Here is a 57671-nt window from a genome sequence, read left to right on the forward strand (position 1 = left end):
ATTAGTATTACCATAAAAATAAAAAATTAGTACAGGAGTGAATTCCCATACTAATTTCAGTTGAAATATACTTGTCTAAAATTATTTACACAAATCTATAAACATTCTCTACCGTTTTTATAATACTATTATATTGCCAAAAGGTTATATATTGAATAGCATTGGAGCTATAATTACAGGATCATTATTGTTTTATTAATCCGAAATAGAATTTAACACCCATTTCTGTATTTTCCACTCCACAACTACCACCATGAAGTAAGATTATATTTTTAACTATGGAAAGACCTAGACCGGTGCCTCCAAGTTTTCTAGTCCTTGATTTATCAATTTTATAGAAGTTATCCCATATCTTATTTGTTTCTAAAAGATCAATTTTATTTCCGCTATTTTCCACCTCAACACAAACGGTATCTTCTCTATCTATCATTGCTACCGTTATGAGCCCACCCTCCTGAGTATGTCTTATTGCATTACTCATATAATTTGTTATTACCTGTTCTATTCTGTTCCAATCTGCATTCACTTTTATATTTTCAATAAGATTTAATTCTAGTTTAATTTCTTTTTCATTAAGTAGGGCGGAAAATTTCTTAGTAATTGATTTTACAAGTTCATAAAGAGTGAATTCTTCTTTAGTCAATTTGAAATTTCCTGATTCTAGCTGAGATAAATCTAACATATCTGATACTAAATTGTTCATCTTTCTAGATTCATCCATAATTACATCGATGAAATATTGTTTTTCTTCGCCTTCTAGAACATCATCATTTAAAGCTAGGGTATACCCTTCTATAAGGGTAATAGGTGTTTTAAGCTCATGAGAAACCGCCGCTACAAAGTCTTTTCTCATCTCTGTTAATTTTTTTTCTTTTTCAATATCCTTTTCTAATTGTGTATTAGCATCTGTAAGTGAGGTTAATGCTTCATTTAAATTCTCTGATAGAAGATTAAGTGAAGTAGCTAGAGCGCCTATTTCATCTTCACTTTTGACCTCACATTTTTCTGTAAAATCAAGCTTTGCCATTTTTGACGCCGTTTTTGTTATTTTTATAAGTGGCTTTGCAATCATGTTCGAATAAAAGAAGGAAAGAATCAGAATTGTAATTAGGGCACCTATATAAAAATACAAATAAAATTCCTTTATAACTTGGACTGCCTCATTTACTGGCTGTAGTGAAGAAAAAGCACACACAGTTTCATCTTTCTTTTCATCATATAATATACCTGCTACACTTGCAGGCATATCTGGGTTTTGCTGCGTAAGAAAAATAAATGGTTTTTTATTGCCTCTAAATTTAGTAATACCACCCCGATTTTCAATTTCAGATGACATTATTTGGTTCATGATTCTAACTTTTATGGAGTCTTTTCTTACATCAGCTGTTTTTGCAAGATATTTTAAATTTCCTAATCTATCTCGTATAATTATTTTATAGCCATTCTCTTCTTCAAAAGAACTAATTAAGCTAATCTCATCTTCACTTTTTTGAAGAAGACTATATTGACTTTTGAATTTAACAAGATTAGTTTGAAGATTGTTTGTTTTCCATTTTATATAAAACTGCTCAAAAAACTGTGACTGAACTATCAAATTAGTAGTTATGAAAATGACAAAAACTATAGAGGTTATAGCGAAAAGCTTTCTGGTAATACTCTTTTTACTTTTCATTTTTCACCTCAAATTTATATCCAGCCCCTCTTATAGTTGCTATAAGGTAAGATCTTTCACCTAATTTTTCTCTTAATCTTTTTATAACAGTATCCACTGTTCGTAAATCTCCAAAATAGTCAATACCCCACAGTGCATCTAATATTTTTTCTCTACTTAATACAATTCTTTTATTAATGATAAAATAATTTAGTAGTTCAAATTCCTTTGGGGATAAGTTAATTTCAATATTGTCTATAGTAACCTCGTGGCTTAAATTATCAACTATAAGGCCATCAAAGCTATTTCCTTCATCCAGAATAACCTCAGTGCTATGAGCTCTCCGTATAATGGCTTTTACTTTTGCAACTAATAGCTTTGGAACGAAAGGCTTAGTGATATAATGATCTGTACCTAATTCAAACCCTAATAATTCATCATCTTCTTCAGATTTGGCTGTGAGCATTATAACAGGAATATTGGAGGTTTTCCTTATTTCCTTGCATACGTCCCAGCCATCCATAATAGGCATCATTACATCTAAAATAATCAAATCTACTTTATTTTTATTGAATATATTTACAGCTTCACTACCATTTTCAGCTTGTAAAATAGTATATTTCTCTTTTCTTAAATAAATTGACACAAGATTTCTAATTCTTTCTTCATCATCTACTATTAAAATGGTTTCATTCATATAATTTTTCTCCTTTATTAAAAACTTGTGACAAATTAATTCTATTTCTAGGTTAAATAATAATTTCTAGTTCTACTTTACATTATATAATAATACTATCAATAATCATAATTTATTATATTTTAACTAATATGAAAACTTCCTCTGCAAAAAAGTGGTCACAGAGGAAGTACAGATTCTTATATTCAATTTATTTCGATTACAATGCATATGTTCTATACCTATATAATAAAATTATACCATGGCACCAACGTGGCAGATATGTTAACATTTCATGAATGGTGATTGTAAAATTAAGATATTGCTTAATTACGTCTATTCTTAACAAATAATACAGAAAATTAACATAGCTTTTACTTATATTCGTAGTATAATTAACTTGTACAATTTAATTTGATATAGATAATTATAAGGAGGTTTTTATATGCTTAATGGCGCTAGGATTAGAGAATTAAGACTTAATAAATCTTTAACGAGCAGAGATATATCAACTTTATCCAAAAATTTAAATGTACATGTATCTCAGACTTATTTAGAAGAACTGGAACGCGGAAGTAAAAAAAATCCATCATTTAATATAATTGAAACAATTGCAACTATTTTATGTGTTAATATAGACGAACTTAGAATAAATTAAAAAATCAAAATGCCAATTAACTGTATCTAGTTAATTGGTATTTTAAATTATTTAATTTATTGAAAAGAATTAGACTATTGTTTCTTTTCTTGTTCCATTTTTAATTACACTCCTCTCTTATATTGATTTATTTAAAATGAATTATCTAAGTCATCAATCATTTTAATGTATTAACTAACTGTTGTTTTTTCTAAAAAAAGTTTATAAAAAACAGTAAAACCAGAAAAAAATTGTATTATATTTCCAAGGAAATATATACAACAAACATTTCCAGAATTGCTAGTATTACCTTTAATAAAAATAGAAATTTATGCAGTTCCTCTAATAATAAGCTCTGTTTCAAAGTAAATTTGTTTTTTTGGAGGAAGCTCTCCATTTATTACATCTATTAAAATGCTACAAGCTTTTTTACCCATAATATATATAGGCTGTGCTATTGTTGTAAGTTCTGGTTCAATAATTTGTGATATATGAATATTATCAAAGCCAATAATTGATATATCCCTTGGAATCTTATATCCATTTCGAAGTAGAATCTTCATTCCTCCAAGAGCCATCATATCATTACTATAAAAAATTGCATCCAAATTATTAAAACGGTTTATAATTTTTTCAGTGGCCTTTATACCACCTTCCACATTAAAGTCCCCATCGAATATATACTTTTCATCATATATTCCATAATTCTTCATTGCATCAATGTACCCTTCTAATCTTTGCTTTGATACTTCTAAATGTTCTCTTCCTTTTACAAAAACTATTTTACGTTTTCCCTTTTCATATAAGTATTTAATACCATCTGTTACACCCTGATTATTTAAGCAAAACACCCCATAGTGATTTTTATATCCTTCAGTATATCTATCAACCAATACAAAAGGAACGTTGTTGTTTTTGAGTAAGGTTATGCTCTCATTACTTTTACCGCCAGACATAAAAATAACACCATCTATAAGTTTACTTATAAGAAGTTCAATATATTTTTCTTCTTTATCTTTATCATTATCCGTGTTACATATTATTAGATTATATTCTAATCTCTCTGCCTCATCCTCTATAGCTCTTGCCATTTCTGAGAAAAAGGGATTTGTTATATCTGGAAGTATAATTCCTATGGTACCAGATTTTTTTGTGCTAAGGCTTCTAGCTATGGAATTTGGAATATAACTCATTTCCTTAGCAATTTTTAATATTTTATTTCTAGTTGCGTCACTTATGCTAGCATCTTTTTTATTCATAACCATTGAAACTGTGGCCTTTGAAACCCCAGCCATCTCTGCTATATCCTTCATTGTAACATTGTTCATAATTATCCTCCGATTTAACGTAAATACTCACCATTGATAAACAAGGTAGTATTTAATGTTAGCATTCAATGCTAAATCTATTTAAAAACTGTAATTTTCAACTTCAATTTTTAACTTTTAATTAAAAAACATAATTATATAAAATTATACCAAATTATACTTTGTATTGAAACACTTTATAAAATTATAACCCAGAAGATAATCCCCTGGGTTATAATTTTTATATTCTATTATTGGGGGAATAATATTTTTATTACTATTTTTTTATAAGTTGAAGTTCTACAGGAACCTCTTTTTCTACTGTTTCACCTTTAGCTACCTTAATAGCATTTTCTATTGCAACTGATCCCATTAAATCAGGTTTTTGTGCTATGGTAGCTGCTAGATCTCCACTTGCAACGGCTGCTTTTGCTTCATCATTACCGTCAAAGCCTACAATAATTACATTTTTGTTTGCTGTTTTAATTGCCTTTATAGCTCCTAGTGCCATTTCGTCGTTATGTGCAAATATTCCATCGAACTTAGGTGTGGCTTGAATAATATTTTCAGTAACTGTTAATCCCTTTTGTCTATCGAAATCTGCTGCTTGACTAGCAACAACTTTAACACCGTCTTTTTTATCTACTATATTGTGAAAGCCTTTACCTCTATCTCTTGTAGCTGAAGCTCCTGGAATTCCTTGTAATTCTACTAGGTTTCCTTTTCCTTTTAATTTTTCAAGTATAAACTCTGCTGCCATTTCTCCACCTTTTATGTTATCGGATGCAACGTGGCATACAACTTCTCCACCATTTGCTTTTCTATCTACAGTTATAACCTTTATTTTGTTATCGTTTGCTACTGTTATTGAATTTACAACAGCATCGCTATCCGTTGGGTTGATTATTAGAGCTACAATTCCTTGTTGAATTAAATCTTCCACATTAGATCTTTCCTTTGCAGCATCGTTTTGTGAATCCAAAACCACAACCTCATATCCGAGTTCCTTAGCCTTCTTCTCCGCGCCTTCTTTCATTGATACAAAGAAGGGATTATTAAGAGTTGATATTACCATTCCAATTTTCTTTCCACCTTCAGCGCCCTTTTGTGACGTGCAGCCAGCCAAAGCTCCCATAATTAATACTGTTGATAATGCCATTGATAGTAATTTTGCTCTTTTTTTCATTTAAATCATCCTCCATTTTTTATTTATCATTCCGTTTAATCATTACGGCGAGTAGAATAACTAATCCCTTAACTATTGCTTGATAAAAAGGTGACACATTTACAAGATTCAATCCATTATTTAGCACACCTATTATTAGAGCACCTATTATTGTACCTACTACACTTCCTTCTCCTCCAGATAAAGAAGTACCACCTACTACTACAGCAGCAATAGCATCTAACTCAAAACCTACTCCAGCATTTGGTGAAGCTGATCCTATTCTACTTGTAACAATTATTCCACTTAAGGCTGCTGTTGCACCACAGATAACATAAACAAGTGTTTTAATTTTATCTGTATTAATGCCGGATAATCTTGCTGAATCTTCATTTCCGCCAAGTGCATAAAGATATCTACCATATCTAGTTTGACTCAAAACATAAAATGCTAAACCAAAGACTATAACCATAATTACAACTGGAATTGGTAGACCTAAAATCATTTTGTTACCTATGCCAGAAAAATTCTGTCCCAATCCTGAAATAGGAGTACCATTCGTATATACATAAGTTACACCTCTAAAAATTGTCATAGTAGCTAGTGTAACAATGAAAGCTTGTATTCTACCTTTTGAAATAAGAACTCCATTTATAAGACCTATTACACAGCCGATAGCTAAAGCTGCAATTATTGCTAAATATATATTGCCTGTAGATTTTATTATACTTGCTGCTACAGCAGCGCTGACTGCAAGTATTGATCCTACAGATAAATCAATGCCTCCCGTTAGGATTACAAAAGACATTCCTACAGCTATAACTGCATTTACTGAAACTTGAGTAAGTACATTTTTAATATTTCCTATACTTAAAAATCTGGGTGTAATAAATGATATAACTATACATAATATCAAAAGACCTATTAGTGATTTATACTTTAAAACTACACTTTTTAAATTAGTTTTCACAATAAAACTCCTTCCTGACTGAGGGTTCTCTTTTAGTATTTTAATTTTTTATACCTACTGCATATTTCATTATCGCTTCTTGTGAAGCTTCGTCCCGAGTAAGCTCACCAGATATTTTTCCTTCGTGCATGATTAAAATTCTATCGCATATTCCCAGTATTTCAGTCATATCAGAGGATATCATAATAATTGATTTACCTGTAGATTTTAATTCATTTAAAACATCATAGATTTCTTTCTTAGCCCCTACGTCTATTCCTCTAGTTGGCTCATCTATTATTAATACTTTAGGTGCAAGCATAAGCCATTTAGCTAAAATGACCTTTTGCTGATTTCCTCCACTTAAATTTTTAATTAACTGTTCTGAACTAGGAGTCTTTATAGAAAGCTTCTTTATATATTCTTGGACTTCCTTACTTTCTTCTACTTTATTTAAACGCTTAGCTCCATTCTCATATTTTTTAAGGTTAGCTAATGTCATATTGCTAGCTACTGACATACCTAGAATAAGCCCCTCCTGTTTCCTGTCTTCTGAAAGATAGCATATTCCTTTTTCAATAGAATCTTTTGGGGAACAAATATTAACTTCTTCACCATCAACAAATATTTTGCCTGATGATTTTTTATATTCTCCAAATATAGTTTTTGCCATTTCCGTCCGACCTGAACCCATGAGTCCTGAGACACCTAAGATTTCTCCACTCTTTGCTTCGAAGCTAATATCACAGACCTTTTTACCAAAGCTTAAGTTCTTGACTTTAAGAATAGTATGTCCTTTAGTTGACTCTCTATATGGAAACTGTTCCTCTAGTTTTCTACCAACCATCATTGATATTAAATCATCTTTAGTAATGTCGGTTGTTTTAACCTCTCCAATATATTTACCATCTCTTAAAACTGTTATCCTATCACAAATTTGAAATATTTCATCCATTCTATGAGAGATGTACACAATACCCATGTTGTCGCTTTTGAGCTTAGCAATTACTTTAAAAAGATTATCTGTTTCAACATCAGTTAATGCAGTTGTAGGTTCATCCATTATTATTATTTTTGAATTTTTAGAAAGTGCTTTTGCAATCTCTATTAGTTGTTTTTCACCTACATTCAAATCTTTGACTAAGGTATCTACGTCAATACTGAAACCAATATCTTTAAGTAAAGATTCTGATTTTTCTTTTAGTTCTTTTTTATTTATTCTTCTTGTTAATCCATTAAATCCTTCATTACCTAAGAATATATTTTCCCATATGCTTAAATTAGGAAGAAGACTTAGTTCTTGATGAATTATTGCAATTCCATGCTTTTCAGCATCTTTTATCCCTTTTATATCTACTTCAGAACCTTGGATATAAATGCTTCCTGTATCCTTATGATAGACTCCACTTAAAATTTTCATTAAAGTAGATTTTCCCGCTCCATTCTCTCCGAGTAAAGCCAAAACTTCTCCGCTATAAGCTTCTAATCTAACACCTTCAAGAGCTTTTACTCCTGGAAAGGATTTTGAAACATTTTTCATCTGGAGTAGAGGCATTATGTTAGCCATTGAATTTCCTCCTTAAACCTTACTTTTATTAACCGGTAGTTAAAATACAACTCCTGACTTTAGAATTACATTTGCATAGGGTGTTTGTTCTCCAGTTCTTACTACTGCTTTACATTGTTTTAACTGGGATTTCAATTCCTCATGAGTTATAAATGTGATTTTCACATCACCAACTGCTTTTTTTATTTCATTAAATAAATGGGGACTAACATCAAAGGTTTCCTTAGCCACTATTATTTCCTCTATTTGAAGTTCTGTTAATATAGATGTTAAAGTTTCAATAAAGCCTGGTATATTTTTAATTAAAGCAATATCTATTCTTTTAGTGCCATCTGGAATTGGTAGACCGCAGTCCCCTATAGCTAAAGTATCGGTGTGACCCATTTTAGATATTACTTCAGATATTTGTGAATTTAGTAATGTAGTTTTTCTCATGACTATTCCTCCTATTCCATCTTGTATACCTATAGAAAAAATCACAATTGTTAATTGTTTTCTTCCCCGTAAATGTCTATTACCTCTTTGTAGCTTGGTATCGAGGGTTGTGCTCCTGATCTTTGAACTACTATTGAAGAAACTTTATTACCAAAGGCTATAGCCTTTTTAAGATTTTCATAGTTCAATTCCTCAGACCCTAATTTATTTGCTACTGCTCCAATAAAACTATCCCCTGCAGCAGTTGTATCTATTGCATTAACTTTAATTGCTGGAATTAATTCTGCCTTTTCCTTAGTTATTAAGGCTGCTCCCTTTGAACCTAGAGTTATTATTACGTAATTCACTCCCATTTTTATGAACTTCGCAGCTGCTTTTTTAGCACTTTCTAAATCTTCAACTAAAACTCCGGTAAGCTCATAAGCTTCTGTTTCATTCGGAATTATTATGTCTGTACATTTTAATAGTTTTTCATCTATTTCTTTTGCTGGAGCTGGATTTAATATTGTTATAATTCCCTTAGATTTTGCATAAATGAAAGCCTCCATTGTCACTTCAAAAGGCGTTTCAAATTGTGCTACTATTACATCTGAATCCTTTATAATTGAATAGCATTGCTTTATCTCATTTAAATTAATACTCATATTAGCGCCAGCTACTACAACTATAGAATTATTACCTTCAGAGTTAACATTAATTATAGCTGTGCCCGTAGTTTCATTAATATCTTTAAATACATAATCTGTATTTATGCTATCACTTTCAAGGTTGCTAACCAAGAAATCACCATTGCTGTCATTGCCAACCTTACCTATCATATATACATCGCAGCCCATTCGCTTAGCAGCAACTGCTTGATTTGCTCCTTTGCCTCCAGGCATAGTTGTTAAACTTTTCGCAAAAATGGTTTCCCCAATTTTAGGCATGTTTTCTACTTTTAATACTATATCAAGATTTAAACTTCCTAGTATGCATATTTTATTCATATACTACATCACCTCATATTTACTTAACCGATTAACTGAACCGGTTAAGTTTATTGTATACGTTTAAATACCCTTTGTCAATAACCAATTTAAAGAATTTTTATTGAATTCATTTCATATTGTTTAAAATTAAAATAACCACCTTAAATAAGCTCATCCAACATGGATAGTGTTTATTTAAGGTGGTTACTTTATACCTAACTATTTAATTTTAATAAAGGCTGCGTCTATTTCCCTAAAATTTTGTCTAGCAATGCTTATACAAGTTCCTACCAATTAAATATAAGCGCTATTGATACTGATAGGATGTGAACCATATTAATTAACGCAAAATTTTTTACGGAATAAACAAAGGTCTCACTTTTAACAGGTCTTTTGTAGAATAATTTTATATTTCTATTTAATGGTATTATAGTTAAGATTACTAGTAAAGAAATAACTGGTGAAACTCTCAATATAACTAAAATAATAATGTCTAGGTATCCAATATAATATAGGCTTTTGAATAGTTTTAATGCGTTTTTTACGCCTAAATAGTGAGGCAATGTAAATCTATTATTTACTATATCCTCTTCAATATCACAAATGTTATTAGCAAGCATTATGTTTGCTATACCACCCATTGTAGGAATGGAAATTAAGAAGATATAAAATATTTCCACTAGGTTTATGTTGATGTTTAATATATTATTAGCATACATGAAAGAAACTATGTTTTTATCAAATATATGAATGTATAACGATAAAAAAAGAATTATAAAGCCCATGAATACTCCTGAAAATATTTCTCCCAAAGGGGTGCGTGAAATTGGAATAGGTCCATAGGTATACAATATTCCGGCTAAAAATGAAATAACTCCTATTAAAAGTACAATTACATTAGTATTAAAAGTTAATAAAATTCCAAAAGAAATAGCTATTAAAAGTAAGATGAAAATTATAGCCAAGGCCGTGGACTCACTGAAGCCATATCCATGAATTTCATTTTTATTTTCATGATGTTTCAAAGATTTCTTGTGATCAATATAATTATTAATTGCTGTTGTAGCCATATCGAATGCTAATAGAGATACACTCATAATAATAAAATTTTTAAAATTAAAGCTTTTATATCGGTATAGTGAATAGAGAGTTCCCAAAATAAACGGTATCATACTGGCCAATTTTGTTTTAATTTCAATGAATTGAAAGAACCTATTTAAAGACAATAATAAACCCTCCTATCGAATAATAAACTTCTGAAATAAGCCTTTATAATGCAAATTCCTTGGAAAGTTAATTATATCATTTTTTTAAAAGTACAATACATAGCGCTCGCTACAGTTTGTTTGACTTTGCGAATAATTCATGATATTATCATTGTAAACCTTATATGCTAATAAGGTTTACAATGCCTTGCATAACACATCTACCTACATAGATAATAATGTTAGGTTAATTTATAACTTTTTAGGGAGGAATTTATTTTGAAATTATCCGCGCGAGATTTAATAATTACTGCGTTATTTACATCACTAACAGCAGTGGGTGGCTTTATTTCTATACCACTAGGCCCCGTTCCAGTAACATTGCAAACTCTTTTTGTTGTTTTATCTGGCCTTATATTAGGTGCAAAGCTCGGTGCACTATCTCAAATTACATATGTTATTTTAGGCTTAATTGGAGTGCCTGTTTTTTCTGGTGGAACTGGCGGATTAACTTCTGTAGTAAGCCCTACCTTTGGATTTCTAATGGGTTTTATTGTTGCAGCTTATGTAATTGGAAAACTTACAGAAAAAAACAAGTCTCTTTCTAGAATAATATCTTCTGTTATTTTAGCAAGTTTTGTAATCTATATTATAGGTGTACCTTACTTTTATTTTATTTTTACAAACTATTTAGGAAAAAGCATAAATTTTTACACAGCTCTAAAATACGCTTGCATACCATTTATACCTGGCGATATTATAAAAGCAATTATAGCCATAATTTTAGCTAAGCAATTAATTCCTAGGTTACCAAAATATTTAAATTTAAAGTAGCATACTATTTAATATGTATTGCTATTCCCAGGTTGTCCATATCTCTGGTGCATAACCCACAGTGGCTTCCTTTCCATTACGTACTATAGGTGTCTTAAAAAGCTGTGGGTTTTTTAATAAAATCTCTTCTTTAGTCTCCTCTCCTCTAATTTGATCTAAATTTAATTTTTTATAATCCTTTGATTTTACGTTAATTAAATTGTTTAAACCTACGGATTTTTTTACGCTCTGTAGTTCACCCTTGCTTAATCCCTTAATATTTAAATCTATAAATTGATATTTTATAGTTCTTTCCTTAAAATATCGTTCTGTTTTTTGTGTATCAAAACACTTCTTGGTTCCAAAACATTGAATATTCATTTGTGGTAATCTCCTTAAAATGTATTAGTATATCTTTTATGTTACCATTAATTATATCATTGATTAACTATTAAGGCATCTGAATAAAATAACTATAATATAATCATAGCCATTATAACTGTTGCGACTATTCCACAAGTAACAGGTATAAAATTTTTCCTCGCTACCTCATAGGGCTCAACCTTACATATTCCGGCTGCGGCAACTACACTCCAAGGAATTATAGTTCCGCCACCTATCCAAATGGTTATTATTTGACCAAAGGCTGCCACCTTCTCTTTGTCTATAACAATGGCGGTTGAAAAGGTATTGGCTAAAGTGCCAACTAAAGGAAGACCTGCAAAGCCTGAACCACTAAGTCCAAGAAGAGTGCTTACTGCTGTTTGTATGCCTATCACGGAATATTTGGATAAGGGTATCCTGCTGGCTGCATATATTCCAATATCACTTAAAATACCACTGGCACCATTACCCAGAATAGCAGTTGCTGTATTTTCACTTCCTAGAAAAAAGAAAGCACCGATAATTATTATTGGTGCAAATATACTTATACCAAAAGTAAAGCCACCTTTAATATATTTAGTAACCTCTCCTAATGATGTTTTAATATCAGTATGAACTATAGATGATATTATCATTATTATTGCTGCTGTTCCGCCTATTAAAGCTGTAGATTCTGAGCCTACTAGTCCGAATCTCGTTATGAATATTATATCTGTTATAAATGCTAAAGGAGTAAAAATAGCTATAATTTTTGCTCCATAGCATCGCTTTAATTCTTTAGTTTGAGCTGTTTTATCATCAATTTGAACTACTGTGTTTTTATCTTTTCTCATAAGTATAAATGCTGTAGTTATAGTAACTATACTCATTACTCCCCAAAAGGGAAGTGAATCTTTAATAATCCCTAATGGGCTTTCCAAGTTTGCAGTCTTAGCAGTTATGGATGGTGCTACTTGAAGAACGAAATCGCTGGATAAGGCTACTCCATTTCCGAATATACATAAAACTACTGCAGCCCATACAGGCGGTAATCCAGATTTGATTGCTACAGGCACCATTAAAGCTCCTACAAAAACCACAGCAGGTGTCGGCCAAATAAACCAGGAAACCAAAGTCATAGTTATACCTAGAACAAAAAAGGACATAGTTTTGTTTAGCATTAATTTCTTCATAGGTTTTATAATTAGCTCATCTGCGCCAATATCAGTTAACGCACTAGACATTGCATTAACTAATGCAATAAGCACAACTACTTCAATAAATTCTTTTCCAGATATAACTACGGCCTTATATATAATCTGCACAGCTTTTAGAACGTCACCTGTAAAGATATATCCTATTATTCCAATGCCTAAAATACATGGAAGTATAACATCCTTTTTAAGTGTAATTATCACAATAATTATTGCAATGATGATAATATACGCGTAGTGGATTGCACTTAAATTTACCATGTGTTTTTTCCTCCTATAAATTCCAATAATCACTTTGTATTGTTTCCCAAAGTGATTAAAAACATGCAACATATAACAACGCAAACATTCAAATATATTTCATGACTTTAACTACTATTTATGATAGACTTATGTTTAATAAAAAAAACAACAGTATAATGGTATTTTGTAAACAAGGAGGCTACGATGTTAAAAATTTGGGGGAAATTAATTTATGATACTAGGATTATTGAGGACGAAGTGTCAGTGTCGGAAATTCAAGGCAGTTATCAAGAAAATTTAAAAGCCTGCATAACAGAGTTATGTTATAAATTTGATATTTCAACACCTTACTGGCTAAAATCAAATGTTAATGAATATAATAAAAGACATAAAACTAGTTTTGATGAAAATAATTTTATAGAGGAAATTCACTTTGATAAATTTATGATAGAAGAATTAAAAGAAAATGAAAAATAGTGCCCTCACAGGCACTATTTTGATTTTTTTATATAAAAAAATTATATCTATACCTCAAATCTATATCCCACACCCCAAATAGTTTCAATATATTGGGGGTTAGATGGATCTATTTCAATTTTTTCTCTTATTTTTCTTATGTGGACAGTAACAGTTGGAATATCACCTTGTGAATTAAATCCCCATATTCGCTCAAAGAGGTCTTCTTTAGTAAATACTTTGTTTGGGTTAGCCGCAAGATATATTAGTAAATCAAATTCCTTGGTGGTGAGGATTACTTCTCTTTCATTTATAAATGCCCTTCTAGAGCTCTTATCCATAGAAAGGCCTCTTATTTCTATTTTATCATTTTTAGCCTGGGTACCTTCTGTTAGTCTTTCAAATCTTGAAATATGCGCCTTTACCCTAGCTACTAATTCACTAGGACTAAAGGGTTTTGTCATAAAATCATCTGCACCGAGACCTAAGCCTCTTATCTTATCTATATCTTCCTTTTTAGCAGATACCATGATTATTGGTGTGTTTTTTCCCTGTCGTATTTGTCTACAAATCTCAAAGCCATCAATCTTTGGAAGCATTAGGTCAAGTATTATTAAATCATACTGATCTTGTTTTGCCTTTAAAAGGCCCTTATCGCCACTATTTTCAATTACTACTTCAAAACCATTTATTTCAAGATAATCTCTTTCAAGTTCAGCTATACTTATATCATCTTCGATAATTAAAACCTTCTTCATAATATATCACCACTTCTATATTTTTTCAGAGTAAACACCATACTTGTTCCCTCTCCTTCCACACTATGAGCTCTAATATATCCACCATGCTGTTCAATAATTTTTTTTGCTATTGAAAGACCTAACCCGCTTCCACCTGTTGAAATATTTCTAGCTGGATCAGCTCTATAGAACCTATCAAAGATATAAGGGAGTGCATCCTTTGGGATTCCTTGTCCATTATCTTTAATTTCTATTATAACGCTACTCTCATCCTGCTCTATCATAATATTTATTTCACCAATTGCTTTATCCATATATTTCACAGCATTTTCAATTACATTTATGAATACTCTTTTAAGTTGCTGTACATCTGCAATAACATATATGGGTTCCACACTTATTGGATGATGATTTATTGTAATATTCTTTTTCTGTAAATGAAAATACAGTTCCTCTATACAGTCTTCTATATATTGGTATACATTTACTTTAGTAAAATTAAAGGCAAATTTATTCAGATCTAACTTAGAATATAAGAATAGCTCATCAATTAGTTTATCAACATCTGAAGCTTTGGTATATATCGTATTTATATATTTACTAGTCTTTTCTGGAGTATCTGCCACACCATCTCTTATGCCCTCAATATACCCTTTTATTGCTGTAATAGGTGTTTTTAAATCATGAGAGATGTTAGTAATAAGTTCCTTCCTGTTTTCCTCATATTGAAGTTGAACTTTTATAGATTTTTTTAGCCTTGCCCTCATTTCCTCAAAAGCCGTGCATACGTCACCAATTTCATCCTTTGAATCTGTTGTAATTTCAAAATCTAGGTTTCCTTCCTTAATTTTATTAGCTGCAGATTTTAATTTATATAACGGTTTTATAATACTTCTGGCTACAATAAAAGTCAGTGTACCATTAGTTGCAATAAGTATTAATATTATGAATATACTTACTGTAATATGAAACTTGGTAAAAGCTTTTTTTAAAGGTTCTACATTAGTAACTAAAAACACACTTCCTTTTGCTTTGTCTGAAAAGTGAAAATCCTGCTGGCTTAAAATCAATCCTACTTTTATATTTCTATAGGGGACGGGTATATTTTTTACATACTCTCCGAATTTCGGTAAATATTTATCTGTATTGAAATCTGAAACTGTGGAACTAGAATATACTATTTGATTATTTTTCCTTACTATTATCCCAGAATTTATAGCTAATAAATTGTCTTCTAAATTTTTTAAATATATTTCATCTTGAAAGCTCTCTGGAGACTCAAGCGAGGTTAATTTAATGGTTGCAAATATCTTATCTCGTTCCTCTACAATTTCACCAAAAGGATATATTTTTGATTTTACATCATAAGCCGTTTGAGCATCACTAAAATAATATAATCCTGCGGCTAAAGCTACCATTACCGTTAGAATTATAGGTACAATAAGCATTGTTATATAGGAGAATAGTAATCTTGCTTTAATTGAAGTTCTTATATTCTTAATTTTACTCATATCTGAGAGCATCAATTGGATCTAATTCTGCTGCTTTCTTAGCTGGGTAGATACCAAAGAAAACCCCAACTGCTGAAGAAAATAAAATAGAACCAACTATCGCTGTCCAAGATACCACAGGTGTTATTCCTGCAAAACTTCCTATTATCTCTGCTCCAACAATACCCAAGATCATTCCGATTATACCTCCTATTAAGGATAAAATAACTGATTCAATTAAAAACTGCATTAGTATAATTTTAGTTGTTGCCCCTACTGCCTTTCTTATTCCTATTTCCCTTGTTCTCTCTGTAACTGACACAAGCATTATGTTCATTACACCAATACCACCAACCAGTAGTGATATAGCAGCAACAGCACTTATAAATGCTGTAAATATTCCAAGAACACTGTTAATTTGCTCAAGCATTGCGAGTGCATTGTCTGCTGAGTATATTTCCTTTCCGCGGTTATTGTGTCTTGATTCTAACATTTTTATTGTGCCATTTCCTACGGATTCACCGTTCTCTTGTGAATTTGCAACAACTGTTATAGAACTTATTTTAAATTCCTTTGACTGCAGCGTACTTAAGAAGGTTACTGGTGCGGTTACTATAATAGGTTTACCCGAATTACCACCATTTCCAAAAGGAGAAGAAACTCCTTTCTCAACGCCTATAATAGTCATCTTTTTCATTAGTGTATTCTGACCTATCTTAATACTCTGACCTACCACATCAGCATAGCCAAACAATGTAATTGCATCAGTTTCGTCAATAATTCCTACTGATGTTCCCTGCTCGTATTCCTTTTCATTAAAATATCTTCCATAAATAATTTCTGTATTATTTATATATGCAAGATCTGGAGACCCTCCTCTCATAAAGGCATTTTTACTCTTCTTATCAGAAAAAACAGTACCTTGAAGCTGAAAGGCAGGACTTGCATATTTAATACTCTCAATTTTTTGTTTTATTTGTTTAACATCTTCTAAAGTTATATAATCTGTTGATTGAGCATTTTCTCCGCTTACTTTAACTGTAACTGAAGAAGCACCCAATTTTTCAAATTCACCTGTGATAGCCTTCTGACCTCCTTGACCAAGAGATACAATTGTTATAACTGAACTTATACCAATTATTATTCCAAGCATAGTGAGGAAAGAACGCATTTTATTAGCCTTTATACTTTCTAAGGCTGTTTTTATACTTTCAAATATATTCATACTTTCACTCCCTTTATATAACGATTCTTTTCTTAACAATAGAATCTGATACAATTTCACCGTCTCTAAACCTTACTATTCTATTAGTATGGTTAGCAATATCAGTTTCATGCGTTACCATGAGGATTGTAGCTCCTTCATTATTCAAATCTTCAAATATCTTCATTATATCTTCTGATGATTTAGAATCAAGGTTTCCTGTAGGCTCATCTGCCATGATTACCGCCGGTGAATTAACTATGGCCCTTGCAATAGCAGCTCTTTGCTTTTGTCCCCCGGATATTTCATTTGGCAAATGCTTTACTCTATCTGAAAGCCCTACTTTTTCAAGTGCATAAAGAGCTTTTTCTTTTCGTTGCCTAGCAGGTATGCCTGCGTACATCATTGGAAGCTGAACATTGTCAAGCAAGCTAATTCTTGGAATAAGATTAAATGACTGGAATACAAATCCTATTTCTTTATTTCTAATATAGGCAAGTTCATCACCGCTCAGAATAGAAATATCACGTCCATTTAAAATATACTTACCACTATTCATTTTATCAAGACACCCAAGTATATTCATCAAAGTAGATTTTCCAGAACCGGAAGCCCCCATTATTGCAGTAAACTCTCCCTTTTCAATTTTTAGATTAATATTTTTAAGGGCCGTAAATTCAAGATCTCCAGTTTTGTATATTTTTATAAGGTCTTTTACCTCTAACATTTATATTCCTCCTTGTATTCCATGGGTTACAAAACAATTATCTTTTACTTTAATCCGTTGTCTCTTTTATAATTGTGCCTTCTTTAATTGAAGTTGAGGGGTTCAAAATAACCTTTTCCTCTTTTTTAATCCCTTTAGTTATTTGAACTTCAGTATCTGACTGAGATCCAATAGTTACCTGTCTTTCACGCACAACATTTCCTTCAACAACGTATACTAAATTTTTACCGCCTTTTTCTACCTTTAATGCTTCTGACGGTATTTTAATAGCGCTTGCAACTTTACCTACTAATATGTCTACATCTACATCGAAATCTATCTTTAAATCTGGAGCTTTATCTAAAATAGATATTTCTACCGCTAAGGTTGTTTCACTTCCCGTTACTCCCACTGATTTATTTGCTGCGGGGTCTATAAAAGAAATACTCCCTTTATAGGTTTTGTCTCCATTCTTAACGAGTACTTCTTGACCAATTTTGACTTTACTTGCATCATATTTTCCAAGGGAAGCAATTGCTTTTAAACTTTCTATGTCTTGAACTACTACCACTGCTTCCATTCCATTCCCTACTGCACCTTCTATTGCCGTAAGTGTCGTTATAACTCCAGCATTAGTAGCTATAATTGTACTTTTATTATCTACTAGCTTTTGCTTAGCAGAATTTAAGGATATTTCTGCTAGCTTTACAGAATTATCTGTTTGTTTTAACTTCTCAGAGGAGAAAGGTGATAAGGCACCCTTTTGTTGTTTCAAACCTTCCAATTTTGCTTTGTCCGCTGGATTCAAACTTTTCTCTAATGTTGCAATTTCTTTGGCTAAACCTGAGATTTTACTTTTAATATCATCATTTTGATTGTACAAATCTTTTTTAGCAAGAAGTGCATTATCATATTGAATTTGCGCTTGACTAACTGTAGAAGCTAAATCTATAGTTTCATAAGTTACTAAGATATCACCTATTTTGACCTTGTCTCCTACTGCTACGTTAACTTTTTTGATTTTAGATTGAAGACCAAAATATTCTTTACTATTCTTTGAATTCACCGTCGCTGTGGTAGATATATAAGATTTAAGTTCTCCTACCTCAACTATTGAAGTTTTTACACTTATAATTTTACTAGCATTCTTTTTTTCACTTATTAAAAAAACACCACTTAAAATACCTATTACAATTAAGCCATAAATTACTGTTTTCTTTTTCATTATTATTCCTCCTTATATACTTCTGCTTATAGATAGTAATTGTCAGTTGTTATCTATCTTTTATTTACTTTAGATAATACTCGTTAATTTATATATATATAAACAAAACTTAATATTTATATTATACAATACTGTTATAAACTCATTCTAAAGCATTTCTTAAATTTTTCTAAAATATACATAAAAACAAAAATTTGATAATTAAATAAGGCAGTGATTCAATAAAAACAGCAGTAGAACTTTACAATCGTTCTACTGCTGTTTATTAATCTTCATCTTTATTATAAAAATCTAGATACGAATAATTTTCCCCGTTTTTTTGCCAACCTAAAATAGAATCCATATTTACATTTTGTGCTGCTCTAAAAATAGACTTATCAACATCACTAAAATTTTTCTTTAACTCTTTAACTAAATCTTTAATTTCATGGCGTTTGTTTCCTATCTTTTTAGCTGCAACCATACAGGCACAATTAAGTGGCCAAATACCACTGGTTTGAGTGAAATCTTCAATGTATTGTTCTTCAATATAGTAAAGAGGACGAATCAATTCCATTTCCTCAAAATTTTGTGACTTTAATTTTGGAAGCATAGTCTTAAAGTTTCCTGAATAAAGAATATTTAACATAGTGGTTTCAACCACATCATTAAAATGGTGACCGAGAGCAAGTTTATTGCAACCTAGCTCCTGCGCTTTTGCATATAAGGCTCCCCGACGCATTTTAGCGCACATGTAACATGGATAATCCTTTGCTATGTTATCAATTATTTGGAAAACACTTGATTCAAATATTTTCACTGGGATATTTAAATGTTTACAATTATCAATTAATAGTTCTTTTATGTTTTCATGATAACCAGGATCCATTGCAATAAACTCTAATTTAAAATCTACCTTCCCGTAATGCTGTAACTCTTGAAATAATTTAGCCATTATCAGACTATCCTTACCACCAGAGATAGCTACAGCAATTTTATCACCCTGGCAAACTAATTTATAATCCACTATAGCTTTAGTAAATTTTGACCAAATATGTTTTCTATAGGTTGTAATAAGACTACGTTCTATTTCACCTATTGGCTTTCTTTCATTAAACGGAACCCTTATTTCACAACCTTCTCCTGCAATACTACTCATAACATCACCCCTCTAATACATTAGAATATTATAACATATTTAAGAAGGGTTTGTCTTTGAAAAGTGTAATGCGATTTATGGTATTATTATTCACTTTTCTAATTTTTTAATTTGAATTCTGAATTTGTAATTTTAAAATTGTCTTTTAACCCGGTTGTAGTGTATACCTGCTTATCTTTGGTTATAAAAATAGCCTCTACTCCCGGCATGGTATTTATTAATTTCATTCCTTCTTCTAATCCCAATGAAAATACACTGGTAGAAAGGGCATCACCATCGATTGATTTTTCACTTACTATGGACACTCCTGCTATAGAATTATCACAAGGGTATCCCGTACTAGTACTTAAAATATGATGATATTTCACACCATCTTTCTCAAAATACCTTTCATAAATACCAGAAGTAACAATGGACTTATTATCAACCTCAATCATTCCAATAATATCCCCTCTTTGCGTAAAAGGATCTTGAATTCCTATTTTCCAAGGAGTACCAGTAACATTTTTACCCATAGCAAATACGTTGCCACCAAGATTTATAATAGCATGCTCTACGCCATTTTCTTTGAGAACTTTTGCTACTTCATCTGCAGTATATCCCTTAGCTATAGCGCCTAAATCTATTATCATACCTTTGTTTTTAAGAAATGCTGTTTTATTTTTTTCATCTAATATTAAATTTTTGTAATTTATTAGAGCTTTTTTTTCTTGAATTTCACCTTTTGAAGGTACTCTTGCTGCATCAGTACCTATTCCCCATAATTTCACAAGAGGCCCTACAGTTATATCCATTTTTCCAGCTGTTAATCCTGCGAATTTCAAGCCTTCTTTAAGAACTTTCATGGTTCCATCAGAGATTTTAATTGGCTTTTCTCCAGCTGCATTATTAATATCGATAACCTCACTAGTCTCTTTATTGAGGCTCATTGTATTTTCAATTTCACTAATTCTTTTGAAAGCACTATCCAGCACTTTAGTAGAAGATTTATCATAAATTTTAATTGTACACACAGTACCCATTAAAAACTCATTACCGGAAATTGGTTCTACTGGTCCTACAACTTTTTTAGAACAAGCCGATAGCATTATGGCTAGTATAGTACATGCTGCAATAATCTTAAGTTTTTTATTCTTTGATGAAAAAATCATAATTATACACCTCTTATTCTCATTTAATTAATTATACCTATACTATTGTCAGTCGCTACTATAATAAATCTTTTCTTATCAATAAGAAGGACTTTAGACCTAAGTCTAAAGTCCTTCTTATTTTAAATCATACTATTTTTTCATAGCCTTAGCTTTCTCAAATAGTGTTTTAAATGTTGTTGAAATACCAGTAGCTCCACTAACTGTTATTGCCTTATCTTCTTTTACTGCAGCTTCAGTTAATTGAGTGAAAGCATCTGCAGGAGAAACTTTCATTGTAGCGTATGCTTTATCTTCACTTTTTTTCGTTCCCTCTTTATTAACTTCCATATATTCTACTTTAGATATCTTCCCATCTGTATAAGTTACTGATATCTCACCTTTCCAACCACGTTCGTCAAAATCTGATGAAGCTTTATATACTTCAGGTGCTTTAGTTTCTACTGCAGCAGGCGCTGTAGTTTCCGCAGGTTTTTCTGTTACTACAGGTGATTCTTTTTTAGCACAGCCACTTAATATTGAAAGTGTCATTACCCCAGCTGCTATTATTGAAAGAATTCTTTTGTTTTTCATTATATGTTCCCCCTATTTTTCAAAATATTACTTTTTAAATATTTTAACTTTTTAAATATTTAACTTATTATACAATTTCAATTAAAAATAGTCAATTATAACTATTATTTTCTTTTCACACATACTATATCCCCCTGAGTATGAAAATTATTATTAATAGGATTATTTCCACAGAAAAAAAATAGTTTATAATGTCTAAACTGTAAATTTATTAATTTTACTAGTTAGTTAAAATTTTATCATAATACTATTCCATGTGCAAATAAAGATACAATTTGTTCATTAATAACATGTTTTGTTAATTTAGTTCATGGATATATTGTTTTAATAGTTATAATGATATATATTAGATAACAGTTTCCTGTTTAAGGGTTCATAATTTTAAAAAGATTACTTGTATTAATAATTATAATAGTTACATCAATATCTATTGTATATAAATATTGGACTAACTATATAACAAGGTATATCCTATATTTGTAGTTAATAATATTGTCAATTTATATCTTAGGCTTTAGTAACTAATAGAGTTATATAGGGAGTGATTTATATGGATTACGAAATTCTAAAAACAAGCACTCAAGAAACTAGAGATAAATATTTAAAGGGTGAATTAGGAGAAGAAAAGAGTAAAGTACTAGATAAGTATTGTCTTATATGTAATGAAAATTTGTATTGGCAGAGAGTCAAGGATAAGTACCCTACTCAGGAATATTTCAGCTATAAATTCACTAAAAAAGCCTCAGTTTTAGGGATAATATTTCAAATTTATAGGCTTTGTTATGCCAAAGTTAAATATTTTGAAAAAAACTGGGGTGATTATTCTGCCTGCGTATATCATTGGAAAAAGGGTTTTATTGAAACAGAGATATATAACATGGAATTTATTAAGCATAGAAGTACTGGTATTGTCATTGATTTGAGAAATTTATGCAATATTAACAAAATAGAAGAATTCATTAAATTATGTAGCTACTTAGAATCCAGAGAGACTTTAGAAAAAGATTGTGCTATTATCGGACTAGATTAAAAAAGTAATAAGTGCCAGAGTTTCTAGCACTTATTACTTTTAGAAATCGTGTCCCCCAAAATGAGACTCACTTAATTTACTTTTATAAATTTTAGTAGCATCTTATAAATATATTATTGAACAGTGTCTCCACTGCTTATATACTTCTATCTATCTATCAAATAGACCGCCAGTCTTCTTAGTGCTTCTTGCTGCTTTTTTCTGTTTTCCAATCACTTTATCTGGTCTTGAAACTCCACCTTGCTCAGAACTTTTCTTTTTCTTTTCCTCAATAATTTTTTTCATCATTTCAATATTATTACTTGACATAAATTTTTCCTCCTTTTGTAGCAAATCAAAGTATGTTAGATTCTATAGAATTTATGTTTAAGTTTATAATTAATACATTTTTATTTTCTATATTTATATTCACTACACAAACTCAACTTGTTGTTTTCCCTACTAATCAGTTTATCTTAATTCACTCAAGATTTCAATATAATATTTAAATGTAACAGTATTTTTTTATAATAATGATGATTCACCTTCTCAACTATCTTTATCCTATCCTTTTCACAATACCGCTTAACTTAATTAATACATTTTTATATCCCACTTTTATAATTTCATTATCATATAAATTTTCATAGGTTACATTATTCAAATCAAAGTCTAATGCTTTTGAGAAATTGGTGCCATAAAGTTTTTTAATAAACATCTCGCAATCTTCTTTTATTAGAGTATAATGCCTCTCATCATAATGGTAGGCATTTGTATCATTTTTCAATTTTTCTATAATTCCATATAATTGATAAATATAACTCATTTCTTTTAAATTAAAAGTTTTGATTAAAGATACGATAGCTTCAGCATAATTACTATTCATAGGTACAGGGTAAATACTGATTTTTTTCTTGTTATTATCAAATTCTTTTATCATTCTTAAGCTTTGAAATAAAGCAGTGCATATATCTAATTGAATAATATTGACATACTCATTAAGTTTAAATTCCTTATTTTTCTCTTGATATTCTCTTTTGGATTTTTCGATTTTACTTTGCGTTTCAATTGCCTTTGAAGAATAATTTTTATTTATAAGCCAACTGAAAATTCCACCTAAAATAGCTCCTATTATAATAGAAACAGATGATATAAGATGATCCGGTATGAATGGAAAGGATTGTTGCATTCCACTTTCTCCTTTCTAAAAAAATATTTTCTACAGTATAGTTTCCATATAAATATATTTTATTCTTTAAGTCTTTATAAATATATTTTTTGACAAAACAATGATAATTGGAGTATTGTCTATATATAAAGCATATACAAACCGAATTTTCATGGTAAATTAAGTATTTGTTTTAAAGTAATATTATTGAAGGAGACTAAAAGCACATGATTACACAAAATGATAATAGAGGCCAAATAAGAAATAATATATCTATAGGCACTACTGTAGACGTTGTTTTAAAAAAAGACCAACGAACAAATACGTTAACAAGAGGCGTAGTAAAAAGGTTGTTAACCAACTCTGCTGTGCACCATAGAGGTATAAAGGTTATGCTTGAAGATGGTCAGGTAGGTAGAGTACAAGCTATTATATCAAAATAATAATTAATGTTTTAAAGTTAAAATCCAATTTACCATTTTTGTAAATATTCAATGGTAAATTGGATTTTGATTTTTAATTAAATATTGTGCTTGCATTTTAGATTGAAATGTTATATAATATTAAAGTTACCTAGTAGAAACAAAATGTTTTTAAAATTACAAACTACTTTCCAATACGTAGCATAAATCGGATCATTAAAACACTTAACAAGAGAAGACATGAATTTTAAAATTTCAATTCTTTAATTCTTACCCTCTTCATTCGAAAATTTCTTAATGAATCCCTTATTAAAAATTTTGTTAAATAAAGTACTGATAACACCTATAACATAACTCAATATGTTGTAGCATGATTTGAATTTAATTCAAGGAACTAGACACCTAATGTTTGTTTTGTGACCTTGTAGACCAGTAAGGAGGTATTTATATGAAAAAAGACGAATTAGTTGAAATTACAGAAGATGTAATTGACGAATGTTTAGAATGTTTAGACTAAAAATAAAAAAGCAAATCTATCACTGTCCAGTCAAGTGAAGGTTTCTTTTTTTTCTATAAATATAATTGTGAAATTTTAGCATATAATATATATTTAAACATTTAATCACATTCTTTAATGTTTAAAAAATAATTTAAATAAATAGTACAATAAATAGAGGAAAATTCTCTTTGGTATAGAATATCTGTAGGTATAGAATACTTACATGAAGGGGAGGGCATAAAATGTTAACGATTTCTTTTATTAGTGGTGACAAAGAATTACTTGATTTAAAACAATCTGAAGCTGATTTGTTTAAAAGTTGGTTTTACAATTTTGAAAACTCCAGGCCTCATGAGATTAATACAATGGGTAAGAAATACATGTTTAACAAAAAGGCAATTGCTTATATTGAAATAGAGCCTTAGGGTTTGGCGTTACATCAAAGCAATTAATAACTTACAATATGAATTTAATAATCTATAAAAACCTGCAAATCTTATGATTGCAGGTTTTTTATATCCGCACCTTATGAGGACATTAGATATATGCTCGTCTAAACAGTACTGAATTACCTATTACGGATTATTATTTAAACTCTACTTCTACTTGAACAATTTCTGAAGATGTTCCTATTCTTATAGGCGGTCCCCAAGTCCCAACGCCACTTGAAACCACAACATTATATGTGCCTTTAGTTAGTAATCCAAAATCATTCTCAAATAGCTTTTTAGTAACAATATTAGCTGGCAGCAATTGACCTTTGTGTGTATGACCTGAGAACTGAAGGTCAACCCCAGCTTTTTCTCCCTCACTAAATTTTACAGGCTGATGATCAATTACAATAATGGGTAAAAGTTTATCTGTGCCACTTAGCAATTCATCAATTGTTTTTCGTTTTGATTTAGAGTATCGCTCAAAGGATAAATCCTCTCTACCAACAATGTAAAAACTGTTATTGATTTTTACTGTCTTATCTCTTAATAGATTAAAGTTTGCAGAATTTTCATATTCATAGGCAATTTTATCTATCCCTCCTCCATAATACTCATGATTACCAAAAACAGCGTAAACTCCATATTTAGAATGTATTTTTTTAAATTCCACACCCATTCCTTGGTCTATAAAAGGCTGTATATAATCATCAATAATATCTCCTGCTAGTATTACTATATCTGGATTTAATTTATTTATTTCAATTACCATCTTTGAAAGGCGCTGTTTATCCACAATATCACCAAGGTGCAAATCAGAAAGCATTACAATATTTAAGTTTTTTAAGTTTCCTGCATCCTTATTAATTTTTATTGAATATTTTGTTGTTTTCAAATTTGTTGCATTGTAGGTTCCGTATACTAGCAAAATAGCTACAATTATAAGTGCGGAGGTGTTAGCTATAAAATATATATTTTGCAAGGTCTTAGCACCTATAAATTCAATGCTTTTAATACCTAGGATTAATTTTACAATATCTATTGCTCCTAGCAATATTATAAAATACAAAAATGCTGCAAGCCAGTATCCGCCTAAAATATTAAGAAATTTCTCAAAAGAATGAGGTACTTTATCTTTACTAAGTCTTGCTATTATAAAAGAAAATGCAATAAAAATAAACATAGCCCAATACAAATAAATACTAATTTTAGGAATGGCTGTATTTATAAATAGCCAACCTTTTTTACCAACATAAAGATTGGCGGCAATAAAAATTAATATCGAAAAAAATATTTGAAAATAAATCATTTTTTCATTTTTCCTCCAAACTTAGATACTCCGTTATCTACATAATATATATGTAGATATGGAAGGTACACCCACCTCATTAATACAAGTTTTTGTTCCTTTACTTACACCTGTTTTATCCACTTCATACTCATTAGCTAAAACCCTCCACTCATTAGAATCCGGTAAAACCACTTTTATTTTTTCACTATTAGAATTATGAATTATAATTAATTTACTATAATCATCTTTGAAAGCAGAAGTTAATTCGTAAGCCACCGAGTTAAAAGGAGTTTCTAGGAATATCAGGGATTTCCTTACTTGTTCAGTGTTGTCTAAGGTCATAACCTTTTGACTTTTTCTTAAAGAGATTAAACCCTTAACGTATTCATAAGTTTCCATGTATTCAGCTTTTCTACCCCACTGTATTTCATTAACAGAATCACCAGCGTTATAGCTATTATGATTTCCTTGTTTAGTCCTTAGTATTTCAGTTCCACCTTGAATAAAAGGCACTCCTTGGCTAGTAAGGATAATAGATAGTGCCAATCTACTCATTTTTTCTCTTTCTAACGGTGCGCTAGTAGGATTACTTTTTTCAAATTTATCATATAAGCATAAATTGTCATGTGAACTTACATAGTTTATTGCTTCTCCAGGCTCCTGCGTAAAATTACATATTTCATTGTTATATTTAATTCCACCAACAACCCCCTTCTTTATCTCTGCCTCTAGTCCACCTCTACCATTTACAAAACCTGCCCAACTGCCATCATTATCTCCCCTTATTGCATTTCTCATATCATCATTAAATAATGATACTTGCATACCCTTTTGACTGCCTTTCCTCATTTGTTTGGAAGGCTCTAATGCTGATTGTCCACCTGTCCATGGTTCACCGTAGATAATAATGTTTGGGTTAATAATTTTTGCTTGTCTGGTTACTTCTTTCATTGTATCGATATCATGTAGAGCCATTAAATCAAATCTAAACCCATCTATTTTGTACTCCTGAGCCCAAAACACAATACTATCTAGTATAAATTTACGTGTCATTGGTTTTTCAGAAGCTATTTCATTCCCACAACCTGAACCATTAGTATAGTTGCCGTTCTCATCCCTTCTATAATAATATCCTGGAACCAAGATGTCCATTGGTGAATTTTCAATAGTAACAGAGTGATTATAGACAACATCCATAATTACATTGATACCATTTTCATGTAGTGTTTGAATCAGAGTCTTAAACTCTCTTATTCTTACAGTGCCATCTTTTGAATCTGTTGCATAAGAACCCTCAGGAACATTGTATAGATAAGGATCATATCCCCAATTATATCCACCCACAGTTTCATCCACACTTGCGAAATCATAAACAGGCAATAAGTGAACATGAGTTATTCCTAAATCTTTAAGATGATCCAGGCCCGTAACAACCCCTTTAGATGTTTTGGTCCCTTTCTCAGCAAAAGCCAAATATTTCCCTTTATGTTCAATCCCTGAGTCCATTGATACTGAAAAATCTCTAATATGAAGTTCATAAATTACTGCCTCAGTTCTATTAATTGGTAAAGGTCTTTGGTGGGTTTCCCAATTTTCGGGATTAATTGAATTGAAATCAACTATCATACCCTTCTCTCCATTAGCACTGGCACCTTTAGTATAGATATCCGGTGTTTCTTTTTCAACGCCATCATTTGTTACTAAATAATTATAATATTTATTTTTAAAATCACCCTGAAGTTTAAGCTCCCAAACGCCATTTTGACCTTTTGCCATGGCGTGTTTTTGTTTTAGGTCATCACTAAAAGTTTCATACACAACTACTGAAATTTCTTCTACAGTTGGTGCCCAAACTTTAAATGTTGTATAATGAGTAGTATAAACTGCACCTAAATCATTTCTATCATAGGTGAATTCGTTATTTTCTAATACTTCATCCATTATCTAATCTCTCTCCTTAACAATAGTAAAAAGTATAGCAATAGCTATAGCTATTTTCTTTATAATATGTATGCATATCAAAAAAAAACCCTAGAAATCTAGAGTTATTTAGTTGAATTTCTTTCAACTAATTTTGTATCAATAATATAATTAGTTATATACTCTTTCTCATTTTCCAATTTGTTTATTAATAGCTTAACTGCAAAATAACCTAATTCTTCGGAATTAATATCCACTGAAGATAGTGTAGGATTCCTGTAGGCAGTTAATGGCGTGTTATTAAACCCAACAATTGAAATATGATTTTGCGACATTTCACCTATAGCTTTTGATGCACCAAATGCAATTAAATCGTCAGTGGTTACAACTGCTGTAGGGCTGGATTTTTCCAAAATTCGTTTCATAGCATCATACCCACTATCTTCTGTAAACTCTGCTACTTGTATCATATTTTCATCTATTTTTACGCCAATATTTTCCATAGCCTTTTTATATCCTTCTAACCTATTAATAGTTACATTTAGCGTAGACGGACCGCCTATAAATGCAATTTTTCTCTCGCCCTTTTGTATAAGATAATTAACAACACTATACATGGCGTGGAAATTATCATTATCAACCCATAAAATTCCTTCTGTATCTTCTGGTTTTCCTATTACTACAAAAGGATAATCTGCTTCTTTTAAATAAGCAATGCATTTGTCGTTTTTTCTTACTACTGGTAAAATAATGCCATCGACTCTTCTACTATTCATTAAACTTGCTATATACTCTACTTCTTGATCTTCATCATTACTGTAAGTATACATAATATAATATCCTTTTTTTTGCGCATAATGGCTTATGCCTCTCATAATTTGAATGAAAAATGGATTAACAAACAAATCCTCATCTGTATTAGGTAAAATAAGTCCTATAGTCTTTGTTGTTTTACTAACTAGGCTCCTAGCTATAGCATTAGGATGATAATTCATTTCTTTCATTGCTTTATAAACCTTTTGTTTTGTTGCATCACTAATCTTAGGATTATCTGCAATTACTCTTGAAACTGTTGAAGGTGATACATTTGCAAGCTTTGCTACTTCTCTTATAGTTACCGACATGAAAACTTCACTTCCTAATTTATAAAAATATTCTATGTTAATTATATTATTAAATGTAATATTGTGCAAGGCTAGCTTGAATAAGTGATAGACATTATCTAAAATACATTAATAGGCTAGTTTCTTATAGCTGAAATACAATTATAGATAAGTGTTATGCCACTTAGTTATGCAACCGGTTGCAATTTGCTTAACATGATTATAATCTTTCAGTTTAACTTCTGTCAATACCATGTTATTTTACTTTTGTGACTTCTTCTACTTTACCTATATTTACTTTGTTACACCATTGAATTTGTTGAATGTATACTGTTTAAATATTCTAACCATAATGTTTACACTAATAAAAAATAATACAAATTATTTTGTGCAAACGCATTCACAAATGCATGATTTTATATTATTATATAACTATGGGGTTAACATATTATAAGTAAACACATTCATTAATATTAATATAGTAATTTTCACAGACATAAGGGAGGAAGCTATGCACAATATTAAAGCAATTATATTTGATCTAGATGGAGTATTAGTTAATACCGCCAAATATCATTACTTAGCATGGAAGAGACTTGCGCAGGAACTAAGCATTGAGTTTTCACTGCAAGACAATGAGAGATTAAAAGGTGTAAGCAGAATGCAGTCACTGGATATCATATTAGAGATAGGAAATACTACTTTAGACTATGATACAAAAATTGAACTAGCCCAAAAGAAGAATATTTGGTACGTAGAGTATATTTCTGAATTAACTCCAAAGGATATTCTACCTGGGGTTATTGACTTTTTAGAAAGCCTTAAAGTAGATAGCATAAAAATTGCATTAGGTTCTGCAAGTAAGAATTCTATGCTTATTCTTGATAAGTTAAATTTAACGAATTATTTTGATGCGATAATTGATGGTACAAAAGTATCCAAAGCAAAGCCTGACCCTGAAGTTTTTTTAAAAGGTGCCGAGGCTCTTAATGTATTGCCTAGTGAATGTATTGTCTTTGAAGATGCGCAGGCCGGAGTGGAAGCTGCCATTAATGCAGGTATGTATTGCATTGGAATAGGCTCTAAAAATATATTAAAGAAAGCTCATTTAGTCCTATCAGGATTTTCTGATATGACTTTTGATAAATTAAAACTATAATGGGCTAAACAATTGATAATTGTTTAGTGCCACAGAGAAATACTAAGAGGATAAACAATTGATAATTGTTTAGTGCCAAGAGAATAACTAGGAGGCCTTTTGATGAAACACTATTATAAATTAGACGAATGGAATATTATTGAGCAAGGCTTTAATGCAGATAATAATGAAATATCTGAAAGCATATTCAGCTTAGGCAATGGATATATGGGACAAAGATCAAATTTTGAAGAGGAATACAGTGGTGCATCTCTTCAAGGAAATTATATAGCTGGGGTTTATTTTCCTGATAAAACTAGGGTTGGTTGGTGGAAAAACGGCTATCCAGAATATTTTGCTAAGGTTTTAAATTCAACAAATTGGATTGGTATAAACATTAAAATTAATGATATTTCACTAGATCTTGCTAAGTGCAGCGTAAAAGAATTTGAGAGAGTTTTAAATATGAAGCAAGGATATTTACAAAGAAGTTTTGTGGCTGTGCTTTCAAACGGTAATGAGATTAGAGTAAAGGCTAAAAGATTTATAAGTATGTCACGGGGAGAAATAGGTGCAATAAAGTATTCTATAGTGCCATTAAATTTTAAAGGCAAACTAGAGATTACACCTTATCTTGATGGCGATGTTGTGAATTCTGATTCCAACTATGATGAGAAGTTTTGGGATGAGATTTCTAGTGAAGTTAAACCTTATGAAGGATATATTCTACTCAAAACCAAGAAATTAGATTTTCACATCTGTACGTATATGACTTATGAATTAACTAAAAACGATGAAATAATTAAACCTATTATCGAATTTAAGCAAAGCGAAAAATATATTTCTAATACTGTATTAGTCAATTGCAATGAAAATGATGAAGTTGTAATATATAAATATGTTGCAAATACCTCCTCAAGATATTATGAAAAAGAAGATTTAATTGAGATAACTAAAGAACTTTCTAACAAAGCTAAAGTGGACGGCTTTGAAACATTACTAAAAGAACAAGCTGATGCTTGGGAAGAAAAGTGGCAGGAGAGCGATATAGTTATTGAAGGTGATGTGTCAGCACAACAAGGTATTAGATTCAATATATTCCAATTAAACCAAACCTATACTGGAGAAGATTATAGGCTAAATATAGGACCAAAAGGTTTCACTGGTGAAAAATATGGCGGGAGCACTTACTGGGATACCGAAGCTTATTGCATCCCCTTCTACTTAAGTACTTCGCAGGAAAGAGTATCAAGGAACCTTTTATTATATAGATACAAACAGTTAGACAAAGCAATAGAAAATGCTGAGAAATTAGGTTTTACAAATGGAGCAGCCCTTTATCCAATGGTAACAATGAATGGTGAGGAATGCCATAATGAGTGGGAAATAACCTTTGAGGAAATACACAGAAATGGAGCCATAGCTTATGCTAATTATAATTATGTGAATTATACTGGAGATAAGTCTTGTTTTGGCGAATTTAGTCTTGAGGTGCTTACTGCTATATCAAGATTTTGGGCTCAAAGAGCTACTTTCTCACAAAATAAAAGTAAGTATGTGATTTTAGGTGTTACTGGGCCTAATGAATACGAAAACAATGTAAATAATAATTGGTATACTAATAAAATTGCCTGTTGGACGCTGCAGTACACACTTGAGGTTATAAAATACCTAAGTGAAAATGAACCTGAAAGATTGAGCGTAATTAAAGAAAAGCTTAATTTTGTAGACCAAGAAATGATCACTTGGAAGAATATCATAGAAAATATGTACTATCCTTGTAATGCAGAACTTGGAATTTTCCTTCAACAAGATGACTATATGGACAAAGAGCAGATATTGGTTAGTGAATTAGATAAGAAACATCTACCAATAAATCAAAACTGGTCATGGGATAGAATACTACGCTCTTGCTTTATAAAACAAGCGGATGTACTTCAAGGGATTTACTTATTTGAACAGGAATATGATATTGATACAATTAAAAGAAATTTTGATTTCTATGAACCTAGAACTGTACATGAGTCTTCCTTGTCCCCTTGCATCCATACTATACTAGCTGCAAAAATCGGAAATTATGATAAAGCTTATGAAATGTATTTAAGGACCTCTAGACTTGATCTTGACAATTATAACAACGACACAGAAGACGGTTGTCACTCTACTAGTATGGCAGGAACATGGATGGCAGTAGTTCATGGTTTTGGTGGTTTGCGTGTTATAGATAATAAATTAATTTTAAATCCATTTATCCCTAAACACTGGCTATCATGCTCTTTTAAAATAACCTTCAGAAGTGCACTTTTAAACATTAAATTTAATGATAGCATTCTTCAAATACAAAATGAGAGTGACATAGAAGTGAACTTATCAGTTTATAACAGTGATTATAGTTTAACTGGAAATGCTTTATTAGAAATTCCAATACAATAAACCAAGGACATTTAAAATTAACCAAATGTCTCAGCACTTATTTTCAGTGCTGAGGCTTATTTCTGTTTACTCATGTCACTTATTTTGTTAAGATTAAATAGGTTAAATTATAATTAATTTAATGGAACAAAAGAAAAATTGAAAAACGGAGGATAGTTATGAATTTTAATAATAAAAAAATTAAAGCAATAGCAGATAGAATTATGAATAGAGCAGTTAAAAGCGGCTTTAAGAAGGATGATATAGAAGATTTTTATATAGAATCATTATTAAAACAAACCACCTCACCTAGAACTCGCGATTTTATTGAACTGTCCTATTATAAGGGAATATTTAAAGGGTTTCAGTATTCTGAGACATTAATTAATTCAAATATAGTGCAAATCAATAATAACACTTATGCTGATGAACTTCAAAAGCAAAATGCTAGTCTAATTAAAAGGCTAGAAGATCTCAACGATGTGGTTTTTAAAATCAAAGAACCTCCGCAAAATACAGGCAAAATAATTCAAGATGGGAGAAGCTTTGTTTCTTATAGGAACAAATTTATAAATAACATTAAGGAAGCAATAAAAATGGCATCAGATAATAAGAATTATTTAGATAATAAGAATTATTTAGATAAAAAATAATTATTTTATTTTGTTCATATCTAAGAAATACTTATAAACTTTCATCATATAATATAGTAATATAATTATAAAGAAGATGATATTATGGATAGAAATGGTAATTATTATATTCAATTAAATAGCAAAGTAGAAAAAATGCTTAGAACATCAGAGTTTTTAGGGTCTGGTCATAATGGAATAGTATATTCCCTTCCCAACCAAAGAATAATCAAAATTTTCAAAGATAAAAGAATTTGTGGTAAGGAATATAATATTTTCGCAAAAACTAAAAGGAGCAAATATTTTCCTAATGTTTACGAACATGGTGATTACTACATTGTGCGAGATTATGCAAGTGGCGAGCGGCTAGACAAATATATAAAGAAACATGGCATTAATAAAGAAATCTCACATAACCTAATAGAACTTATTGAAGAATTCAAGAGGCTAAATTTTAAGAGACTAGATATTAGGTGTAAAGACTTATACTTAAAAGAAGATCTTTCGATTACAGTAATCGATCCTAAAAATAATTATTCAAAGAGGGTAATTTACCCCAGGCATCTAATGAAAGGCCTAAACAATTTAGGTGTACTAGATGAATTTTTATTAGTAGTTAGAGCTGAAAGCTCTGAAATTTATGAATTATGGAATTTTAACTTCAAACAGTATTTAGAGAAAACCATAAAATGAATCATAATCATTTAAAACAGTATAAGAGGCTGCAATTCACAAAAATTGAAGCCTCTTACCATTGGGTTATTATAACACCTTTAACTCTCTTAGCTCATCTAAAAATTGTTGAAAGTTTAACACCCTTGAAGTATCTAATATGATTTTTGCACTTCGGAGCATTTTTTTATCTTCAGTAACAAGGGTATAGCCCTTATTCCTTTCGCAAATATCAATTAGGCTATAATCATTTATAGAGATTTTATCTCCATTAATAAAATATATACTTTCATTCTTCTCATATTTAATAAAATGACTCCCTATGAAACCTTGAGTAAAAGTAGGACTATTATTAGTAATAATATGTCCTAATAGTTTTAGAAATTTATTTGAGAGTACAAAGTCTTCGTTGAATTTCGCATATTCTTTTACAGATAACTCTCCAGCTATATCCTCAGAAATTTTAAAATCAACTGATTCAATATTTTCTATAGTATCTAGTAATGTAGGATATTTATTCCACACTTGTATAACTATATTAGTATCCAATAAATATTCTTTACAAATCATTTTCTTATCTCCTTTTAGAAATAAATCTATATTAGATTTTCAATAAAAAGACATCTGCAATGTAAGCTTAACTTTATATTTTCTACTGGTTAAATTTAGAATACAATCAGCGTACACTTTAATCACCTACTACTATTAGTTTTATTAATATTATATTCACCAATAAATAAATGGTTAACTATTATTAATTTTCTTGCTTGTTTCACCTTGATAAATCTAGATAATGGCACTATAATTTAGATATTAGTATATGATTTCTTAAAAGTTAATTCGTTATGTGAAATTCATAAATTAATTTTATAATAATTAAATCAAAAATAAGAAGGAGGACATAGCTGCTTGCAGCTAATAAATATAATTATGGAATTACATGTATTTTTAAAAGGTAGTAAACAGGCTGTTATTTATAAAGGCGATAGAATTGATGTTTTAGATTTTGAGATGAATAAAGTTAAATATAAACAAATTAGATATTTTAGGAAGGGTTTCAGTAAAAGTGAACTAGTAGAAGAAGAGAGTATAAATAAAATAGTTAAAATGGAATTATAATAAATACCTACATCCATATTATGGATGTAGGTATTTATTATAATTTTTATTTTCTTTTTTTCATCTTTGCTTTGTTTTTGTTATCTTGCCTATTTCCAAAATTCGTCTTATTTTCAGTTGTCGTAGGCTTATTTTTTCTTTTGTGGTTTTTATCTATAGGCTTATCTTTAATTGTATTTTTTTCGTTTCGTCCTTTATCTTTGCTCTTTTGTTGACCTTGTTTATTGCTCGTGGTACTTAAATGTTCTTTATTTTTTTGTCCACGTGGTTTTATTAAACATTTAGGTCCGTAACCAATAAGATCTTCTCTATTTGCTTCAATTAATGCAGAATATACCAAATCATATTTCATAGGATCTTTATATTGGAGTAATGCCCTTTGCATGGCTTTTTCATGCTTGGTTTTAGGTATATGAACTTCATCAAGGGTGTTTGGATCAATTCCTGTATAAAACATTGTTGTTGATGGTGTTCCTGGCGTTGGATAGAAATCTTGAACTTGTTCAGGTTGATAGTTAGTATCCCTAAGGTATTCTGCCAGTTCTACTGCTGAACTTATGCTGCATCCTGGGTGGCTAGACATTAAATAAGGAATAAGATATTGTTTTTTTTCTATTTTCTCAGTAGCCTTATAAAACTTTTCCCTGAATTTATCATAAGTTTTGCCCGCTGGCTTGCCCATAAATTTTAAGACTTTATGAGAAACATGCTCTGGTGCGACCTTTAGTTGCCCACTGACATGATGCTTAATAAGTTCATTAAAAAAGGTTTCATTTTTGTCTGCCATAATATAATCATAACGTAGACCTGAACGTATAAAAACTTTTTTAATATCTGGCAATTCTCGAAGTTTCCTAAGCAAATTTAAATATTCCATATGATCAACATTTAAACTTTTACAGGGAGCAGGATGCAAGCATTGTTTATCTCTGCAAGCACCTACTTTTAATTGTTTAGCACATGCAGGTTGTCTAAAATTAGCAGTAGGTCCTCCTACATCATGAATATATCCTTTAAAACCCTTTAATTTTGTAATTTCTATGGCTTCATCTATTAGTGAATTTTCACTCCTACTTTGCACAATTCTACCTTGATGAAAAGTTATGGCGCAGAAAGCACAGCTACCAAAACACCCTCTTGAACTAACTAAACTGAACTGAACTTCCTCTATAGCTGGAATTCCACCCATCTTTTCATACATAGGATGATAACTTCTTTGATAAGGCAAGCCATAAACAACATCTAATTCTTCTCTAGTAAGTGGCATTTCTGGTTTGTTTTGCACAAGATACTTATTAGTATGCTTTTGTACTATAACTCCACCACGAATTGGGTCTTGTTCATCATATTGTATTTTAAAAGCCTGTGCATATTTTTTCATATCATTGCAGACTTCCTTATAGGATGCTATTTCAACGTGGTCACCAATATTTTCTATGTTCTCTGTTACATAACATGTTCCAAGCTCCTGTGTAATTTCTTTTATATCTATACCTTCATTTAACTTATTTGCAATGTTAACAACTTGTTTTTCACCCATGCCAAATATTAGTAGATCTGCCCCACTATCGATTAGCATTGACTTTCTTACCTTATCACTCCAATAATCATAGTGTGCAAATCGCCTTAAACTTGCCTCTATTCCTCCAATAATAAGAGGAATACCTTTATATGCTTCCCTTATTTTATTGCAGTAAACTATAGTTGCTCTGTCAGGACGAAGACCCATCTGTGCACCGGGAGAATACAAATCTTTTTCTCTTATTTTTTTACTCACTGTATAATGATTAACCATAGAATCCATATTACCAGCATTAACCAGGAATCCTAGCCTTGGCTTGCCCAGCTTCTTAAAATCTTCTGTATCTTTCCATTCAGGTTGAGCTATTATTCCAACTTTATAGCCTTCATTTTCAAGAACCCTTGAAATAATTGCCGTTCCAAAACTATGATGATCTACATATGCATCTCCTGTAACTATAATAAAATCTAATTCAGTCCAACCTCTATCTAAAATATCACTTTTACTAATAGGTAAATATTTATTATCTTTAATTACTTCCACCTTCTTTTGCTTTAATCGTAACTCCCAATATGTAATTCAAAATACAATTATAGCATTCTTTACGCTTAAATTCTTTGAAATTATTAAATTTGAAAAAATTTCGTATTTTGTTTCTATTTATTCATGAATTTCAATTTTTATCGGAAAGTAAGTTGGTAAATTCCGTTACGCATAATGGTTTACTATAATAATATCCTTGTGCCTGATCACAACCCCTTTGTATTAAAAATCTTTCTTGTGCTTTGGTCTCTACGCCTTCCGCAATAATCTTAAGACCAAAGTTTTTACCGATTTCAATTATAGAAGTGGCTAGTGATCCATTGTCAATACTTGGTATATCCTTTATAAATGATCTATCAATTTTTAATTTGTCTATAGGGAGTTCTTTTATATAGCTTAGGCAAGAATATCCTGTTCCAAAATCATCCACGGCTACCTTCACAGATCTTCCTCTTAGTTCTTTCAAAGTATGAATTACTTTTTCCATGTCATTAATAAACATACCTTCAGTAACTTCAACTTCTAAATTTTTCGCTGGAAGCCCTGTTTCTAACAAAATATCTTTTACTATCGCAAATAAATCTGTTGTGGTAAATTGTAATGGTGAAACATTTACAGCAATACACAAATTATCATAGCCCATGTTATGCCATTTTTTAGTCTGTCTGCAAGCATTATAAATGACCCATTGACCTATTTCTTGAATTAAACCAAACTCCTCTGCTAAGGGTATAAATTCATCTGGAGTTATGGGTCCTAGAACCTTGCTATTCCATCTAAGTAGTGCCTCCATGCCAATGATTTTCTTAGTCCTGAAATTTATTTGTGGTTGATAATGCAATTCCAATTCGTTATTATATAGCGCATGTCTTAGTTCATATACCATATTCATTCGCTTTTGAGACATATTATTTAATTCTTCGTCATAAAATTTATATTCTCCCCTTTGCTTTTCTTTTGCACGATTTAGTGCAATAGACGCAAATTTTAACAATGAATTTGAATTATCACTATTTCTTGGGTAGGTGCTTATGCCCATACTCGCAGTTGTAAATATTTCTTTATCTTTTATAAAAATAGGGGTTTTAAATACATCTAAAATATGTTCTGCCTCTGTAATCATTTTTTCAGGCTCTTCAGTGTTATGATACAAAATCACAAATTCGTCACCTGTTATTTTAAATATTGCTCTTGCATTTTTTATACCCTTTAGACGAGCTGAAATAACTTTCAAAACTTCATTTCCACCCTGTCTTCCAATGTCTTCATTTATTTTTCTGAAATCATCAATACCTATTATAATTACGGTTATACTGTCATATAACTTAATATATTCCTCTAGGTCCCTTTCTAAAACATTCTGATTTGGTAAATTTGTTATGGTGTCATAACTTTCTAAATGTTTAATAATTCGCTCTTTATCAATTCTATCCTCTATCTCATTCTTCAGTACCCCATTCTGCTCTTTTAAACGCTGAAAGGTTGTTCTAATTTCAAAAAGCATTTTTTCAATAGTTTCAGCAAGTCTTCCAAATTCATCATGAGACCTTACATCTAATTTCACTTCATAATTCCCATTCTGTATCTCTAAAGCAGCATATTCTAATTTCCTTAAATTACTTGTCATCTTACTAAATAAAAAATAAATAGCCACGCCCAGAAATAAAATAATACTTATAGATACTTTAGCTTGATTAATAAGTATCTGTTTTTTAGTTCCGCTTATTTGCTCGCGTACATTATTATATGTTCCAAACAATTCTAGCTTAGGAACTAAAAACCCTAAGGTCCATGTATCCTTTGAAAAAGAATTCCCCTTGCTCCAGGTATTAAAGGAACTTAAATTTTGTTGAAAAAGAATATACTTTTCCCCATTTATAGCTAATTCAGTTTGCTCAATTTCCATAGTAGTAGGTAATTTAATTTTTTTTACTGACTCATATTTACTGTCCTTAAAAAATCTTTGCATCGAATCATATTCTGCGCTAGAGGCTGGCTTTAAGGTGGAATCTATCATTGTTTTTAGTCCTAATACTTTTTCTCCATTTTCATTTACTGCAAATATGTTTCCATTAGAGTGGCTTAAGTATGCGAATCCACTACTCGCAAGTTTTAAATTTCTTGTATAATTTATTATTTCATCTAATTCAATATCTAAGCCAATAGTCCCTTTAAATGTGTCTCTTTGCTTATTCCAAAGTGGTAGACTTAGGGTCATTATTACTTTTCCTGTAGATCCATCCACATAAGGTGGCTTAATTATAGCTAATGCTTCAGGGTTTTTCTTATATTTCTCTCCATTTTTCATTAGTTTTTCAAAATCTTCAACTAGTCCCGGGCTAAATGCTTGTAAAATAGGAGTGTCCTTAATAGCTGGATATATTTTATCAAACCCATTGCCTATATCATTCCATGGAGCACTTCTTATAAATTCTTGTCCCTTTGCACCTTGATAATATACAGCTACTTTTTTTTCGCCATATTTATAAATAGAGGGTAAAATCAAATCTAGAATTGCTGATCTATCAATTTCCCTTTGAACTTCAGGCTTTATTTTCATGCTTCTATCCAAAAGATATCTTTCAATGTACAAAACTGTAGGCTCATTATCGGTATTTTGATACCATCCTCCGTTGAAACTTATATTATCCTTAAAAAATGGCAATGTATTTGCAGTGCTAATTAGAGGTTTGAATTGCTCTTCATTGTCTAAGAACTTTTGATAAATTTCTGCGGTAACAGCTTGCTCGGCAAAAAATTGATTCATTTTCGTTTCTATAAGTTGCGAGGTAATTGTTATATAGTTGTTTAAATATTCCTCATTTAAGGATACTATTCCTGTATTTATCTCTTGTGAGGCGCCATTGTACAATTTGTTAATTCCTGAATATGACACATAGACTGTTAATAGTAAGGCTAGACACACACTGAAAATGGAAATCAAGTAAATTTTCAAAGGAAATTTACTTAATAATGTCTTATTTATTTTAACAATCACTTTTTTAAATAGTGAACTTAACTTCACAGTGTGTCACATCCTTTATATAAAAATTATAAGATATTTTGACTAATAAGAAAAAAACATACATATATATATTACTATATACATATGTATGTCTTTTTTCAATAGAAAATTAATAAAAAATTAATGAAAAATTCATAATGAATAAAAAATATAATTTGTTTTTATGTTTTTCCATATAAGCTGAGTTTCAGATTTATATTGGTTGATTTTATTTAATAACATTTTTCATGAATTTACATATAATAAAATTATAATGAAATTTTATTATAATTTTACATGTTTGAATCAGGGTTTCCCTTCTTTTAAATAATTAATGAGGAGAAAATTTATTATGAAATTAATTAGTAATATGAACAATGAAAATATGGAATGGTGTGAAGAAGAAGCCGCAACTAGTAACGGTGGCAATATTCAGCAAGATTTTGAAATAAATATCCATAATGGAAAAGGCTTTTATGAAACGGGGGTCAACAATACTTTTTGGTCAACGTTAATTATTACAGCTAAAATCTTTCAGCCTCAAAATGGAGTTTGGACAATTATAATTAAAGATAAAGCCAACAAAAATTTAATAGTTTACCAAAATCATCATATGTTACATGATAATGAGATTTCATTTAGTTATAAAACAGGCTTAAAAGTAAATTTTTTAATTGAAGCTACTTGGACGCAGCCTAAAGACACAATTCTAAGTGGGGAATTATTCATTAAATACTAGTTTAACTGTATCTCAATACAAGTTATGATTTAATTGAATTCTGTAATTTATTATAATATAATGAATTGAGTTAGTATAAAGGGGGATATAAGGTTTATGGACAGTGAAAAAAAACACAATGATGATGGGGTAGTTAAAAAACAAAAGATTAAAAAAAAAATTTCAAGCTTACTGAATAAGTTTAATAACGATAGGGATTTTAAATTATTTTTAATAGTAGGACTATTTACTGGAATCGCAAGTGGAATAAACTCAACCGTATTTAATAACTTTTTAAGCGATACATATAAATTAACTGCGACTGCTAGAGGTATTGTAGAATTTCCTCGTGAACTTCCAGGTGTTCTAATAGTAGTAGTACTCGGAATACTCGCATTCCTTGGGGACATAAGAATAGCAATAGTTGGAATGATATTTGCTGCACTAGGAATGCTTGGCCTTGGTTTATTTTCTCCCTCTTTTGCCACTATGCTTTTGTGGATGATGTTACTTAGCCTAGGCACACATATTTTTATGCCACTATCTGCTGGTATAGGCATGAATCTTTCTGAAAATGGAAATTATGGTGCAAGACTCGGAAGATATAGTGCATATAACCTAATTGCTACTATTGTTGGTTATGCAATTGTATGGTTTGGATTTGAATATTTTAGACTCACATATCAAATAGCCTTTGTGCTAGCATCAGTTTTTTACATTTTCGCAGCATTTTTTCTTGGTCTAATGAAATCTAAAAAACCTAAGAAAAAAAAGGTAACCCTTGTTTTCAAGAAAAAATATACTCTATATTATTGTCTTAGTGTAGTTAATGGGGCAAGAAAGCAGATTTTTTTAACCTTTGCCCCTTGGGTGCTTATCCAAGAGTACCAGGTTGATCCTCCTACTTTCGCTAAACTAGGATTGATAATTGCTATATTAAGCATTTTTACAAGAACCATTGTTGGCAATGCTATAGACAAAAAAGGTGAAAGATTTGTGCTTTCACTAGAAGCTATAGTTCTTATAGTAATTTGTCTGGGTTATTCTTTTGCAGCTGATTTAGTTCCAACAAATATTGCAGTGGTTATTATTGCTGGGTGTTACGTTATTGATAATTCACTAAGCGTAGTAGAAATGGCAAGATCTACTTATGTAAAAAAGATTGCTATATGCCCAGAAGACGTTATCCCTACTCTATCTGCCGGCACGAGTTTTGATCATGTAATTGCTATGTCAATACCTTTTGTAGGTGGTATATTATGGACAACTATGGGATATCAATATGTTTTCATTGTTGCTGCATTCATTGCCGCTATCAATTTGGTATTGTCTTTAAAAATAAAAATAAATTGATTAAAAAAACCATTAAATCTTCTGATTTAATGGTTTTTTTAATAGAAACTTTGAAAAAATGAGTATATTAAACTTGTTCATTAACTTTTCCTAATAACACAAAAAAATCTTCTTCGTTTTTTCGTTCTAAATATGTGTCTATAAGTGCCTGAGTAGACATTTTACCTAGGCCTTTATATCCATTATCTAATATGTCAGTTAAAACATTCATAAAATAATCTTTGCTTTTATCTATATCCTTAAGCATTTTGTAGGATATATCCTGTATTAATTCTTCTTTTATACACTCTCGTAGTTTCTCTGTATATTCCTTCATAAATATTTGTGTTTCTTCAGGGTATGCAGAAAAATCTCCCGACATTATATCTTGAATATTCATTATGGACACTCCTTAGCACTTTCTGTTTTTGAAACAAATTCTTATTATAAAACAGATATTATTTAATTTTTAATAGGAGCTTGTTTTACTATAATAATTCCTAGTAATCCAGGTCCTGTATGAACTCCTGCTACTGGACTTATTTCTCCAAAGGATAATCTTGTTATGTTTGGAAGAGCAGCAATCATTTCAGAAAAGGGCTTTACTTCTTCATAAGCTCCACCATGCATGACCCAAATTTTACAAGGAGTAGTTTCAAGAGCTTCTCTTGCTATATCTACAAGCTTGCTTATGGCTTTCTTTTTCCCCTTTGCCTTTGCATAAGTATAGTAGACACCATCACTATTAATTGAAATTATAGGTTTTATATTTAATATTTCACCTATAGTACCAGAAACTTTTCCTATTCTACCGCCCTTGATTAGATATTTAAGTGTATCCACTGCGTAGTAAACAGTGACTCTGCTTTGTATTTCAGGAAGAGCTCCTACAATTTGCTCAAAACTTTTCCCTGACTTTAGCATTTCCCCACATTCTTCAACAATGGCTGCTTCACCAATGGTTAGTGATTTAGAATCAAAAACACAGGTTTCTATAGATGGGTGATTTTCACTTACCAATCTCAATGTATTATATGTTCCTGATAAATTTGCAGATATTATTATTGCAATGGCATGTGTATAACCTTCTGCTTCAAGCTTTAAATACATGTCTTCCATATCCTGCATTGAAGGTAATGAGGTTGAGGGTATTTCATATACAAAATTATCATAAACCTCTTTTGGGGTAATAGTTACTCTGTCAATATACTCTCTGTCTTTATATATAATTCTCAGAGGAAGTACTTTCAAATCGTATTTTTCAATCATTTCTTTATCAACATCTGAAGTACTGTCCGTAATAAGCGCAATCTTACTCATTTTAACTTCACCTTTCTACATTGAAAATTTTTAACTAGCTTTAAGGTACTAAATAAACTAGGTCAAAACACCTTAATCTAATCTTTCAACAATTTACTAGTTAACAATATTATATCCTTATATGCCTATAATTAAAACACTTTTATTACTACCACTTTCAGTATTTCTTTATAATTTTCTTGAAAAACCCATAGTAGCTCCCCGCTTTATATAGGACTTCTATGTTTTTCAATTATTATAATCCTTTCATTAATTTCCTCAATTAATTTTTAAGTATATTTATTTTCTATGATATTTATAATAAGCCATAATCTCTACATTTTCTCCAGTTTTATCATCAGTATAGCTCAAAATCGCTCCTTCTTGACTCAGTAATTCAGAGCATTGTAAATTTTCTATGGAATGTGTAAAAATAACTTTATTATCACACTTTATATTAAACTCGCCACTGTTAATATCTATTACACAGCTCTTTCCTATTATAGATTCACCATATTTATTTGGATCTCTAGTTGTTACGTACCTTACTTCAAAATTATTAATTCTCATAAGTCGTGCTTCATTTTCCTTTTTTTCTTTGAATTTTTTACTTTTAAAAAACATATCATCACCCTATCCTATGTATTAATTATATTATACAACAAAATAACCAGTAAACTGATTGTTTTTTTTGAGAATGCTTAACCACATAATTTTATACTCCTAAACATATACTTCTTATAGATATGAATCTAGTAAAAGCTTCACTTATAATTGCATTATCATAATATTCACACTATATAAAGTTATGAAAAGATATATAATAATATTAAGTTTCTAATATATTAATTGTGGAGGATTAAATAAAAATGGAAAATAACTTCATGAAAACCCAAAGGCGGATTGGTTATTCCTCTCTTAAGCAAACTCTCCCAAAGGTCTATGAGGATTTGGGATTTATGTGTGGTCTAGAGGTCCACCAACAACTAAAGACAGAAAAGAAACTCTTTTGCCACTGCAAGGCAGGTGTCTTTCAAAAGGAGGGACAATATGATGCAGAAATAATAAGACATATGAGGCCAACCTTAAGCGAAATGGGTGGATACGATGGCACAGCACTCATGGAATTCAAGACTAAAAAGAACATTGTTTATCGTATTGCCAATTTAACCACCTGCACCTATGATATTGATGATACTCCACCTTTTAAGATAAATCAGCAGGCTCTAGGAATTGCCTTAGAGGTTGCCTTGCTTCTTAAAACAAATATTGTGGGAGAGCTACACATCACACGTAAACAATACCTAGATGGAAGTATACCTGCTGGCTTCCAGCGTACAGGCATAGTTAGTATCGAGGGGCAGATTCCATTGAAAAATAAAATAGTTCGAATCATTCAACTAAGTATCGAAGAAGATTCCTGCCGTGAGATTTCAGACATAGGCCATGTTAGATCATATACTACTGATCGTTTGGGTATGCCCCTTATAGAAACAGTTACTTATCCTGATATGAAAACACCAGATGAAGCGGCTGAAGCTGCCAACTATATTCGCTTTCTCAACCGTAGTACTGGTAAAGTAAGGACAGGCATTGGTGCTGCTCGCGAGGATGTTAATGTTAGTATCCATGGTGGAACCCGGGTAGAAATAAAAGGTGTAGCTCATATAAGCTATATTCCTGAATTAGTTCACAATGAAGCTTTCCGACAAAAAAGTCTTCTAGAAATCCGTAATGATCTTATAGAAAGGATGCCAGACTTTGCTCATTGGAGAATTAGTCATGTAATCCTTAATGAGGACAGCCTTACGCCTGTATCTAGCAACATTAAATATGATTTTAATATACAACATAGCCTAGTTGCAGTTAACCTACCAGGTTTCAAAAACATTCTCTCATTTTTTACTGGACCTTGTCGAATGTTTTCTGATGAGATTTCTGACAGATTGAAGGTTATTGCCTGTATAGAAAAACCAAATATGACTCATTCCGAGGACTTTGGTTATGAAAATCAGAATATTAATTTTGAATATCTACGTAAATTACTTAATTCAAAAGTAAGTGATGCGCAGATTCTCTTCTGGGGTCCAAAAGAAGATATTAGCACAGCTTTAGATTCTATTGAAGAACGCTGCAAACTAGCCTTTATTGGAGTGCCAAATGAAACCCGTAAATCCTTTGCAAGTGGTACCACTATGTTTGAACGAGTACTACCAGGTGCCGATCGCATGTATCCTGACACAGATTCAGCACCCATTTCAATTAGTCAAGAGCTTATAGATATCGCCGGCATGGATTTGCCTATTGATGTTGTGGACCAGATTAAAAAGTTAAATAATTGGAATATACCTGCAGATACTTTTTTCTATATTCTCAGATATAATCTAGTTCCTCTTATACAAAGAATTTGCAATGATTTTAATATTGAGCCTAAATTTGTAGCCACTCTATTAGGGCATAAACTTAAATCACTGCAAGGAAGATTCAAAATAGATTTATCCTTTGATTTTGAAATAATATATAAGCTGTTTGAGTTCATAAAAGAGCAAGAAATAGAACGTGAGCTTATATACAAGATGCTTCCTGTTGTCTTTAAACAGCCTAAGATGGAAATGAATTATGTGTTAAAAGCTATATGTTTTTCTAAGTGTACACCTGATAGTATCCTATCGCTTATCCCAATTATGCATGAAAGATTTAAAAGGCTAAAAACTTCAAAGAATGTGGAAGCAGAACTTAATTGGATTATGAAAAATTTACAAGAGAAAGCCATTGGAAATATACCGCTCTCTGAGCTTGCAATGGCAATTCGCAAAGGAGGGCTAGATTAAATGAGCGACACCTTAAAAGGTTACAAGGGAAAGGCACTAGAGGTCTTAAAAAGCTTTAGCATGCGCATCTGGAGCGAAGCTACAATAACTACTACTAGAGGTGATTTTAAAGGAGTTTTACTTCCTCGTTCTGAAAATGATGATGATAGTCATATTGTAATAAAGCTTGCCACTGGCTATAACGTAGGAATAGCCGTTGATACCATACAAGATATGAGAGAATATAACTTTAAGGAGATACAATATAAAATTCCAGAAAGGGAATTTCCGATTTCGAAGAACAAACATAATATTAAGTTGCTAGGCACAGGAGGTACAATTGCCTCACGACTTGATTACAGAACTGGGGCAGTTATTCCAGCATTTTCTCCAGGAGAATTATATGGAGCCGTTCCTGAACTTGCAGATATATGTAACCTAAGCACTGAGAAGCTTTTCGCAGTTTTCTCTGAAAATATGGGACCACATGAATATAAAGTGTTAGCTGACGCTATTGGAGAAGAAATTAAAAAGGGGATCCACGGCATTATGATTGGACATGGCACTGATACTATGAGTCATACAGCTGCAGCACTGTCCTTTATGGTACAAAACTCCCCTATTCCAATTGTAATGGTTGGTTCTCAACGTTCTTCGGATAGGCCTTCTTCAGACGCAGCCCTAAATCTAATTCATGCCGCTAAAACCGCTACGGATTCAGACATTGCTGAGGTGATGGTGTGTATGTTTGGACCAACCTCTGATGAATACGGATTGCTCCACCGTGGTACAAGAGTTCGTAAGATGCACTCCTCCTACCGTTCAACTTTCCGTACCATTGGAGACATTCCACTGGCAATGGTAGATAGGCAAAAAATAACTCCCCTTAGGCAAGATTACAATCACCGTCGTAGTGACCGAAACGTAACTATAAATGCCGTATTTGAGGAGCGTGTATCCCTTTTGTACTATTATCCCAATATGAACCCAGATATAATCGATGCCATGGTTAATCTTGGTTATAAAGGAATTGTTATTGCAGGCACAGGTCTTGGCCATGTTAATAAACTGATATATCCCGCTATTAAGCGTGCTGTACTAAAGGGCGTTGCCATTTATATGACAGTGCAGACACTGTGGGGATATGTGAACATGTTCGTATACGATACAGGAAGGGACCTAATGACCATGGGAATGATACCTGCAGAAAATATGCTACCAGAAGTGGCCTACATAAAGCTAGGTTGGGCACTTGGACAAACTTCTGACTTGGCTAAAGTTAAGGACATTATGTTAACACCCATTTGTAGTGAGATTACTGAGCGAGAGCCTTACAATGGTTATCTGATTTACCAAGGAGGAATTCCTGAGGTAGAGGAATTCATTAAAAAATTTCATAAATAGTTTAAGTTTAAAGCATTTTGCATACTTTAACTAAATTTAGGTCATTATAATATTTAAATAGATTTACGATAAAATATGTGAAAGGTTGTGTTTTATATGGGATTTTTACGTTGGATAGGTGGAATAGTAGTATTCTTTTGGGCATTGGGGCTTATATTTAAAATTGGTGGCAGTATGATACATTTGTTACTTGTAGTAGCTGCAATAGTTTTTATCGTTGATATGATTTTCGGAAGAAGAAAAATCTCATAACCTATTACATCAACAGTAGATTATAATTAAAATAACCATTTACTTCAAAAATCAGAGCAAAGACTACCGTATTGTAAATATATGAGTTTATTGATATAATGTTCAAACATATATAATAAATAAATTTATATGTGAAAGGTAGTGTTGTGTATGGGTTTTTTACGTTGGATAGGTGGAATAGTTGTATTATTTTGGGTTTTGGGGCTTATATTTAAAATTGGTGGCAGTCTGATTAATACGTTACTTGTAGTAGCTGCAATAGTGTTTATAGTAGATAAGATTTCAGGAAAAAGAATAAGATAATAAACTATTATAGTAACAATACTTTTGATTAGATTTCACAATTTTTAAAAAAGACAAAAGGCTAAGGCTTTAATAAAAAAATGGAGTAAGTGTATTTAAGAAATACACTTACTCCATTATGATTTTGCCTTTTTAGCTATTCCAGTATATAAATGTTCTAGGTATTCTGTATTAACTTCATGGCTTTTTAACATCTCTATTCTGCTTTTAGCCTTATCTAAACTTTCCTTTGCTTCTTCAAAATCCTTTTGCTTTATACAGGAACTTGCATATTCTAATAAATAATCAACTTTTATAACTACTTGCGCTAAATCTTCTTTGTCCTCATTGACTAGCTTAATCAATAAAGAGTATATCTGCGCGGAACCCTTTGCCTTAAAATTATATAAAAGATCATTAGTTCTACTATTTTTTTTTGCCATATTTAATACCTCACTATATTGTGTCAATATCATAATTAAGATTATATATTAATTACAGGGTAAATAACAGTGGTATTTATTTCTCTATTAGCTGCATATATATATATGTCTTTTAAAGGTTCCTTTAGACACAGTACATCTATCATCTATTTGAAAACCAACAGAGGTTATTTGCTCTTCCATATCCTCAAAAGTAATGATCACCATTTTTTCCGCTATTCGACGGGTACTTTCCATAATAGCTAACTGCTCCTGGGTAGTAATTTGAGTAAATATTCCATAAGGAAGATCAACGATGGCCACATTAAATTTGTTTTGGATGTCATGCATGTCACCAATAGTTATTACATCTTCTTCATATCCAAAATATCGGAGATTTGTTTTGGCATTTTTACCTATGTAAGAGTTTATTTCATAACCTTTAATATTAATTCCCATTGAAATAGCTTCAATTAGTACAGTCCCAATGCCACAACAAGGGTCTACAACACTACAACCCAGATTAGTACCTACAGCTATATTAACAAGGGCCCTACAAACATTTACCTTTAGAGCATTAGAATAGGAAAAAGGTTTTTTATTATGAAATTGCCAGTCTGAGGTATTGCTTTCACATTCACCAAATACCCATATATTATCTACCTTTGTAATTCCAAAAGTAATTTCAGGATTTTTCATTTCAGCTTCCCCAAGTATATTAAAGCCCACTTCGAATTCAATGCTCCGCCCTTCATGAAAACCGGTTATTTCGTCCGTAGCATTGATGTACGCAACCTTATAATTTACGCTAGTCAATTTGTCCATAACAATTTGATCAATAATTTGTTTCATTGTTTGTCCACTATACATTATAGAAATGCACTTTTTTATAAAAGGACTTCTGGATGGATCCACATAAATATCAGAAAATAAGTGTTTTTCATGGAGTGTTTTATTAAAAAGACATTTTATTTCCATTTTGCATAGACTTTCTTCATCTTTTGAATAATTTGTTGTGTATAAATACTTGTTATCCTTTTGTACTAGCTGAAACATTAAAGCACACCTTCCTTTCTACAATATAAAAACCACCTTAATAAAGGTGGTACGTTATTTAAGTTTTTACTTGTAGTATCAGTATATCACAATACTTAGGGATTATTTAAACTTTTGAGGGAGTTGCTTATCAATTCCTTCCGAAATCACATCAGAAAGATCCAGCAATTGTTGTTCACCTTTATCTAGATTACGTTTATAGCTTTTAAAAAGCCATCAACTTTTTTTTCATATTCACCTTTATTCTTCCAATATGCTTCTGCGTGACCGGCACTGGGCGCAATATATATTTCTTTGTAGCCCTTCTTTACTGAGTACATTTGATTACACATAAAAGTAGGAACATAATCATCCTCTTCGCCATGAATAAACAATATTGGGATTTCAGTAGGTAGAGTAGTAATAGGTGAAACATCTTTGAATTCCCAGCCAACCCTAATTTTACTTATTATACTTGCTAATTTCACGAGTGGAATTTTTTTTATATTATAATCTTTTTCTAATCTATGTTTAAACAAATCTTGTGCATCAGAGTATCCACAGTCATCTATACAAAATCTAATTCGCGGGTCTATTGCAATATTTTGAAGAGCTATGCCAGCGCCCATGGACTCGCCATGCAAACCAACTATTATATCTTTTCCTAATTTATCAAATATCCAATCTGTGCATTTTTTTAAATCAAACTTCTCGTAATAACCAAATGAAGTATTTTTCCCACCACTTAAGCCATGATTTCTATGATCATAAATAAAGATTGAAAACCCTCTTTGCAAAAACATATCCATGTATTTAACAGAACCAAATAAACTCCAAGTTATTCCATGACATAATATTATTATTTTCTTTGAATCTTTATTCGGAAAGAAGAAACCATGAATTTTATAGCCATAATTCGAATCTAGATATACTTCTTGTTTTTCCAAGTTATTAAATTCCTCTACTTCTATTTTACCTTTTTCTACTTCAAAATCGTAGGTATAATTATACTTTGCAACTTTAGGAGCTATAATAATACTAGAAAAATGCCAGCCTACGATAATAACCATAATAACAGCAATAATAATTAAAATTGATATAAAAATCAATATTTTTACCATCTTAAAATCTCCCTTTCTAATCAGATATACATTCTTATTATAGACATGTCTCCAAATAAAGTAAATAAGAACAAAATGATATTGCGGACTCTTATTAACAACTTAAAAAGTCCTTATATTTACTATAAGGACTTTTTAAAAATATACAATATGTTGTAATACTAAGCTTTCTTTTTACCCCTCAGAAACAATATTATGTAAGTAACTCCACACAATATTAGTATAGTATAAATCCAAAAGGGTAAGGTTGTAAGTATATTCTCTGATCCATTATAAATTACAATAGAACTTAGTGCAGGGACTACTAATAAATCACCCTTAAACTGTTTTATAGTTTTAATTCCTGCTTTTTCACCATTCACCACAATATTCCAGGTGCTTTTCTTAGATAATTTAATTGTTACATCTTCTCTATTTGCATTGAAAGCTACTACGATGTCAGACCAAGTATCCATGTTAGCATTGTGAGCTATTTCATATGCTACAACGTTTTCCGGTACTGCTAAAAATTTTAAATTCTTCTTAATCATTTCCGCTGAAGTCATTCTAAAGGCAGGATGTGCCTTTCTTAACTTTATTAAACCTTTGAAATAATTAACAGTGTCAATATTTTTAGATTTTAATGACCAATCAATCTTATTAACAGTATCATTAGATTTGTAGGAATTGTTATTCCCACCTTTTGTTCTCAAAAATTCCTGTCCCGCTTGAAAGAATGGAATACCTTGTGAAGTAAGAACCATAGAATCTGCCATTTTGTGCATTTTCAATCTTATTTCATTATTATCCTTTGGGTTTGTTAAAAGAAGTTTATCCCATAGTGTATTATTATCGTGAGCTTCGGCATAAGTCACAGATTGAAGAGGTGCTATCTTGCCCCAAGTGTTTATATCACTTGAGTAATCTATTCCTCCAACTATTCCTTTTTTAATAGCTGCCTCACCATAAGCTTTACCATTCACAAAGCCCTTGGCTTTTGCATCGAATACACTACCTTTTATTCCGTCTCTAATAGTATCGTTAAAAAATGATATTTCAGGCATTTTACTGGCATTTTTTTGTGCTGCTTTTGTATCTTCTAAAAGAGTAGAACCCATATCCCAGCCTTCTCCAATAATGAGAATGGAAGGATCTAAACTACTTAATTTTTTTCTAACCTCATTCATTGTCTTTATATCAAGTAAACCCATAAGATCGAACCTAAATCCATCTATATTATATTCTTTTGCCCAATACATCACAGAATCCACAATGAATTTCCTTGCCATTACATTTTCGCTGGCAATGGTATTTCCAGAACCACTTTCATTTGCATCGGCTCCATCTTTATCGTATCTAAAATAATACCCAGGTACTATTTTATTAAAATTAGAATCATTACTGCTATACATATGATTGTAAACTACGTCCATATTTACCCTTAATCCATTGTCATGAAGAGATTGCACTGCTTGCTTTAATTCTTTAACTCTCGAAACCGGGTTGTATGGATCTGTTGAATAACTTCCTTCAGGTGCATTATAGTTTTTAGGATCGTAACCCCAGTTATATTGCTCCTTATTTGAGGTTTCATCCACACTAGCGTAATCAAATATTGGCATCAGCTCCACATGTGTTACTCCTAAATCCTTCATATAATCAACACCCGTCCGCTTACCATCAGTTCCCTTTGTTCCTTTTTCAGTAAAAGCTAAAAATTTGCCTTTATTCACCATACCGCTGTTTTTGTCTATAGAAAAGTCCCTAACATGTAGTTCGTATATAATAGCATCATTTAAATTTGTAAAACTAGGCCTTTCACCTGGCTTCCATATTTCAGGATTTGTTTCTTTTAAGTCTATTACTGCACCTTTGTCTCCATTCGCAGCCACAGAACGAGCATAAGGGTCCACAGCCTCAGTCCAAACTCCTCCAATATTAACTTTATATGTATAAAATACGCCCTTTTGCTCTCCATTTAAGTCAAAAGTCCATGTTCCCTTTTCAGCTGTTTTCATACTAGATTCAATGCCACTTTTATCATTCCACTTTTTATAGGTTACAAGCTTTACTTCTGTTGCTGTTGGCGCCCATACCCTAAAGCTTGTTTTACTTTTAGAATAAGTATTGCCTAAGTCATTACCTTCATAGTAAAACATTTTTTCAAAACTAGCACTTTTCATTACATCTCCAAACACAACTTCTTTTTCTGGGAAACCTAGCTTTGAGACCGTAATTTTTTGAGCTAGGTTCACATTTTCGCTAAGCTCTATTTTGGCAACTGTTGTAGTGCCAGTTGTTACTTCATCACTTGTTACTTTTTTTACAGTTAATATCTCACCATCTGACTTAACTGTAATGTCTTTGTTTCCTTCTGAAGTAAATGGAAATGCTGCGTTTGTTTCTATGCTTATGCTATTCATTTCATCTAATTTCGCAACTACAAATTCACCTGGTTTGTTTATTGGAGGTACAGGAACTTCTGGTAATTTGGCAGCTGCGGCTTTTGCTTCAGTTAGAGAATAGTATACTTTAGGGTCCCCTCCTTTAATCCAAATTTCAGCAATTCCATTATTGAATTGCTGAATAAATCTATCATCCACAGTGTCTTTCCTCCACTCGTCCGTGCGCACTATAAATCCTACTTTATTAAGGGCTCCATCAAATTCAGCTACGCAAACCTGTCCGAATTCGTCCTTTCCAGTAAAGTCAAACTTGCTTCCATCCTTCTTATCAGGCCACAACCACATATTCCATTTTAAATCACTGTTTGAGATTTTAGCATAATGAATAATTATCTTTGTTTTGCCATTTTGGGCAAAAGTTTGAACACTGGGCATTAATAAAAGCAATTCTGTAATAACTAAAACTGCTGCAAGAAAAATGCCCAATGCTTTACCTTTGTTAGTCCCTATCTTGAAATTCATAAATTTCCTCCTCTAAAAAAAATAAGATTATTGTGTTCTAATCTATATTTTTCTAGTTTCTCTAGTTTTGTAGTTTTCTAGTAAAGTATTCTACGTAAAAGTAAGAAACCCTTCATTCATTGCAAATTATTATATAAATGATTAAAATATCACCTGTGGCGCTGAAGTATCATTATAATCTTAAAGGTAGCAAATAACTTTAAATTAGTTACTTGCTACCTTTTTCAAATTACATCATATATATGCTTTTATTTATTGTCCCCTAGAGTTACCTCTTATGGCTTTCTTTGGTGTTGGTAACGGAGTTTTATTGTCACCTTTGGATTCTTGACCATTAGAAGACTTATTGTTACTTGATGGAAACGCCGGTTTATTTTTAGCCATTATACCACTCCCTACTAATTAATAATTTTAACTTTTAATTTATTATATAGTTACATGGATATATATACAAGCAATTTATTCATAGGCATTGCTTGAAACTAGGAATTAACTTGTCTTTCAGAGAATATCTTATTAATAATGTCTACTCTAGAACTACCTATTATATTAGATATTTTTAAAGATAAGTTTCCATCCTTATAAAGTCTATCCTCATTTGCATTAATTAATACATTTATCTTTTCTTTCAGCTTTTCATAGGTCATAACATCGTCTAAATAAAAATCTACCAAATCCTTTAAACATGCTGCGAAAGCCTTTGGGTCCTTATAAATTTTTCTCATAATGTACTCCTTACTATTAATTTAAATATTATTTCTTCTACTCTATTCTTATATTATATCCTATTATATTTAATATTTAAAGATATCTTTAATAAATAATCTTTCATTATTCATAGTATTAAGTATATGCTCTGTTCTGATCTTGTTTTTACAATACAAATATATATGTTTATATATTAACTAACCAAAGTTTCTTTCAATAATTTAATTATTTCTACCTCGGGAACGGGTTTGCATACAAGATAACCCTGAAACATATCACAATCATGTTTTTTTAAATAATTTAATTGATCCATTGTTTCAACACCCTCCCCGATAACACTTAATCCCAACTGTTTAGCTAAAAGAATTATGGTTCCTGCCATGCTTTTCACATCATCTTCGGACTTTATATCATAAATAAATGATTTATCTATTTTTATCATATTTATTGGTAGCTTCTTTAGATATGAAAGGGAAGAATATCCACAACCAAAATCATCCAAGGTTATTTTGCATTAATAATCACCCATTTGCCTATTTGTACAATACTCCCATTTTCTTCGGCCATACTTATAAATTTATCGGGAAAAATAAACCCATTTTCAGGGTGTATCCATCGAATCAGAGCTTCAAATCCCTGGATTTCTCCTTGCTTAACACCAATTATTGGCTGATAGTAAAGCACAAATTCATTGTTTTCTAAAGCTTTATGAATATTTTCTTGCATTTTAACTTTTTCCATTGCATTATCACCCATTGTTTTATTGTAAAAAGTATGAGTGTTTTTACCGGACTCCTTAGATTTATACATAGCTATATCAGCATTTTTTAAAAGTTCCTCATAACATGATCCATTGTCAGGATAAAAAACAATACCACTACTATAAGTAATACGAAAGATATTGCCGTTAATAAAAATAGGATTAGCTAAGGTCTCATGCAGCGTTTTAGAATAACTCTCTACTTCTTCCTTGTCTAGTGTATCTTTGATTAAAATAATGAATTCATCTCCCCCAAGCCTGAATGCCATCATATTATCATTTTGGATTTCACTCAACCTTTTCCCTACATACAGTAGGAGCTTATCTCCTGCTATATGACCATAAGAATCATTCACAAATTTAAAATTATCTAAATCCATGAAGAATAATGTAAATTTATTATTAATACTATCACATTTTTTAATTTCTTCTGTTACTACTTCACTCAACTTAACTCTGTTGGGAAGCCCTGTTACTGAATCATAGTAGGCTAAATTGTTTATTTTCTCCTGTTGTTCTTTTAGTTTAGTAATATTAGTAAAAGCTCCAAATACTGCAGTAGCCGCTCCATTTTCATCAAACTCACACTTAGTATTGGATCGTAACCATTTATAGCTTCCATCTTTAGACTTTACTCTGTATTCAAAAGATTCTACAGAAATTTTTTCTTTAATTTGTTTTTTAATACTTTTTTTCACCCTGACAATATCTTCTGGATGAACAATATCAAACCAAGCATTGAAAGGTTCCATTTCCCAAGTTTTATAACCAAGAATGTCATACAGTTTTTCTGAAAAATAGCGCCTTTTGCTAATCAAGTCACCTTCCCAAATAATGTCCATGGTCGACTCAGCTACAATTCTATATCTTTGCTCACTTCGCTTAAGTTGATCTTGTTTTTCTATTAGCTCATATAATTTTCCCTTTAACTCTTCATCAGATGAGGCCATTTCCTCATAGATAGCAATAACTTCCTTATTTTTCATTTTAAGTTCTTTCTCAGCCTTTGTTCGCAGATAAATATTTCTTGAAAGAACAGAAACTAATATTAAAAGAAAAACTATTAGAGCTATTACAAAATATATTAATGCACTATAAATCTCCATTTGTAACTCCTTATAATTAACTGTCTTATTCGTTATATATTCTACATAATTACTCATTTTTCCTTCTTTTCATTAAGATTTCTAAATTGCTTTAATTATAATGACAATATAAAATTAGAAATTACAACTATTTTTTAACAAAGATGATAACCCAGTTGTTTTCATAATATCGTTTGTATTTACTTTTCCAAAGGACATTAATGCACTCATATATAAGCTGAAATAATAAAAGAAGCTGTCCAACCTAATAATTTTTAAGTTATTAAAAAACAGCTTCTTTTACTATTAGATTTGTATTATCTAGACACCTCATTATAAAAAAGCTTAAGTACCTTAGCTTTTTCCACTTACATCAATTGAAAAGCCTTTAATATTCTCATAGGCATTCAATAAGCTTGTTTCAAAGCTTTTATTATTATTATTTTAGCTAGGGATGTTTTGTGCCAGCAAGTATATATATACAGATGATAGTTTTCCTATTTGAAGTTTATGTGGACTTGGAATGGCACAAGATAGACTAGTTAACATTCATTTTAGTACTTTTCTAAAAATACCAAAATGAAATTACAAATACTTAATTTTTATTTTCTACTCTATATACCACCATATGATAAACTCTTTTATTAAAGTATCCCTGATCATCAGGTATAATTCCATATCCTAATTCACCACAGCCTTCTGCTTCATTAATATTCCAAATGCAAATTGTTCCAATTACCTTTTTTCGATTTTTCTGTTGAATAGCCCAAATAATC

55 protein-coding genes (1 of these 55 running past the window's edge) are annotated in these 57671 nt (G+C 30.9%); 17 read left to right on the forward strand and 38 right to left on the reverse strand.

What is annotated here, in order from left to right:
* Positions 1 to 184: 184 nt before the first annotated feature.
* Entirely contained in the window at positions 185 to 1672 is a 1488-nt protein-coding gene (locus KPL50_RS08475) for a cell wall metabolism sensor histidine kinase WalK (RefSeq protein WP_216298031.1), read from the reverse strand.
* A complete protein-coding gene (locus KPL50_RS08480; RefSeq protein ID WP_216298032.1) occupies positions 1662 to 2348 on the reverse strand; it encodes a response regulator transcription factor in 687 nt (228 codons plus the stop codon). Before KPL50_RS08480 ends, KPL50_RS08475 begins: the two co-directional genes overlap by 11 nt.
* A gap of 424 nt (positions 2349 to 2772) precedes the next feature.
* Between KPL50_RS08480 and KPL50_RS08485 the strand changes: the two genes are divergently transcribed.
* On the forward strand, positions 2773 to 2985 hold the full coding sequence (locus KPL50_RS08485; protein WP_164955485.1) for a helix-turn-helix domain-containing protein: 213 nt from the start codon (positions 2773 to 2775) through the stop codon (positions 2983 to 2985).
* Positions 2986 to 3293: 308 nt separating this feature from the next.
* Here the strand turns inward: KPL50_RS08485 and KPL50_RS08490 are convergent, their stop codons facing one another.
* The 7 genes from KPL50_RS08490 to KPL50_RS08520 form a co-directional block, all read right to left on the reverse strand.
* On the reverse strand, positions 3294 to 4292 hold the full coding sequence (locus KPL50_RS08490; RefSeq protein ID WP_216298033.1) for a LacI family DNA-binding transcriptional regulator: 999 nt from the start codon (positions 4290 to 4292) through the stop codon (positions 3294 to 3296).
* 256 nt (positions 4293 to 4548) lie between these two features.
* Positions 4549 to 5457 (reverse strand): ribose ABC transporter substrate-binding protein RbsB, encoded by a 909-nt coding sequence (gene rbsB / locus KPL50_RS08495; protein WP_216298034.1) that lies wholly within the window; start codon positions 5455 to 5457, stop codon positions 4549 to 4551.
* A gap of 19 nt (positions 5458 to 5476) precedes the next feature.
* Positions 5477 to 6406 (reverse strand): ribose ABC transporter permease, encoded by a 930-nt coding sequence (locus tag KPL50_RS08500; RefSeq protein ID WP_216298035.1) that lies wholly within the window; start codon positions 6404 to 6406, stop codon positions 5477 to 5479.
* Between the two features lie 40 nt (positions 6407 to 6446).
* Positions 6447 to 7952, reverse strand: coding sequence for a sugar ABC transporter ATP-binding protein (locus KPL50_RS08505; protein ID WP_216298036.1), 1506 nt, complete (start codon positions 7950 to 7952; stop codon positions 6447 to 6449).
* Positions 7953 to 7991: 39 nt separating this feature from the next.
* Positions 7992 to 8387 carry a D-ribose pyranase gene (rbsD, locus tag KPL50_RS08510; protein ID WP_216298037.1) on the reverse strand — a complete coding sequence of 132 codons (396 nt, stop codon included), beginning with the start codon at positions 8385 to 8387 and terminating at the stop codon, positions 7992 to 7994.
* A gap of 50 nt (positions 8388 to 8437) precedes the next feature.
* The gene (gene rbsK, locus KPL50_RS08515; RefSeq protein WP_216298038.1) at positions 8438 to 9373 is read right to left on the reverse strand and encodes a ribokinase; all 936 of its coding nucleotides are present in this window, start codon (positions 9371 to 9373) and stop codon (positions 8438 to 8440) included.
* 269 nt (positions 9374 to 9642) lie between these two features.
* Positions 9643 to 10581, reverse strand: a complete 939-nt coding sequence (locus KPL50_RS08520) for a 1,4-dihydroxy-2-naphthoate polyprenyltransferase (protein ID WP_216298039.1) — start codon at positions 10579 to 10581, stop codon at positions 9643 to 9645.
* 258 nt (positions 10582 to 10839) lie between these two features.
* On the opposite strand from KPL50_RS08520, the gene KPL50_RS08525 reads away from it, so the two are divergent.
* Positions 10840 to 11394, forward strand: a complete 555-nt coding sequence (locus KPL50_RS08525) for a biotin transporter BioY (RefSeq protein ID WP_216298040.1) — start codon at positions 10840 to 10842, stop codon at positions 11392 to 11394.
* 21 nt (positions 11395 to 11415) lie between these two features.
* Here KPL50_RS08525 and KPL50_RS08530 read toward each other — a convergent pair whose 3' ends face one another.
* Both KPL50_RS08530 and KPL50_RS08535 read right to left on the reverse strand, forming a co-directional pair.
* Entirely contained in the window at positions 11416 to 11754 is a 339-nt protein-coding gene (locus KPL50_RS08530) for an arsenate reductase family protein (protein WP_216298041.1), read from the reverse strand.
* Between the two features lie 92 nt (positions 11755 to 11846).
* Positions 11847 to 13211, reverse strand: a complete 1365-nt coding sequence (locus KPL50_RS08535) for a hypothetical protein (RefSeq protein ID WP_216298042.1) — start codon at positions 13209 to 13211, stop codon at positions 11847 to 11849.
* A 186-nt stretch (positions 13212 to 13397) separates the two neighbouring features.
* Between KPL50_RS08535 and KPL50_RS08540 the strand changes: the two genes are divergently transcribed.
* Positions 13398 to 13670 carry a hypothetical protein gene (locus KPL50_RS08540; protein ID WP_216298043.1) on the forward strand — a complete coding sequence of 91 codons (273 nt, stop codon included), beginning with the start codon at positions 13398 to 13400 and terminating at the stop codon, positions 13668 to 13670.
* 47 nt (positions 13671 to 13717) lie between these two features.
* Here the strand turns inward: KPL50_RS08540 and KPL50_RS08545 are convergent, their stop codons facing one another.
* The 8 genes from KPL50_RS08545 to KPL50_RS08580 all read right to left on the reverse strand — a co-directional run bounded on the left by KPL50_RS08545 (position 13718) and on the right by KPL50_RS08580 (position 21876).
* On the reverse strand, positions 13718 to 14407 hold the full coding sequence (locus tag KPL50_RS08545) for a response regulator transcription factor (protein ID WP_216298044.1): 690 nt from the start codon (positions 14405 to 14407) through the stop codon (positions 13718 to 13720).
* Positions 14404 to 15900, reverse strand: coding sequence for a HAMP domain-containing sensor histidine kinase (locus KPL50_RS08550; RefSeq protein WP_216298045.1), 1497 nt, complete (start codon positions 15898 to 15900; stop codon positions 14404 to 14406). The genes KPL50_RS08545 and KPL50_RS08550 overlap by 4 nt, the downstream gene beginning before the upstream one ends.
* The gene (locus KPL50_RS08555; protein ID WP_216298046.1) at positions 15893 to 17104 is read right to left on the reverse strand and encodes an ABC transporter permease; all 1212 of its coding nucleotides are present in this window, start codon (positions 17102 to 17104) and stop codon (positions 15893 to 15895) included. Before KPL50_RS08555 ends, KPL50_RS08550 begins: the two co-directional genes overlap by 8 nt.
* Before the next feature lie 13 nt (positions 17105 to 17117).
* On the reverse strand, positions 17118 to 17810 hold the full coding sequence (locus tag KPL50_RS08560; RefSeq protein ID WP_216298047.1) for an ABC transporter ATP-binding protein: 693 nt from the start codon (positions 17808 to 17810) through the stop codon (positions 17118 to 17120).
* Positions 17811 to 17859: 49 nt separating this feature from the next.
* Complete coding sequence (locus tag KPL50_RS08565) at positions 17860 to 19014, reverse strand: efflux RND transporter periplasmic adaptor subunit (protein ID WP_216298048.1); 1155 nt, start codon at positions 19012 to 19014, stop codon at positions 17860 to 17862.
* Positions 19015 to 19279: 265 nt separating this feature from the next.
* Positions 19280 to 20152 (reverse strand): ATP-binding protein, encoded by an 873-nt coding sequence (locus KPL50_RS08570; protein WP_216298049.1) that lies wholly within the window; start codon positions 20150 to 20152, stop codon positions 19280 to 19282.
* 98 nt (positions 20153 to 20250) lie between these two features.
* Complete coding sequence (locus tag KPL50_RS08575; RefSeq protein ID WP_216298050.1) at positions 20251 to 21303, reverse strand: FAD:protein FMN transferase; 1053 nt, start codon at positions 21301 to 21303, stop codon at positions 20251 to 20253.
* A 132-nt stretch (positions 21304 to 21435) separates the two neighbouring features.
* The gene (locus tag KPL50_RS08580) at positions 21436 to 21876 is read right to left on the reverse strand and encodes a hypothetical protein (protein WP_216298051.1); all 441 of its coding nucleotides are present in this window, start codon (positions 21874 to 21876) and stop codon (positions 21436 to 21438) included.
* Positions 21877 to 22426: 550 nt separating this feature from the next.
* Here KPL50_RS08580 and KPL50_RS08585 point away from each other — a divergent pair.
* Complete coding sequence (locus KPL50_RS08585) at positions 22427 to 22906, forward strand: hypothetical protein (RefSeq protein ID WP_216298052.1); 480 nt, start codon at positions 22427 to 22429, stop codon at positions 22904 to 22906.
* Positions 22907 to 23056: 150 nt separating this feature from the next.
* Here the strand turns inward: KPL50_RS08585 and KPL50_RS08590 are convergent, their stop codons facing one another.
* Together KPL50_RS08590 and KPL50_RS08595 are read right to left on the reverse strand one after the other, a co-directional pair.
* Complete coding sequence (locus KPL50_RS08590) at positions 23057 to 23215, reverse strand: hypothetical protein (protein ID WP_216298053.1); 159 nt, start codon at positions 23213 to 23215, stop codon at positions 23057 to 23059.
* A gap of 229 nt (positions 23216 to 23444) precedes the next feature.
* The gene (locus tag KPL50_RS08595; RefSeq protein ID WP_216298054.1) at positions 23445 to 24074 is read right to left on the reverse strand and encodes a hypothetical protein; all 630 of its coding nucleotides are present in this window, start codon (positions 24072 to 24074) and stop codon (positions 23445 to 23447) included.
* 206 nt (positions 24075 to 24280) lie between these two features.
* On the opposite strand from KPL50_RS08595, the gene KPL50_RS08600 reads away from it, so the two are divergent.
* Positions 24281 to 24496, forward strand: a complete 216-nt coding sequence (locus KPL50_RS08600; RefSeq protein WP_216298055.1) for a YwbE family protein — start codon at positions 24281 to 24283, stop codon at positions 24494 to 24496.
* 720 nt (positions 24497 to 25216) lie between these two features.
* Positions 25217 to 25399, forward strand: coding sequence for a hypothetical protein (locus KPL50_RS08605; RefSeq protein WP_164955509.1), 183 nt, complete (start codon positions 25217 to 25219; stop codon positions 25397 to 25399).
* A gap of 160 nt (positions 25400 to 25559) precedes the next feature.
* Here the strand turns inward: KPL50_RS08605 and KPL50_RS08610 are convergent, their stop codons facing one another.
* From KPL50_RS08610 to KPL50_RS08620, 3 genes are all read right to left on the reverse strand, one after another.
* Complete coding sequence (locus KPL50_RS08610) at positions 25560 to 26714, reverse strand: metallophosphoesterase (RefSeq protein WP_216298056.1); 1155 nt, start codon at positions 26712 to 26714, stop codon at positions 25560 to 25562.
* Positions 26715 to 26747: 33 nt separating this feature from the next.
* Positions 26748 to 28637 carry a type I pullulanase gene (pulA, locus tag KPL50_RS08615; protein ID WP_216298057.1) on the reverse strand — a complete coding sequence of 630 codons (1890 nt, stop codon included), beginning with the start codon at positions 28635 to 28637 and terminating at the stop codon, positions 26748 to 26750.
* Positions 28638 to 28741: 104 nt separating this feature from the next.
* Complete coding sequence (locus KPL50_RS08620) at positions 28742 to 29740, reverse strand: LacI family DNA-binding transcriptional regulator (protein WP_216298058.1); 999 nt, start codon at positions 29738 to 29740, stop codon at positions 28742 to 28744.
* A 490-nt stretch (positions 29741 to 30230) separates the two neighbouring features.
* On the opposite strand from KPL50_RS08620, the gene pgmB reads away from it, so the two are divergent.
* From pgmB to KPL50_RS08640, 4 genes are all read left to right on the forward strand, one after another.
* Entirely contained in the window at positions 30231 to 30878 is a 648-nt protein-coding gene (gene pgmB / locus KPL50_RS08625; protein ID WP_216298059.1) for a beta-phosphoglucomutase, read from the forward strand.
* Between the two features lie 102 nt (positions 30879 to 30980).
* Positions 30981 to 33290 (forward strand): glycoside hydrolase family 65 protein, encoded by a 2310-nt coding sequence (locus KPL50_RS08630; protein WP_216298060.1) that lies wholly within the window; start codon positions 30981 to 30983, stop codon positions 33288 to 33290.
* Positions 33291 to 33448: 158 nt separating this feature from the next.
* A complete protein-coding gene (locus KPL50_RS08635; protein ID WP_216298061.1) occupies positions 33449 to 33922 on the forward strand; it encodes a hypothetical protein in 474 nt (157 codons plus the stop codon).
* 84 nt (positions 33923 to 34006) lie between these two features.
* Positions 34007 to 34594, forward strand: a complete 588-nt coding sequence (locus KPL50_RS08640) for a protein kinase (protein WP_216298062.1) — start codon at positions 34007 to 34009, stop codon at positions 34592 to 34594.
* A gap of 69 nt (positions 34595 to 34663) precedes the next feature.
* Here KPL50_RS08640 and KPL50_RS08645 read toward each other — a convergent pair whose 3' ends face one another.
* Positions 34664 to 35143, reverse strand: coding sequence for a hypothetical protein (locus tag KPL50_RS08645; protein ID WP_216298063.1), 480 nt, complete (start codon positions 35141 to 35143; stop codon positions 34664 to 34666).
* Positions 35144 to 35503: 360 nt separating this feature from the next.
* Here KPL50_RS08645 and KPL50_RS08650 point away from each other — a divergent pair, with 360 nt between their 5' ends.
* Positions 35504 to 35692, forward strand: a complete 189-nt coding sequence (locus KPL50_RS08650) for a hypothetical protein (protein ID WP_216298191.1) — start codon at positions 35504 to 35506, stop codon at positions 35690 to 35692.
* 46 nt (positions 35693 to 35738) lie between these two features.
* On the opposite strand, the gene KPL50_RS08655 is transcribed toward KPL50_RS08650, so the two are convergent.
* Positions 35739 to 37748 (reverse strand): YgiQ family radical SAM protein, encoded by a 2010-nt coding sequence (locus tag KPL50_RS08655; protein WP_216298192.1) that lies wholly within the window; start codon positions 37746 to 37748, stop codon positions 35739 to 35741.
* A gap of 139 nt (positions 37749 to 37887) precedes the next feature.
* Positions 37888 to 40629 (reverse strand): EAL domain-containing protein, encoded by a 2742-nt coding sequence (locus tag KPL50_RS08660; RefSeq protein WP_216298064.1) that lies wholly within the window; start codon positions 40627 to 40629, stop codon positions 37888 to 37890.
* A 484-nt stretch (positions 40630 to 41113) separates the two neighbouring features.
* On the opposite strand from KPL50_RS08660, the gene KPL50_RS08665 reads away from it, so the two are divergent.
* Positions 41114 to 41500: a hypothetical protein gene (locus KPL50_RS08665; protein WP_216298065.1), complete on the forward strand. Its 387-nt coding sequence runs from the start codon at positions 41114 to 41116 to the stop codon at positions 41498 to 41500.
* 96 nt (positions 41501 to 41596) lie between these two features.
* Positions 41597 to 42832 (forward strand): MFS transporter, encoded by a 1236-nt coding sequence (locus KPL50_RS08670; RefSeq protein ID WP_216298066.1) that lies wholly within the window; start codon positions 41597 to 41599, stop codon positions 42830 to 42832.
* A 67-nt stretch (positions 42833 to 42899) separates the two neighbouring features.
* On the opposite strand, the gene KPL50_RS08675 is transcribed toward KPL50_RS08670, so the two are convergent.
* The 3 genes from KPL50_RS08675 to KPL50_RS08685 all read right to left on the reverse strand — a co-directional run bounded on the left by KPL50_RS08675 (position 42900) and on the right by KPL50_RS08685 (position 44734).
* Positions 42900 to 43211: a hypothetical protein gene (locus KPL50_RS08675; protein WP_253200526.1), complete on the reverse strand. Its 312-nt coding sequence runs from the start codon at positions 43209 to 43211 to the stop codon at positions 42900 to 42902.
* A gap of 62 nt (positions 43212 to 43273) precedes the next feature.
* On the reverse strand, positions 43274 to 44131 hold the full coding sequence (locus KPL50_RS08680; RefSeq protein WP_216298067.1) for a DegV family protein: 858 nt from the start codon (positions 44129 to 44131) through the stop codon (positions 43274 to 43276).
* Between the two features lie 279 nt (positions 44132 to 44410).
* A complete protein-coding gene (locus tag KPL50_RS08685; protein WP_216298068.1) occupies positions 44411 to 44734 on the reverse strand; it encodes a hypothetical protein in 324 nt (107 codons plus the stop codon).
* A gap of 245 nt (positions 44735 to 44979) precedes the next feature.
* Here KPL50_RS08685 and gatE point away from each other — a divergent pair, with 245 nt between their 5' ends.
* The 4 genes from gatE to KPL50_RS08705 all read left to right on the forward strand — a co-directional run bounded on the left by gatE (position 44980) and on the right by KPL50_RS08705 (position 48879).
* Positions 44980 to 46941: a Glu-tRNA(Gln) amidotransferase subunit GatE gene (gene gatE / locus KPL50_RS08690; RefSeq protein ID WP_216298069.1), complete on the forward strand. Its 1962-nt coding sequence runs from the start codon at positions 44980 to 44982 to the stop codon at positions 46939 to 46941.
* Entirely contained in the window at positions 46942 to 48324 is a 1383-nt protein-coding gene (gene gatD, locus KPL50_RS08695) for a Glu-tRNA(Gln) amidotransferase subunit GatD (protein ID WP_216298070.1), read from the forward strand.
* Positions 48325 to 48420: 96 nt separating this feature from the next.
* A complete protein-coding gene (locus KPL50_RS08700) occupies positions 48421 to 48576 on the forward strand; it encodes a lmo0937 family membrane protein (RefSeq protein ID WP_216298071.1) in 156 nt (51 codons plus the stop codon).
* 150 nt (positions 48577 to 48726) lie between these two features.
* A complete protein-coding gene (locus KPL50_RS08705) occupies positions 48727 to 48879 on the forward strand; it encodes a lmo0937 family membrane protein (protein WP_216298072.1) in 153 nt (50 codons plus the stop codon).
* Between the two features lie 116 nt (positions 48880 to 48995).
* Here the strand turns inward: KPL50_RS08705 and KPL50_RS08710 are convergent, their stop codons facing one another.
* The 8 genes from KPL50_RS08710 to KPL50_RS08745 form a co-directional block, all read right to left on the reverse strand.
* Positions 48996 to 49301: a hypothetical protein gene (locus KPL50_RS08710; RefSeq protein ID WP_216298073.1), complete on the reverse strand. Its 306-nt coding sequence runs from the start codon at positions 49299 to 49301 to the stop codon at positions 48996 to 48998.
* An 87-nt stretch (positions 49302 to 49388) separates the two neighbouring features.
* Positions 49389 to 50336 (reverse strand): TRM11 family methyltransferase, encoded by a 948-nt coding sequence (locus KPL50_RS08715; protein WP_216298074.1) that lies wholly within the window; start codon positions 50334 to 50336, stop codon positions 49389 to 49391.
* A 185-nt stretch (positions 50337 to 50521) separates the two neighbouring features.
* Entirely contained in the window at positions 50522 to 51436 is a 915-nt protein-coding gene (locus tag KPL50_RS08720) for an alpha/beta hydrolase (RefSeq protein ID WP_216298075.1), read from the reverse strand.
* Between the two features lie 161 nt (positions 51437 to 51597).
* The gene (pulA, locus tag KPL50_RS08725) at positions 51598 to 54342 is read right to left on the reverse strand and encodes a type I pullulanase (protein ID WP_216298076.1); all 2745 of its coding nucleotides are present in this window, start codon (positions 54340 to 54342) and stop codon (positions 51598 to 51600) included.
* A 482-nt stretch (positions 54343 to 54824) separates the two neighbouring features.
* Entirely contained in the window at positions 54825 to 55067 is a 243-nt protein-coding gene (locus KPL50_RS08730) for a TIGR04540 family protein (RefSeq protein ID WP_216298077.1), read from the reverse strand.
* A gap of 176 nt (positions 55068 to 55243) precedes the next feature.
* Complete coding sequence (locus KPL50_RS08735) at positions 55244 to 55552, reverse strand: EAL domain-containing protein (protein ID WP_216298078.1); 309 nt, start codon at positions 55550 to 55552, stop codon at positions 55244 to 55246.
* A gap of 2 nt (positions 55553 to 55554) precedes the next feature.
* Positions 55555 to 56916: a diguanylate cyclase domain-containing protein gene (locus KPL50_RS08740; RefSeq protein WP_216298079.1), complete on the reverse strand. Its 1362-nt coding sequence runs from the start codon at positions 56914 to 56916 to the stop codon at positions 55555 to 55557.
* Between the two features lie 574 nt (positions 56917 to 57490).
* A protein-coding gene (locus tag KPL50_RS08745; RefSeq protein ID WP_216298080.1) for a GNAT family N-acetyltransferase crosses the window boundary here: on the reverse strand, positions 57491 to 57671 show its 3' portion. It continues 29 nt past the right edge of the window; 181 of the gene's 210 nt are visible here — the last part of the coding sequence; its start codon lies off the right edge, out of view; it ends in the stop codon at positions 57491 to 57493.

This window comes from Clostridium sp. CF012, assembly GCF_018861755.1.
Classification (GTDB): Bacteria; Bacillota; Clostridia; order Clostridiales; family Clostridiaceae; genus Clostridium_AD.

Excerpts from the sequence above, each read along its gene's own strand:
- KPL50_RS08665 (WP_216298065.1), top strand. The coding sequence starts at position 41,114 with ATGAAATTAATTAGTAATATGAACAATGAAAATATGGAATGGTGTGAA.
- KPL50_RS08555 (WP_216298046.1), bottom strand. The coding sequence starts at position 17,104 with ATGAATATATTTGAAAGTATAAAAACAGCCTTAGAAAGTATAAAGGCT.
- KPL50_RS08530 (WP_216298041.1), bottom strand. The coding sequence starts at position 11,754 with ATGAATATTCAATGTTTTGGAACCAAGAAGTGTTTTGATACACAAAAA.
- KPL50_RS08565 (WP_216298048.1), bottom strand. The coding sequence starts at position 19,014 with ATGAAAAAGAAAACAGTAATTTATGGCTTAATTGTAATAGGTATTTTA.
- rbsB (WP_216298034.1), bottom strand. The coding sequence starts at position 5,457 with ATGAAAAAAAGAGCAAAATTACTATCAATGGCATTATCAACAGTATTA.
- gatD (WP_216298070.1), top strand. The coding sequence starts at position 46,942 with ATGAGCGACACCTTAAAAGGTTACAAGGGAAAGGCACTAGAGGTCTTA.
- pulA (WP_216298057.1), bottom strand. The coding sequence starts at position 28,637 with ATGGATGAAGTATTAGAAAATAACGAATTCACCTATGATAGAAATGAT.
- KPL50_RS08670 (WP_216298066.1), top strand. The coding sequence starts at position 41,597 with ATGGACAGTGAAAAAAAACACAATGATGATGGGGTAGTTAAAAAACAA.
- rbsD (WP_216298037.1), bottom strand. The coding sequence starts at position 8,387 with ATGAGAAAAACTACATTACTAAATTCACAAATATCTGAAGTAATATCT.
- KPL50_RS08570 (WP_216298049.1), bottom strand. The coding sequence starts at position 20,152 with ATGAGTAGTATTGCAGGAGAAGGTTGTGAAATAAGGGTTCCGTTTAAT.
- KPL50_RS08505 (WP_216298036.1), bottom strand. The coding sequence starts at position 7,952 with ATGGCTAACATAATGCCTCTACTCCAGATGAAAAATGTTTCAAAATCC.
- pgmB (WP_216298059.1), top strand. The coding sequence starts at position 30,231 with ATGCACAATATTAAAGCAATTATATTTGATCTAGATGGAGTATTAGTT.
- KPL50_RS08475 (WP_216298031.1), bottom strand. The coding sequence starts at position 1,672 with ATGAAAAGTAAAAAGAGTATTACCAGAAAGCTTTTCGCTATAACCTCT.
- gatE (WP_216298069.1), top strand. The coding sequence starts at position 44,980 with ATGGAAAATAACTTCATGAAAACCCAAAGGCGGATTGGTTATTCCTCT.
- KPL50_RS08600 (WP_216298055.1), top strand. The coding sequence starts at position 24,281 with ATGATTACACAAAATGATAATAGAGGCCAAATAAGAAATAATATATCT.
- KPL50_RS08640 (WP_216298062.1), top strand. The coding sequence starts at position 34,007 with ATGGATAGAAATGGTAATTATTATATTCAATTAAATAGCAAAGTAGAA.
- KPL50_RS08605 (WP_164955509.1), top strand. The coding sequence starts at position 25,217 with ATGTTAACGATTTCTTTTATTAGTGGTGACAAAGAATTACTTGATTTA.
- KPL50_RS08710 (WP_216298073.1), bottom strand. The coding sequence starts at position 49,301 with ATGGCAAAAAAAAATAGTAGAACTAATGATCTTTTATATAATTTTAAG.
- KPL50_RS08610 (WP_216298056.1), bottom strand. The coding sequence starts at position 26,714 with ATGATTTATTTTCAAATATTTTTTTCGATATTAATTTTTATTGCCGCC.
- KPL50_RS08730 (WP_216298077.1), bottom strand. The coding sequence starts at position 55,067 with ATGAGAAAAATTTATAAGGACCCAAAGGCTTTCGCAGCATGTTTAAAG.
- KPL50_RS08535 (WP_216298042.1), bottom strand. The coding sequence starts at position 13,211 with ATGGTAAATTTAAGTGCAATCCACTACGCGTATATTATCATCATTGCA.
- KPL50_RS08585 (WP_216298052.1), top strand. The coding sequence starts at position 22,427 with ATGGATTACGAAATTCTAAAAACAAGCACTCAAGAAACTAGAGATAAA.
- KPL50_RS08635 (WP_216298061.1), top strand. The coding sequence starts at position 33,449 with ATGAATTTTAATAATAAAAAAATTAAAGCAATAGCAGATAGAATTATG.
- KPL50_RS08685 (WP_216298068.1), bottom strand. The coding sequence starts at position 44,734 with ATGTTTTTTAAAAGTAAAAAATTCAAAGAAAAAAAGGAAAATGAAGCA.
- rbsK (WP_216298038.1), bottom strand. The coding sequence starts at position 9,373 with ATGAATAAAATATGCATACTAGGAAGTTTAAATCTTGATATAGTATTA.
- KPL50_RS08490 (WP_216298033.1), bottom strand. The coding sequence starts at position 4,292 with ATGAACAATGTTACAATGAAGGATATAGCAGAGATGGCTGGGGTTTCA.
- KPL50_RS08680 (WP_216298067.1), bottom strand. The coding sequence starts at position 44,131 with ATGAGTAAGATTGCGCTTATTACGGACAGTACTTCAGATGTTGATAAA.
- KPL50_RS08590 (WP_216298053.1), bottom strand. The coding sequence starts at position 23,215 with ATGTCAAGTAATAATATTGAAATGATGAAAAAAATTATTGAGGAAAAG.
- KPL50_RS08645 (WP_216298063.1), bottom strand. The coding sequence starts at position 35,143 with ATGATTTGTAAAGAATATTTATTGGATACTAATATAGTTATACAAGTG.
- KPL50_RS08480 (WP_216298032.1), bottom strand. The coding sequence starts at position 2,348 with ATGAATGAAACCATTTTAATAGTAGATGATGAAGAAAGAATTAGAAAT.
- KPL50_RS08560 (WP_216298047.1), bottom strand. The coding sequence starts at position 17,810 with ATGTTAGAGGTAAAAGACCTTATAAAAATATACAAAACTGGAGATCTT.
- KPL50_RS08700 (WP_216298071.1), top strand. The coding sequence starts at position 48,421 with ATGGGATTTTTACGTTGGATAGGTGGAATAGTAGTATTCTTTTGGGCA.
- KPL50_RS08545 (WP_216298044.1), bottom strand. The coding sequence starts at position 14,407 with ATGAAGAAGGTTTTAATTATCGAAGATGATATAAGTATAGCTGAACTT.
- KPL50_RS08595 (WP_216298054.1), bottom strand. The coding sequence starts at position 24,074 with ATGCAACAATCCTTTCCATTCATACCGGATCATCTTATATCATCTGTT.
- KPL50_RS08705 (WP_216298072.1), top strand. The coding sequence starts at position 48,727 with ATGGGTTTTTTACGTTGGATAGGTGGAATAGTTGTATTATTTTGGGTT.
- KPL50_RS08620 (WP_216298058.1), bottom strand. The coding sequence starts at position 29,740 with ATGTCGGTAACTATAAGAGAAGTAGCAAAGCTTGCAAATGTATCACCT.
- KPL50_RS08575 (WP_216298050.1), bottom strand. The coding sequence starts at position 21,303 with ATGATTTTTTCATCAAAGAATAAAAAACTTAAGATTATTGCAGCATGT.
- KPL50_RS08675 (WP_253200526.1), bottom strand. The coding sequence starts at position 43,211 with ATGAATATTCAAGATATAATGTCGGGAGATTTTTCTGCATACCCTGAA.
- KPL50_RS08630 (WP_216298060.1), top strand. The coding sequence starts at position 30,981 with ATGAAACACTATTATAAATTAGACGAATGGAATATTATTGAGCAAGGC.
- pulA (WP_216298076.1), bottom strand. The coding sequence starts at position 54,342 with ATGAATTTCAAGATAGGGACTAACAAAGGTAAAGCATTGGGCATTTTT.
- KPL50_RS08740 (WP_216298079.1), bottom strand. The coding sequence starts at position 56,916 with ATGGAGATTTATAGTGCATTAATATATTTTGTAATAGCTCTAATAGTT.
- KPL50_RS08715 (WP_216298074.1), bottom strand. The coding sequence starts at position 50,336 with ATGTTTCAGCTAGTACAAAAGGATAACAAGTATTTATACACAACAAAT.
- KPL50_RS08580 (WP_216298051.1), bottom strand. The coding sequence starts at position 21,876 with ATGAAAAACAAAAGAATTCTTTCAATAATAGCAGCTGGGGTAATGACA.
- KPL50_RS08720 (WP_216298075.1), bottom strand. The coding sequence starts at position 51,436 with ATGGTAAAAATATTGATTTTTATATCAATTTTAATTATTATTGCTGTT.
- KPL50_RS08540 (WP_216298043.1), top strand. The coding sequence starts at position 13,398 with ATGTTAAAAATTTGGGGGAAATTAATTTATGATACTAGGATTATTGAG.
- KPL50_RS08650 (WP_216298191.1), top strand. The coding sequence starts at position 35,504 with ATGGAATTACATGTATTTTTAAAAGGTAGTAAACAGGCTGTTATTTAT.
- KPL50_RS08550 (WP_216298045.1), bottom strand. The coding sequence starts at position 15,900 with ATGAGTAAAATTAAGAATATAAGAACTTCAATTAAAGCAAGATTACTA.
- KPL50_RS08485 (WP_164955485.1), top strand. The coding sequence starts at position 2,773 with ATGCTTAATGGCGCTAGGATTAGAGAATTAAGACTTAATAAATCTTTA.